Origin of the sequence: Promicromonospora iranensis, from assembly GCF_028994805.1 — a bacterium.
Lineage (GTDB): Bacteria > Actinomycetota > Actinomycetes > Actinomycetales > Cellulomonadaceae > Promicromonospora > Promicromonospora iranensis.
In genome coordinates, this window is the sequence record NZ_JAJQQP010000007.1 from 137,485 (window position 1) to 195,155 (window position 57,671).

The 57,671-nt window shown below is 70.6% G+C and carries 44 protein-coding genes (2 of these 44 only partly in view); 15 read left to right on the plus strand and 29 right to left on the minus strand.

Annotation, left to right across the window (positions count from 1 at the left end):
- From LUM46_RS13465 to LUM46_RS13475, 3 genes are all read left to right on the plus strand, one after another.
- Positions 1 to 974: the 3' portion of an endonuclease/exonuclease/phosphatase family protein gene (locus tag LUM46_RS13465; protein WP_274994548.1), read on the plus strand. 295 nt of this gene lie to the left of the window's left edge; 974 of the gene's 1,269 nt are visible here — the last part of the coding sequence; the start codon falls outside the window, past its left edge; the stop codon is at positions 972 to 974.
- A 184-nt stretch (positions 975 to 1,158) separates the two neighbouring features.
- On the plus strand, positions 1,159 to 3,939 hold the full coding sequence (locus tag LUM46_RS13470; RefSeq protein WP_274994549.1) for a hypothetical protein: 2,781 nt from the start codon (positions 1,159 to 1,161) through the stop codon (positions 3,937 to 3,939).
- A 100-nt stretch (positions 3,940 to 4,039) separates the two neighbouring features.
- Positions 4,040 to 6,334 carry a S9 family peptidase gene (locus LUM46_RS13475; RefSeq protein ID WP_374726960.1) on the plus strand — a complete coding sequence of 765 codons (2,295 nt, stop codon included), beginning with the start codon at positions 4,040 to 4,042 and terminating at the stop codon, positions 6,332 to 6,334.
- A gap of 3 nt (positions 6,335 to 6,337) precedes the next feature.
- Here LUM46_RS13475 and LUM46_RS13480 read toward each other — a convergent pair whose 3' ends face one another.
- The 8 genes from LUM46_RS13480 to LUM46_RS13515 all read right to left on the minus strand — a co-directional run bounded on the left by LUM46_RS13480 (position 6,338) and on the right by LUM46_RS13515 (position 15,837).
- A complete protein-coding gene (locus tag LUM46_RS13480; RefSeq protein WP_274994550.1) occupies positions 6,338 to 7,570 on the minus strand; it encodes a glycoside hydrolase family 3 N-terminal domain-containing protein in 1,233 nt (410 codons plus the stop codon).
- Between the two features lie 57 nt (positions 7,571 to 7,627).
- Positions 7,628 to 8,734 carry a threonine aldolase family protein gene (locus LUM46_RS13485; protein ID WP_274994551.1) on the minus strand — a complete coding sequence of 369 codons (1,107 nt, stop codon included), beginning with the start codon at positions 8,732 to 8,734 and terminating at the stop codon, positions 7,628 to 7,630.
- Between the two features lie 125 nt (positions 8,735 to 8,859).
- Entirely contained in the window at positions 8,860 to 9,645 is a 786-nt protein-coding gene (locus tag LUM46_RS13490) for an ABC transporter ATP-binding protein (RefSeq protein WP_274994552.1), read from the minus strand.
- Positions 9,642 to 10,706, minus strand: a complete 1,065-nt coding sequence (locus LUM46_RS13495; RefSeq protein ID WP_274994553.1) for an ABC transporter ATP-binding protein — start codon at positions 10,704 to 10,706, stop codon at positions 9,642 to 9,644. The genes LUM46_RS13490 and LUM46_RS13495 overlap by 4 nt, the downstream gene beginning before the upstream one ends.
- Positions 10,696 to 11,682, minus strand: a complete 987-nt coding sequence (locus LUM46_RS13500; RefSeq protein WP_274994554.1) for a branched-chain amino acid ABC transporter permease — start codon at positions 11,680 to 11,682, stop codon at positions 10,696 to 10,698. The genes LUM46_RS13495 and LUM46_RS13500 overlap by 11 nt, the downstream gene beginning before the upstream one ends.
- 13 nt (positions 11,683 to 11,695) lie before the next feature.
- Positions 11,696 to 13,123 carry a branched-chain amino acid ABC transporter permease gene (locus tag LUM46_RS13505; RefSeq protein ID WP_274994555.1) on the minus strand — a complete coding sequence of 476 codons (1,428 nt, stop codon included), beginning with the start codon at positions 13,121 to 13,123 and terminating at the stop codon, positions 11,696 to 11,698.
- A gap of 322 nt (positions 13,124 to 13,445) precedes the next feature.
- On the minus strand, positions 13,446 to 14,726 hold the full coding sequence (locus tag LUM46_RS13510; protein ID WP_274994556.1) for an ABC transporter substrate-binding protein: 1,281 nt from the start codon (positions 14,724 to 14,726) through the stop codon (positions 13,446 to 13,448).
- Positions 14,727 to 14,982: 256 nt separating this feature from the next.
- Positions 14,983 to 15,837 carry an aldo/keto reductase gene (locus LUM46_RS13515; RefSeq protein ID WP_274994558.1) on the minus strand — a complete coding sequence of 285 codons (855 nt, stop codon included), beginning with the start codon at positions 15,835 to 15,837 and terminating at the stop codon, positions 14,983 to 14,985.
- Between the two features lie 225 nt (positions 15,838 to 16,062).
- Between LUM46_RS13515 and LUM46_RS13520 the strand changes: the two genes are divergently transcribed.
- Positions 16,063 to 16,266 (plus strand): cold-shock protein, encoded by a 204-nt coding sequence (locus LUM46_RS13520; RefSeq protein ID WP_116677330.1) that lies wholly within the window; start codon positions 16,063 to 16,065, stop codon positions 16,264 to 16,266.
- A gap of 203 nt (positions 16,267 to 16,469) precedes the next feature.
- On the plus strand, positions 16,470 to 17,216 hold the full coding sequence (locus LUM46_RS13525) for a hypothetical protein (protein WP_274994559.1): 747 nt from the start codon (positions 16,470 to 16,472) through the stop codon (positions 17,214 to 17,216).
- A gap of 79 nt (positions 17,217 to 17,295) precedes the next feature.
- On the opposite strand, the gene LUM46_RS13530 is transcribed toward LUM46_RS13525, so the two are convergent.
- Positions 17,296 to 21,126: a TM0106 family RecB-like putative nuclease gene (locus LUM46_RS13530; RefSeq protein WP_274994560.1), complete on the minus strand. Its 3,831-nt coding sequence runs from the start codon at positions 21,124 to 21,126 to the stop codon at positions 17,296 to 17,298.
- A 144-nt stretch (positions 21,127 to 21,270) separates the two neighbouring features.
- Between LUM46_RS13530 and LUM46_RS13535 the strand changes: the two genes are divergently transcribed.
- Positions 21,271 to 22,467 carry an excalibur calcium-binding domain-containing protein gene (locus tag LUM46_RS13535; protein WP_274994561.1) on the plus strand — a complete coding sequence of 399 codons (1,197 nt, stop codon included), beginning with the start codon at positions 21,271 to 21,273 and terminating at the stop codon, positions 22,465 to 22,467.
- A 181-nt stretch (positions 22,468 to 22,648) separates the two neighbouring features.
- Here the strand turns inward: LUM46_RS13535 and LUM46_RS13540 are convergent, their stop codons facing one another.
- The 4 genes from LUM46_RS13540 to LUM46_RS13555 all read right to left on the minus strand — a co-directional run bounded on the left by LUM46_RS13540 (position 22,649) and on the right by LUM46_RS13555 (position 27,000).
- Entirely contained in the window at positions 22,649 to 24,004 is a 1,356-nt protein-coding gene (locus LUM46_RS13540) for a hypothetical protein (protein WP_274994562.1), read from the minus strand.
- A 2-nt stretch (positions 24,005 to 24,006) separates the two neighbouring features.
- Positions 24,007 to 24,774, minus strand: coding sequence for a SigE family RNA polymerase sigma factor (locus tag LUM46_RS13545; RefSeq protein WP_274994563.1), 768 nt, complete (start codon positions 24,772 to 24,774; stop codon positions 24,007 to 24,009).
- A gap of 235 nt (positions 24,775 to 25,009) precedes the next feature.
- Complete coding sequence (locus LUM46_RS13550; RefSeq protein ID WP_274994564.1) at positions 25,010 to 26,428, minus strand: hypothetical protein; 1,419 nt, start codon at positions 26,426 to 26,428, stop codon at positions 25,010 to 25,012.
- Entirely contained in the window at positions 26,425 to 27,000 is a 576-nt protein-coding gene (locus LUM46_RS13555; protein ID WP_274994565.1) for a SigE family RNA polymerase sigma factor, read from the minus strand. The genes LUM46_RS13550 and LUM46_RS13555 overlap by 4 nt, the downstream gene beginning before the upstream one ends.
- A gap of 202 nt (positions 27,001 to 27,202) precedes the next feature.
- Here LUM46_RS13555 and LUM46_RS13560 point away from each other — a divergent pair, with 202 nt between their 5' ends.
- Both LUM46_RS13560 and LUM46_RS13565 read left to right on the plus strand, forming a co-directional pair.
- Complete coding sequence (locus LUM46_RS13560) at positions 27,203 to 27,976, plus strand: response regulator transcription factor (protein WP_274994566.1); 774 nt, start codon at positions 27,203 to 27,205, stop codon at positions 27,974 to 27,976.
- Positions 27,973 to 29,019 (plus strand): sensor histidine kinase, encoded by a 1,047-nt coding sequence (locus LUM46_RS13565; RefSeq protein WP_274994567.1) that lies wholly within the window; start codon positions 27,973 to 27,975, stop codon positions 29,017 to 29,019. Before LUM46_RS13560 ends, LUM46_RS13565 begins: the two co-directional genes overlap by 4 nt.
- A 15-nt stretch (positions 29,020 to 29,034) precedes the next feature.
- Here the strand turns inward: LUM46_RS13565 and LUM46_RS13570 are convergent, their stop codons facing one another.
- The 10 genes from LUM46_RS13570 to LUM46_RS13615 form a co-directional block, all read right to left on the minus strand.
- On the minus strand, positions 29,035 to 29,850 hold the full coding sequence (locus LUM46_RS13570; RefSeq protein ID WP_374726959.1) for an amino acid ABC transporter ATP-binding protein: 816 nt from the start codon (positions 29,848 to 29,850) through the stop codon (positions 29,035 to 29,037).
- On the minus strand, positions 29,847 to 30,827 hold the full coding sequence (locus tag LUM46_RS13575; protein ID WP_274994568.1) for an amino acid ABC transporter permease: 981 nt from the start codon (positions 30,825 to 30,827) through the stop codon (positions 29,847 to 29,849). Before LUM46_RS13575 ends, LUM46_RS13570 begins: the two co-directional genes overlap by 4 nt.
- A 31-nt stretch (positions 30,828 to 30,858) precedes the next feature.
- A complete protein-coding gene (locus LUM46_RS13580; RefSeq protein ID WP_274994569.1) occupies positions 30,859 to 31,785 on the minus strand; it encodes an ABC transporter substrate-binding protein in 927 nt (308 codons plus the stop codon).
- A gap of 278 nt (positions 31,786 to 32,063) precedes the next feature.
- Positions 32,064 to 32,240, minus strand: a complete 177-nt coding sequence (locus LUM46_RS13585) for a methionine/alanine import family NSS transporter small subunit (protein ID WP_274994570.1) — start codon at positions 32,238 to 32,240, stop codon at positions 32,064 to 32,066.
- Positions 32,237 to 33,799: a sodium-dependent transporter gene (locus tag LUM46_RS13590; protein ID WP_274994571.1), complete on the minus strand. Its 1,563-nt coding sequence runs from the start codon at positions 33,797 to 33,799 to the stop codon at positions 32,237 to 32,239. The genes LUM46_RS13585 and LUM46_RS13590 overlap by 4 nt, the downstream gene beginning before the upstream one ends.
- Before the next feature lie 48 nt (positions 33,800 to 33,847).
- Positions 33,848 to 35,113 carry an FAD-binding protein gene (locus tag LUM46_RS13595; protein ID WP_274994572.1) on the minus strand — a complete coding sequence of 422 codons (1,266 nt, stop codon included), beginning with the start codon at positions 35,111 to 35,113 and terminating at the stop codon, positions 33,848 to 33,850.
- A gap of 64 nt (positions 35,114 to 35,177) precedes the next feature.
- Entirely contained in the window at positions 35,178 to 35,468 is a 291-nt protein-coding gene (locus LUM46_RS13600) for an STAS domain-containing protein (RefSeq protein WP_274994573.1), read from the minus strand.
- A gap of 354 nt (positions 35,469 to 35,822) precedes the next feature.
- Positions 35,823 to 36,290, minus strand: coding sequence for an aminoacyl-tRNA deacylase (locus LUM46_RS13605; protein ID WP_274994574.1), 468 nt, complete (start codon positions 36,288 to 36,290; stop codon positions 35,823 to 35,825).
- Positions 36,291 to 36,364: 74 nt separating this feature from the next.
- Complete coding sequence (locus tag LUM46_RS13610; protein ID WP_274994575.1) at positions 36,365 to 36,523, minus strand: DUF2087 domain-containing protein; 159 nt, start codon at positions 36,521 to 36,523, stop codon at positions 36,365 to 36,367.
- Positions 36,520 to 38,490 (minus strand): D-alanyl-D-alanine carboxypeptidase family protein, encoded by a 1,971-nt coding sequence (locus LUM46_RS13615; RefSeq protein WP_274994576.1) that lies wholly within the window; start codon positions 38,488 to 38,490, stop codon positions 36,520 to 36,522. Before LUM46_RS13615 ends, LUM46_RS13610 begins: the two co-directional genes overlap by 4 nt.
- Before the next feature lie 324 nt (positions 38,491 to 38,814).
- On the opposite strand from LUM46_RS13615, the gene LUM46_RS13620 reads away from it, so the two are divergent.
- Positions 38,815 to 39,090 carry a hypothetical protein gene (locus LUM46_RS13620; RefSeq protein WP_274994578.1) on the plus strand — a complete coding sequence of 92 codons (276 nt, stop codon included), beginning with the start codon at positions 38,815 to 38,817 and terminating at the stop codon, positions 39,088 to 39,090.
- A 188-nt stretch (positions 39,091 to 39,278) separates the two neighbouring features.
- A complete protein-coding gene (locus tag LUM46_RS13625) occupies positions 39,279 to 39,797 on the plus strand; it encodes a hypothetical protein (protein WP_274994580.1) in 519 nt (172 codons plus the stop codon).
- A gap of 178 nt (positions 39,798 to 39,975) precedes the next feature.
- Here LUM46_RS13625 and LUM46_RS13630 read toward each other — a convergent pair whose 3' ends face one another.
- Positions 39,976 to 40,518 (minus strand): hypothetical protein, encoded by a 543-nt coding sequence (locus tag LUM46_RS13630; protein WP_274994582.1) that lies wholly within the window; start codon positions 40,516 to 40,518, stop codon positions 39,976 to 39,978.
- Positions 40,519 to 40,841: 323 nt separating this feature from the next.
- On the opposite strand from LUM46_RS13630, the gene LUM46_RS13635 reads away from it, so the two are divergent.
- Positions 40,842 to 42,350 (plus strand): glycoside hydrolase family 76 protein, encoded by a 1,509-nt coding sequence (locus LUM46_RS13635; RefSeq protein ID WP_274994584.1) that lies wholly within the window; start codon positions 40,842 to 40,844, stop codon positions 42,348 to 42,350.
- Positions 42,351 to 42,483: 133 nt separating this feature from the next.
- Positions 42,484 to 47,199, plus strand: a complete 4,716-nt coding sequence (hrpA, locus tag LUM46_RS13640) for an ATP-dependent RNA helicase HrpA (RefSeq protein ID WP_274994585.1) — start codon at positions 42,484 to 42,486, stop codon at positions 47,197 to 47,199.
- 56 nt (positions 47,200 to 47,255) lie between these two features.
- Here hrpA and LUM46_RS13645 read toward each other — a convergent pair whose 3' ends face one another.
- Entirely contained in the window at positions 47,256 to 49,655 is a 2,400-nt protein-coding gene (locus LUM46_RS13645) for a hypothetical protein (protein WP_274994586.1), read from the minus strand.
- A gap of 210 nt (positions 49,656 to 49,865) precedes the next feature.
- On the opposite strand from LUM46_RS13645, the gene LUM46_RS13650 reads away from it, so the two are divergent.
- A complete protein-coding gene (locus LUM46_RS13650; protein ID WP_274994587.1) occupies positions 49,866 to 50,054 on the plus strand; it encodes a PspC domain-containing protein in 189 nt (62 codons plus the stop codon).
- Positions 50,055 to 50,144: 90 nt separating this feature from the next.
- A complete protein-coding gene (locus LUM46_RS13655; RefSeq protein ID WP_274994588.1) occupies positions 50,145 to 50,342 on the plus strand; it encodes a PspC domain-containing protein in 198 nt (65 codons plus the stop codon).
- Between the two features lie 15 nt (positions 50,343 to 50,357).
- On the opposite strand, the gene LUM46_RS13660 is transcribed toward LUM46_RS13655, so the two are convergent.
- The gene (locus tag LUM46_RS13660) at positions 50,358 to 51,857 is read right to left on the minus strand and encodes a hypothetical protein (RefSeq protein ID WP_274994590.1); all 1,500 of its coding nucleotides are present in this window, start codon (positions 51,855 to 51,857) and stop codon (positions 50,358 to 50,360) included.
- A 405-nt stretch (positions 51,858 to 52,262) separates the two neighbouring features.
- Between LUM46_RS13660 and LUM46_RS13665 the strand changes: the two genes are divergently transcribed.
- Positions 52,263 to 53,696, plus strand: a complete 1,434-nt coding sequence (locus tag LUM46_RS13665) for an alpha-amylase (RefSeq protein WP_274994591.1) — start codon at positions 52,263 to 52,265, stop codon at positions 53,694 to 53,696.
- 85 nt (positions 53,697 to 53,781) lie between these two features.
- Here the strand turns inward: LUM46_RS13665 and LUM46_RS13670 are convergent, their stop codons facing one another.
- From LUM46_RS13670 to LUM46_RS13680, 3 genes are all read right to left on the minus strand, one after another.
- Positions 53,782 to 56,157: an esterase-like activity of phytase family protein gene (locus LUM46_RS13670; protein ID WP_274994592.1), complete on the minus strand. Its 2,376-nt coding sequence runs from the start codon at positions 56,155 to 56,157 to the stop codon at positions 53,782 to 53,784.
- Between the two features lie 262 nt (positions 56,158 to 56,419).
- A complete protein-coding gene (locus LUM46_RS13675) occupies positions 56,420 to 56,803 on the minus strand; it encodes a hypothetical protein (RefSeq protein WP_274994594.1) in 384 nt (127 codons plus the stop codon).
- 16 nt (positions 56,804 to 56,819) lie between these two features.
- Positions 56,820 to 57,671 carry the 3' end of a polymorphic toxin-type HINT domain-containing protein gene (locus tag LUM46_RS13680; protein WP_274994595.1) on the minus strand. It continues 891 nt past the right edge of the window, so 852 of the gene's 1,743 nt are visible here — the last part of the coding sequence; its start codon lies beyond the right edge, outside the window — the gene reads right to left on this strand; it ends in the stop codon at positions 56,820 to 56,822.

The window sequence follows — 57,671 nt, forward strand, 5'->3', positions numbered from 1 at the left end:
ACTACTCCGGCGACGCCGACCCGTACGCCGCCGCGGACCTGTTCCGCGAGAACTACCTCGAGGTGCCGCAGGGCACCGGAGAGCCGGTGGAGTACCCGTACGCGTTCGTGGCCGCCTCCAACACAGGCGTCCCGAGCGGCTTCGACCTGAACAACGACGGCACCGTCGGCGGGGGCGACGACGCGCTCGGCTTCGGCCTGTTCCCGGGGCAGTACGGCATGGTCGTGCTGTCGAAGTACCCGATCCAGCACCACAAGGTGCGTACCTTCCAGCACTTCCGGTGGCAGGACATGCCGGGCGCGCTCCTGCCCGACGACCCCGCCACCGCGGCCCCGGCCGACTGGTACTCGGCCGAGGAGCTGGCGGTCCTGCCGCTGTCGAGCAAGTCGCACTGGGACGTCCCGGTGCGCGTCGGCCACCGGACGGTGCACGTGCTGGCCGCGCACCCGACCCCGCCGTCGTTCGACGGCGCCGAGGACCGCAACGGCCTGCGCAACCACGACGAGATCCGGTTCTGGGCCGAATACGTGCGCGGCGGCCGCGCCGCCCGCTACCAGTACGACGACGAGGGTCGCCGCGGCGGGCTGCGTCCCGGCTCGTCCTTCGTGATCGTCGGCGACTACAATGCCGACCCCGTCGACGGCGACTCCGTGGACACGGCGATCGACCAGCTGCTGCGCCACCCGCGGATCACCGACCCGCAGGCGACGTCGGCGGGCGGGACCGAGGCCGCGGCGCTGCAGGGCGGCGCCAACCTGAGCCACCGGGGCGACCCGGCGCTCGACACCGCCGACTTCGCCGACACGGCGCCGGGCAACCTGCGCGTGGACTACGTGCTGCCCTCACGTGACCTGCGGGTCCGGGACGCCGGCGTGTTCTGGCCGGTCGCCGCCGACCCGCTGTCCCGGCTCACCGGCGTGTACCCGTTCCCGAGCAGCGACCACCGCCTCACCTGGACCGACGTGCGGCTGTAACAGAAGCGCTCGCACGACCGTCGGCCACCTCGTTCGATCAACATCGATCATATTGTTGACCGCTCCAGGCGCCGCGCTTACTTTTGAGCGCGGAGAGCACCCCTGGCCCGTCCCGTCCGGTCACAAATGATCATGTCCGATCATCGCTCTCCTCGGACCTGTCAATGACGACGGAGAGTTCCTCATGCCACGTACCCACCGCAGCACGGCCGCGGGAGCAGCGACGGCCACCGTCCTCGCCCTCACGGTCGGCGGCCTCATGACGCCCCCGGCGGGCGCGGCACCGGACCCCCGGTCCGCGCCCGCCGCACCCACCGCGGTCTCGGCCGACACGGCCCTTCCCGAGCTCCGCCTCGACGACCCGTCGATCCCCTGGAAGGAGCTCGTGGTCGACGGTGACGACGTCGAGCGCCGAGCCGACGGCCGCCCCTACAACACCTTCGGCGGCTTCGGCTCCGTCTCCTGCAACAACACGTCGAAGCTGCTCCTCGACTACAAGGAGGAGAACCCGGACGCCTACTGGACGATCATGCGGATGCTGTTCGACACCGAGACCGGAGCCGGCCTGAAGCACATCAAGGTCGAGCTGGGTGCGGACAGCAACAGCTCGTCGGGTGCGGAGCCCGCCACGAAGCGCAGCGCCGACGAGCCCGCGAACGTGCTGCGTGGCGCCGGCTTCCACTTCATCGCGGACGCGCTGTCGATCAACCCCGACATCGAGATCGAGGCGCTCCGCTGGGGCGAGCCGTCCTGGACGGGCAACGACCCCGCCAAGCGGTACCAGTGGTACAAGGAGACGATCGACGCCGCCTACGACACGTTCGGCGTCGAGTTCGACTGGATGAGCCCGTCCCAGAACGAGGTGCGCGGCGCGACCTACCAGGCCGCCGAGCTGGCGTGGACGGTGCAGTTCGCGCAGTGGCTCGAGCGCGACGCCACCGCACCGGACGCTCGCTACGACTACTCGAAGGTCAAGATCGTCGCCCTGGACTCCTACCGGGAGGGCGACGCGATCGCGGGACGGATCCTCGCCGACCCGGCCGCGCTGGAGCAGGTGGACGCCCTCGGCTACCACTACGACATCGTGGGCGGCCCGAACGTCACGCGGCTCAACAAGGAGTTCGGCAAGGAGATCCTGTACTCCGAGGGCGTCGCACCGATGATCGACCCGCAGTACCGCCTCCCGGCCGATCCGAGCCGCGGCGGCGTGGGCGGGACCATCGGGGCCGCCGACATCGCGGACCGGTTCATCAACGCCTACCGCTGGAGCGGTGCGGGCAACGACCCGGCGCACATGACGACCTTCCTGTTCCAGCCCGCCGTCAGCGCCATGTACGAGGGCACGCAGTACTCCCCCAAGCACCTGGTCCGGGCCTCCGACCCGTGGTCCGGGTACTGGGAGGGCGACGTGGGCCTCGTCGCCGTGCGCCACTTCCACCAGTTCGTCGAGCACGGCTGGGAGTACGTCGAGGGTGCCACCGGCGGTGACGGCACCAAGGGGGACGGCGGCACGAACGTCGACACCTCGACGCGCACCGTCCTCACCGCCCGCACGCCCGCGAGCGCCGACGGCGACGCCGAGTGGTCGCAGGTGCACGCCAACAACACCCGCACGGAGCGGCACTTCGAGGTCAAGGTGGCCGACCTGGGCGCTGCCGGGCGACCGCTCTACGCGTGGGAGACACGCGGCCCGGACGCCGGCCAGGCGTACGACGCCAACTACTTCCAGAAGACCGGCTACTACGAGCCGGTCCGGACGGAGACGATCGACGGCGTCGAGCACGACGTGTACCGCGTGAAGGTACCCGCCTACTCGATCGTCACGCTGTCGACGCTCGAGGACGGGGTGCACGGCGGGACGACGGAGTACACGCCGGGCGACTTCGCGCCCGACACGCGGGACACGATCCTCGAGCTGCCCTACCGGGACAACTTCGAGTACGACGACTACCCCGTGACGACGGTCGGCGGACGGGAGATGACGTACGTGGAGCGCCGGGGCGGCACCCCGCGCTACACAGCGGACCAGGACGGCGCGTTCGAGGTCGTCGAGACCGGCGACCGCCGGCACCGCAACGTGCTGCAGCAGCAGATCCACGGCGAGAACCGGGGCTTCATCTGGAACACGTGGGGCAACGGCCGGCAGGACGTGCTCCAGACCGCGGCACCGTCCACGGTGCTGGGTGACCACCGCTGGGCCAGCTACACCGCGACCGTGGACTTCCGGCTCGACGACGTGGACCGGGACGCCGCGCTCGAGAACTTCGCCGGACTGGGCGTGCGTCAGGCGTACGCGCGTGGCGGGGACCAGGCCACGTACGCCGTCCGCGTGCACGAGGACGGGCAGTGGCAGCTGCGCAAGCTCGACACCGTGGTCGCCTCCGGCACGGTGGCGGGTTTCGACGGCGGCGCGTGGCACACCCTCGCGGTCGAGGCACGGGAGAACGTCGTCACGGCGACGCTGGACGGCGAGCAGCTCGTGCGGCACGTCGACTCGTCGGCGAACCCGGTGCTCTCCGGGCGGATCGCGCTGACCAGCGGGTTCTACAACACCCGGTACGACAACCTCGCGGTGACCCCGATCAAGGGTCACGCCTGGGCGTCCGAGAAGATCGACGACTCCGACGCGCGTCTGGCCTACCCCGAGGGGTTCACGTTCACCCAGGCTGGGTTCGCCCACTTCAACCGGACCCAGCACGTGCTGCGTGCCGGTCAGTCCGTGACCATCCCCTTCACCGGTACCGGGCTGAACCTCTTCGGTGCCACCGGCGCCGCGACGCTCGAGGTGCGGGTCGACGGCGGTCCGCCACGCACGGTCCAGGTGGGCACCGTGGGCACGCGCCAGACGTCGTACTGGCTCCGTGACCTGAAGCAGCGCCGGCACACCGTGTCCGTCCGGGTGGTCAGCGGGACGTACACGCTCGACGGCGTCGACACGCTGACGGGCGGCACCAAGCGGTCCTGACCCGCACACCAGTCAGGTGCCGGACGCGCAGGTCACTCCCGTGGCCTGCGCGTCCGGCACTTCCGTGAAGTTCTGACGCGTACGCGGATACGCTTACGCGGTGCCTGACGCCCTGACTCCCCCAGAGACCGCCCCCTCTACCGCAGAGTCCCCCCGGACGGCGCGTCGCCCGAGCGAGCGCACCTTCCACGGTGACACGTTCACCGACGACTACGAGTGGCTGCGCCGCAAGGACGACCCGGAGGTCGTCGCGCACCTGGAGGCGCAGAACGCCTGGACGCTGGCCCAGCAGGCGCACCTGGCGCCATTGCGGCAGACCCTGTTCGACGAGATCAAGGGCCGCACCCTCGAGACGGACCTCTCCGTCCCGTCGCGCGACGGCGAGTGGTGGTACTACGCCCGCACGGTCGAGGGCCAGCAGTACCCGATCCACGCGCGTTACCGCGCCGCCGGGCCGGACGACTGGACCCCCCGCGTGCTCGAGCCCGGCGAGCCCGTCCCGGGCGAGCAGCTGCTGCTCGACCAGAACGCCCAGGCCGAGGGCCACGACTTCTTCGCGCTGGGCTCGCTCGACGTGTCCGACGACGGTGTCCGGCTGCTCTACGCCACCGACACCGCGGGCGACGAGCGCTACACGCTGCGCGTCCGCGACCTGGCCACGGGCGAGGACCTGCCGGACGAGGTGCGGGACACCGCACCGGGCGCCCTGTTCGCGCCCGACGGTGAGCACGTCTTCTACCTCACCGTCGACGACGCCTGGCGCCCCTGGCGGGTCTGGCGGCACCGGCTCGGCACCCCGGCGTCCGACGACGTGATCGTGTTCGAGGAGCCCGACGAGCGCTACTGGGTGGGCGTCGGGCTGTCCCGGTCCAAGAAGTACCTGCAGATCGAGCTCGGCTCCAAGGTGACCAGCGAGTCCTGGCTGCTGGAGTCGGACGACCCGACCGGCGAGTTCCGGGTCGTGTGGCCCCGCCGGGAGGGTGTCGAGTACACCGTGGAGCACGCGGTGCTGCCCGCGTCGCTGGTCGAGCCCGCGTCGTTGTCCGAGCCGCCCTCGCTCGTCGACCCGCCCTCGCTCGCCGAGCCCACCGAGGCCACCCGTGACGTCCTCCTGATCCTGCACAACAAGGACGCGCTGAACTTCGAGCTCGTCAGCTCCCCCGTCCCGGCGCCCGGCGACACGGTCACGCCCGAGGCGGCGACCGTCGTCGTGCCGCACGCTCGGGACGTGCGGCTCGAGGGCGTGAGCGCGAGCGAGCGCTACCTGGTGCTCTACTACCGCCGCGAGGCGATCTCGCGGTCGGCGGTGCTCTCGTTGGTCGAACCTGTCGGGACCGGTCCCGACACGGCCGGCCCGCGGACGGCCTGGGACTTCCAGGAGATCTCGTTCGGTCAGCCGCTGGAGTCGGTCGGCGCGGGCGTCGGCGTGTGGGAGCAGCCCAACCTCAAGGCCGGTTACACCTCCTTCGTGACACCGCAGTCGCTCTACCTGTACGACGTCGCCTCCGGCGAGCGCACCCTGCTCAAGCAGCAGCCCGTGCTCGGCGGCTACGACCCCGCCGACTACGACCAGCGCAGGGAATGGGCGGTGGCAGAGGACGGGACGCGCATCCCGATCTCGCTGGTCTGGCGCAAGGACAAGGTCCGGTTCGGGGTCTCGACGGACACGCCCGCCGAGCCCGCGCCCCTCCTCCTGTACGGGTACGGCGCGTACGAGTTCTCGATCGACCCGTACTTCTCGGTGCCCCGCCTGAGCCTGCTGGACCGCGGCGTCGTCTTCGCCGTCGCGCACGTGCGGGGTGGTGGCGAGATGGGCCGTGCCTGGTACGACGACGGCAAGCTGGCCGCCAAGCGCAACACGTTCACCGACTTCGTGTCCTGTGGACGGCACCTCGTCGACACCGGCTGGACGTCGTCCGACCGCATGGTGGCCGACGGCGGCAGCGCCGGCGGGCTGCTCGTCGGAGCCGCCACCAACCTGGCACCCGAGCTGTTCGCCGGCGTGCTCGCCGGGGTGCCGTTCGTGGACGCGCTGACGTCGATGCTCGACCCGACGCTCCCCCTGACCGTCACCGAGTGGGACGAGTGGGGCGACCCCCTGCACGACCCCGAGGTCTACGCGCACATGCGCTCGTACACGCCGTACGAGAACGTGGCCGACGACGCCTCCCGCTACCCGCGGATCCTGGCCACCACCAGCTTCAACGACACCCGCGTGCTGTACGTGGAGCCGGCGAAGTGGGTGGCCCGGCTGCAGGCCGCGGGGGCGCCGGCGATGCTGAAGATCGAGATGTCCGCAGGGCACGGCGGCGTCTCGGGGCGCTACTCCGCGTGGGAGCAGGTCGCGTTCGAGCACGCGTGGGTGCTGGACGTGCTGGGCCTCGCCGACCGCTGACCGTCAGAGATCGGCCTTCGCCGCGACGACCCGGGCCGCCGCCGCGTCCACCTTCGCGGCGAAGTCCGGGTCGTCGCGCGCGGCCCGGACCAGGGCGTCGACCATGACCGGTGCGGCCGACGGCTTCGCCGAGGCGAGCACGATGTCCACCCCGGCGTCCACGGCGCGGACCGCGCGCGCGCCCGCGGGCACGCGCTGGACCTGCACCGCCGCGGACAGGTCGTCGGAGATGATGACGCCGTCGAACCCGAGCTCGCGCACCAGGCCCACGGCGACGGGGCTGAACACGGCGGGCGCGTCCGGGTCGATCTTCGTGTAGACCGCCGACGACATCATGACCAGCCCGGAGCCGGCCTCGATACCGGCGCTGAACACGTCCACCGACGGGTCGTCCGGACCGGTGACCGCGTCGGTCACCCCGGCCGTGTCGTCGGTGTTGCCGGTGACACGGCCGAGGCCCGGGAAGTGCTTGATCGACGTCTGCACGCCCGCGTCCCGCTGGCCCTCCGCGAACGCGTTGCCGTGCGTGATGACGGAGTCCGCGGTGTACCCGTAGTTGCGTCCGAAGACGCCGACCGGCGCGTTCGACGACGCGGTGGCCTGCGGCACGAGGTCGAGCACCGGCGCCAGGTTGAGGTTCACGCCGGCGGCGGCGAGCTCGGCGCCCCAGGTCCGGGACCGCTCCCGCAGGTCGGGCGCGGACAGCTCGGCCTGGTCGAGCGCGCTCGGGATGTCGCTGAAGCCCTGCCCCCGCAGCACCTGCACCGCGCCGCCCTCCTGGTCGGTCGCGACGAAGAGCGGCTGCCGCTGCGCCGCGGCGCCGACGGCGGCATCCACCAGGTTCTTCACCGGCTGGCGACCCGCCGTGGTGCGGCCGTGCAGGAACACGCCACCGATCTTCTGGTCCCGGAGCATGTCGAACGTCGGCTGGAACGGACCGGCGACCGGCAGGCCCACCATGACGATCTGGCCGGCCTTCTCCTCCAGGGTCCAGCCGTCCACCAGCGACAGGTCGGGCTCGCCCGCAGTGGGCTCGGGTGTGGGCTCGGGTGCGGGCTCGGGAGTAGGCCGCGCCGACGGGGTGCCGGGCGACGCGCTCGGCTGCACGGTCGACTGCGCGGGTCCGGGCAGTGCTGTCGGGTCAGGCTCCGCCGTCGGGCCGGAGCAGCCGGCGGTCACGGCCGCCACCGTGAGCACCGCCGCGGTGACGAGGCCGAGCGGGCGAAAACGGGTCATGCTCCTCAGTCTCACCCCTGCGTGGCCGCCATGTGCACCATGGCTCGGGCCGAGCCGTCACACGGCGTCGCCGAGTGCTCGCACGAACTCGTCGACGTCCGCCGCCGTCGTGTCCCACGCGCACATCCACCGCACCTCGACGCGGTCCGCCGTCTCGCCCGGCGCCCAGTCGTAGAACCGCGCGTGCGCGCGCAGCCGGTCCGCCGCCGCGCGAGGCAGGGTAGCGAACACGACGTTCGCGTCAGTGGGACGGGTGATGCGGACGGCGCTCGTCAGCCCCGCCGTCTCGATGCCTGCGCGCAGGCGCGCGGCCATCGTGTTGGAGTGTGCGGCGTTGCGCAGCCAGAGCGGCGCCCCCTCGCCCGTGCCCGACGTCGGCGCGCCGGGCTCGCCGAGCAGCGCCAGGAGCTGCGCAGAGACGAACCGGGTCTTCGACGCGAGCTGCATGGTCGCCTTGCGCAGGTACGGCACCGCCTCGACGAGCCCTGCCGCCGAACCCGGAGCGTCGTGACCGCCGTCAGCCAGCACCACGACCGCCTCGCCGAGCATGCCGCCGTTCTTCGCCGCACCGAAGGACAGGATGTCGACGCCGACGTCGGTGGTGATCTCCCGCAGCCCGACGCCGAGCGTGGCCGCCGCGTTCGCGAGGCGTGACCCGTCGAGGTGCACGCGCAGACCCGCCGCGTGGGCGGTGTCGGCGAGGAGCTTCAGGTCGGCGGGCGAGTAGACGGTGCCGAGCTCGGTGACCTGCGTGAGGCTGAGGACCGCGGGCTGCGCGCGCTGCACGTTGCCGAGGTCGCCGGCGTAACGGTCCACGGCATCGGGCCCGATGCGACCCGCCACGCTCGGTGCGGCGAGGACCTTGAGGCTGCCGACACGTTCCGGGGCGCCGTTCTCGTCCGTGTTGATGTGCGCGACATCGCTCGCGATCACGCCGCCCCAGCGCGGGGCTGCGGCCATGAGGCTGATGACGTTCGCCCCCGTGCCGTTCAGGACCGGGAAGATGCGGGCGCGCTCGCCGAACACCTCGGCGGCCCGGTCCTGGAGGCGGGCGGTCACGGGATCGTCGCCGTACGAGACGGCGGCGCCGTCGTTCGCCGCGACGATCGCGGCCATGACCTCGGGGTGGACGGGGGCGTAGTTGTCGGACGCGAAGTGCTGCACGCCCCCATTCTCTCCCGCCCGCCGCCGAGGTAGTCCTCTGGCGAAGTCGTCACGTGGCGAGGTAGTCCCTTGGCGAGGTAGTGCGTGACTACCTCGCCAGAGGACTACCTCGGCACGGGGAGCGGTCAGGAGGCCTTGTCGACGTCCTCGGCCAGCGTGCCCAGGTACAGCGAGATCACCTTGGGATCGGCCTGGAGCTCCCGGCCGGTGCCCGTGTGCGCGTCCTTGCCCTGGTCGAGCACGTAGCCGCGGTCGCAGATCTGCAGGCAGCGCCGCGCGTTCTGCTCCACCATGACCACGGACACGCCCGCCTTGTTGATCATCCGGGTGCGCAGGAACGTCTCGTCCTGACGCACCGGCGACAGCCCGGCGGACGGCTCGTCGAGCAGCAGCACCGAGGGGTTCATCATGAGCGCACGGGCCATGGCGACCATCTGGCGCTCACCGCCCGACATGGCGCCCGCACGCTGCGAGCGCCGCTCACCCAGCGTCGGGAAGAGGTCGGTGATGAACTCGAACCGCTCCTTGAACGACTTCGGTCGCAGGAACACGCCCATCCGCAGGTTCTCCTCGACGGTGAGCGAGGGGAACACGTTGTTGTTCTGCGGCACGAAGCCGACGCCACGGGCCACCAGGGTGTTGGCCTTCATGCCGGTGATGTCGTCCCCCGCGAGCGTGACCTTGCCCGAGTGGATCTTCACCAGCCCGAACAGCGCCTTGAGCAGCGTGGACTTGCCGGCTCCGTTGGGGCCGATGATGCCCACGAGCTCGCCCTTGGCCACCTCGATGGAGCAGCCCTGGAGGATGTTGACGCCGGGGATGTAACCCGCCACCAGGTTGTCGGCGTGCAGGAGCCGTTCCGGGGCCTTCGCCTCGGGAGCGGCCGCCGCGGCCGTCGTCGCCTCGCTCATCGCTTCTCCTCCTCGGCCTCGAGCCGGGCCAGCACTGCGGGGTCGAGCAGCGCGTCGTCCCCGAGGTCGGTGTCGTGGTGCGCACCGAGGTAGGCGTCCACCACGGCCTGGTCCTGCATCACGCTGTCGGGCGGGCCCTCCGCCACGATCCGTCCCTCCGCCATGACGACCACCCAGTCCGAGATGTGGCGGACGGCGTGCATGTCGTGCTCGACGAAGAGCACGGTCATGCCCTCGTCGCGCAGCGCCTGGACGTGGTGGAGCAGCGACTGCACCAGGGCGGGGTTCACACCGGCCATGGGTTCGTCGAGCATGATCATGGTCGGTTCCGTCATGAGGGCGCGGGCCATCTCGAGCAGCTTGCGCTGTCCGCCGGAGAGCGACCCGGCGAAGTCGTCCTTCTTCTGATCGAGGTTGAACCGCGCCAGGATCTCCATCGCCTTGGCCGTGTTCCGCTTCTCCACGCCCGACCACAGCGGCCGGAACAGGGAGCCGAACAGGTTCTCGCCGGGGTTGCCCGGCGCGGCCAGCAGCATGTTCTGCAGCACGGTCAGGCGCGACAGCGCCTTGGTGAGCTGGAACGTGCGGACCATGCCGGTGCGGGCCAGCTTCGCGGCGCTGGTGTGCGCGATCGGCCTGCCCTCGAACTCCCACGTGCCCTGGTTGGCCTTGTCGAAGCCGGTCAGCAGGTTGAAGAACGTGGTCTTGCCGGCGCCGTTGGGGCCGATCAGCGCGGTGATCGCACCGCGCTGCACCTCGAGGTGGTCCACGTCGACGGCGGTCATGCCCCCGAAACGACGCTGCACTCCGGTCGCCGTCAGGATCACGTCCGGCTTGGCCACGCCGACCTTGGGCTCCACGTGACTCAGGATCTCGGTCACCTTCTTGGCGGCGGCACTGCGCTCGGTGCTCGCCGCCGCGACGGCGTCCGCAGCCGCGGCGGAGCCGACCAGGTCCTCGGTCCCGTCGGGTCCGGTGGCTTCGGCCGGCTCCGCCACCGCGACCGGGTCAACGGTCTCCACCGGCTCGCCTGCCGTGTTCTCGTTCTTGTCAGCGGACATCGAAGGCGAGCTCCTTCTTGTTTCCCAGGATTCCCTGCGGCCGGAAGATCACGATGCACATCAGCGCGACGCCCACCATGAGGCCGGCGAGGTGCTCCACGTTCTCCGCGGGCATGATGTCGCTGAGGCCGGTACGCATACCGGTGCGGAGCAGCATGTACACGAAGAAGAACAGCATCGATCCGAGCACCGGGCCCCAGAGGGTGGCCGCGCCACCGAGCAGCATCACGGTCCAGACGAAGAACGTCAGGGTGCGCCCCATGTTGTCCGGCGCCACGGATATCGGGAGCACGAACAACATGCCCGCCAAGGATCCGGCGATGCCACCCAGGACCAGCGCCTGCATCTTGTAGGAGAAGACGTTCTTGCCGAGCGCCCGCACGGCGTCCTCGTCCTCGCGGATGCCCTTGAGCACGCGACCCCACGGGCTGCGCGTGATGAGCCAGACCAGGAGCACGGCGATCAGCACCAGGCTCCAGGCGAAGATGCGGGTCCACCAGGAGTCGGAGCCGTTGTGGATGTACTCGAGCGGTCCGATCGCCGTGCGCCCGTCGGGCAGCGGCGACAGATCCTGGAAGGTCCCCTTGTAGGCGGTACCGGCCAGACCGGAGGCGCCGCCCGTGTACTCCGCCCACAGGGTCGACCGACCGGCGAACCGGATGATCTCCGCGGCGGAGATCGTCACGATCGCCAGGTAGTCGCCTCGCAGCTTCAGCGTGGGGATACCCAGGACGAGTGCCAGGAGGGCACCCGCAGCCGCGGCGATGAGGAAGGCCAGCCAGAACGGGGCGCCCTCGATGGTGGCGATCGCGAACCCGTACGCCCCCATCAGCATGAAGCCGGCCTGGCCGATGTTCAGCAGTCCGGTGTAGCCGAAGTGCAGGTTGAGACCGATCGCCGCGAGGGCGTAGGCGGCGGTGGCAGGCGCGACCAGCTGGGCGAGCGCCTGGATGAGGATACGAATCAGTTCGTCCATGACGATTCTCCTTTCAGCCGACCCGCACGGCGCGGCCGAGGAGGCCCTGCGGCCTGATCAGCAGCACGAGGATGAGGATCAAGAGGCCCGAGGCGTACCGAAGGCTGCTCGGCATGCCGGGGATGAGGGTGGACATCTCGACCACGAGGCCGATCACGATCGATCCGGCCAGGGCACCGAACGCGGTACCCATGCCGCCGAGCGTCACGGACGCGAACATCAGGAGCAGCAGGATCATGCCGAGCGTCCAGGTGAAGGACCCGAACGAGATGGCCAGCAGCATGCCGGACAGACCCGCCAGACCGGTGGACATGGTCCAGACGATGCGGACGATGCGGTCGGGGTTGATGCCCGTGGCGGCGGCGAGCGCGGCATTGTCCGAGACGGCACGGGTGGCGCGCCCGATCCGGGTCTGGGTGAGGAACCAGGCGATGACGCCGATGACGGCCAGCGCCACGAGCATCGACAGCCAGGACGCCGCACTCAGGGTGATGCCGGCGATCTCCACCGGGCGGGCGTTCTGCGGCAGGACGCGCTGCGAACGGCCACCGATGAACATCTGGATCACGTACTGCAGGGACATCGACAGACCGATGGTCACGATCATGAGCTGCATGACGGGGGTGCCACGTCTACGTAGCGGCCCCCAGAGGACAACATCCTGGAACCACCCCGTGGCCGCGCAGATGACGATCGTGGCCAGGACGGCCGCCCACACGGGCAGGCCCCACCAGTTGACCGAGATGAACCCGAGCAGAGCGCCGAGCGTCACCTGCTCACCGTGCGAGAAGGTCGAGATGCCGGTGGTGCCGTAGATGAGGCTCAGGCCCACCGAGGCGAGCGCGAGCAGCAGACCGAAGCGGATGCCGGAGCCGAACTGCTGCCAGACCTGGCTGAACTCCGGCCACCCGGAGGCGTTCTCGGTGGTTCCTTCGTCTCCGATACCGCTGTCCTCGGCGTCTTCCCCGCCGGTCCCGGTCTCCGACGGCGCTGTCGTCGAACCGTTCTCCGCAGGGGCCGAGCCCTGCACGATGCGGAACGCGCCCCGCGCCGTCGAGCCCGTCTGGGCGACGACCTGACGCTCCGGCACGTCCGTGCTCATGCCGTCAGGCACCGTCGCCGGGTCCACGGTCAGCGTGTAGCGGCCCACGGTCGGTACCGCCACGGACACTGGCCCGTCGGTGGAGGTCACGACCGCCTCGAAGTCGTTGCCGGTGATCGTCACCTCGATACCGGGAACAGGATCGTTGTTGTTGTCGAGCACGATCGGGGAGACGCAGGCGGTCGTCCCGTCGGGGGTGCAGTCGGTCGCAACGTCCGCACCGGATGCGGCGGCAGGTGCGGCGAGCATCGCCGCGCTCGCGGTCAAGGCCGCGAGCACCGCCACGACGACGGCGAGGGCTCGCCGCGCCGGGGACGCGATTGGTCGGTCGGCTTTCATGTGCCGGGTCCTCCGTGGTGTCAGGGGCAGGTCCCGGGGTTCTCCCGGTTCCATCTTCTCCCCGTGATGTAGCAGCCCTGAACGGGCCGTGTACGCAAGGGTCGTTCGCAAGCGTGCCGGAAGTGTAGCCGTGCTTTGTGTCACACCTGCCCGAGGCCGCGTCACACGGAAGCGCTAGCATCCGGTCTCTTTCTGACCCGGGTTCAGCACCCCGGGCGGGTACGACGACGGCCCGGTCGCCCTCCACGCGGAAGGCGATCGGGCCGTCGTCGTCAGGTCGTGCCGTCCTGCCGCGACCGGCCGGACGCCACGAGGTCGCGGACTACTCCGTGACCTCACCCTCGATGGACCTCGAGAAGACGTTCACGTTGTCCTTGTCGTACTCGTACACGCCGATGAGCGCGGACGTCGGGTCGTTCTGGTCGTTCAGAGGGCCTACACCGGACTGACCCTTGTAGTGGATCTCGTCGCCGGCCTCGAGCGCCGCGACGCCCTCCTCGAACGAGGTGACCTCGGTACCACCGTCTGCACCGGAGACGGCCTTGATGTTCTCCGAGATGGTGGTCCCGTCGGTGCCCTCGCCGCGGACGGCGGCGAGCGCGGCCAGGATCACGGCGTCGTAGGACTCAGGTGCGTAGGAGAAGTCGGCGAGCTCGCTGCCCTCGTTCTCCTCGTACCAGCCGCTGACGCGGTCCCGGAACTCCTCCGGGGCCTGCGCACCGGGGATCGTGCCGACCACGCCCTCGAGAGTGCCCTTGTCGAAGTCCGGCTCGTACGACGCGGTGTTGCCGTCGCAGAAGTACGTGGTGCCGTTGAAGTCCCAGTTCTGCGAGGTGAGCTCTGAGACGATCGCCTTGGTCTCCTCGAAAGCGATGACCGCGATGGCGTCCGGCTTGGACGACAGCGCGTCCGTGACGATCGAGGAGAAGTTGCTCTCACCCGGGGGGAACTCGTCGCCCCCACCGGTCTCGCCGTACACGACCTCGCCGCCGCCGGCCTCGATGGCCTGCTGGACGTTGTCGCGCAGGCCGGTGCCGTAGGCCTCGTCCTGGACGATCATGGCGACCTTCTGGTGGCCGCCGTCGAGGATCAGCGAGCCGAGGGCCGCGCCCTGCACGGTGTCCGGCGGCGCCGTCCGGGTGAAGAAGTCGCTCGCACCCGAGAGGTCGGTGGCCGTGTTGGCCGGAGAGATCTGCATGACGCCGGCCTCGGTGAACTGGTCCACCACGTTGAGGCTGACCGCCGACGACGCGGCGCCGATGACGACCTGGGCGCCCTTGCTGATCAGGTCGGTCGCGGTCTGCTGCGCGACGCTGGTGTCCGTCGTGTCACCGGAGTCACCCTGTTCCATGGTGACGTCGTTGCCGAGTACGCCACCGGCCGCGTTGATGTCGTCGATCGCCAGACCGACACCCGCGACCTCGGGCGGGCCGAGGAAGGCGAGCGTGCCGGTGAGCGGAAGGATGGTGCCGACGATGAGCGGATCCTGCGACGCGGCGGTCTCGCCGTCACCCGCATCCGTGGTCGTGGAGCAGGCCGCGAGGCCCACGCTGAGGACAGCGGCGATCGCAAGACCGCGCGCCGCCGTGGAACGTCGAATCATTCTGCTGGTCCCCTTCGAGCGGGAGTGAACCGGACGGGGCGACTTGCCTCGTCGTGGCGATGAACGTAGTCACACTGTGTGTCACCAATGTGTCTAGTCCGTCACACCGACTCGATCGTTACGATGATGTTACCCACGCGCGCGGCACCCCAAGAACGGGGCGAAAACAGGGTTCGAAGGGGCAAGCGGGAGTGCCGACGGCGACCCGGCAGGGCTGCTCCGACCCTTCGTGCCGGACGCCGCCGGCCCCCTCGCGTCAGCTCCGGAACTGGGTGAACGATGCGGTCGCCGGGTCCGCGCCGATCCGGCCTTCGAGCGAGTGCAGGGCATCGATGTCGGCCATCTGCGCGTCCGTCAGCGAGAACGAGAACAGGTCGATGTTGGTCGCCATCCGCTCCGGGTTCACGGACTTCGGGATCAGGACCACCCCGTGCTGCACCTGCCAGCGGAGCACCACCTGGCCGGGGGTCACACCCAGCTCGTCGGCGATCCGGACCACCGCCGGTGCCTCGAGGTCGGCCCCCTGCCCCAGCGGCGAGTACGCCTCGGGAACGATGCCGTGGGCCCGGCTCCGCTCGACGGTGGCGGGCTGCCGGAAGGTCGGGTGGAGCTCGACCTGGTTCACCGCCGGCGCCACGTCCGACTCGCTGACCAGGCGGTCCAGGTGCTCCGGCAGGAAGTTGGAGACGCCGATCGCGCGCACCGCGCCGTCGGCCAGGAGCTTCTCGAACGCCCTCCAGGTCTCGACATAGAGGTCCCGGGCGGGGACCGGCCAGTGGATGAGGTACAGGTCGACGACGTCGAGACCGAGCGCCTTCCGGCTGTTCTCGAACGCGCTCAGGGCGCTCTCGTAACCCTGGTCGCCGTTGCGCAGCTTGGTGGTGACGAAGATGTCCTCGCGCGGGACGCCGGTGGCCCGGACGGCCGCTCCGACTCCCTCCTCGTTGCCGTAGGCGGCAGCGGTGTCGATGTGCCGGTAGCCGAGCTCGAGCGCGGTCTCCACGCACGCCTGCGTGCCGTTGTCGGGCACCTGGAAGACGCCGAGGCCCACCTGCGGGATCTCGACGCCGTTGTTGAGCGTGACGGACGGGATGTCGGTGGCTGCGTTCATGCCATCCGTTCTAACACCCGCTCCGGACACCGTCGACGGGGCCGAAAAACCGGGCCTGAGACCCCTCTGACACAACTCACTCGAGATTGGTCGGGCTTTCCTTGCGTCTGGCAGGTAGGGTAGGTGACGTTGCAGTGCCTCGATCGTTCTTCCGTGAGATGACGACGACACCGTGATTATGCGATCCCGACGGTCGGGGTCGTCGCCTCATGCAAGGAGCAGTACATGGCATTCGGAACCGTCAAGTGGTTCAACGCCGAAAAGGGCTTCGGGTTCATTGCACCCGAAGACGGTGGGCAGGACGTGTTCGCCCACTTCAGTGCGATCCAGTCGGACGGCTACCGTTCACTGGAGGAGAACCAGCGCGTCGAGTTCGACGTGAAGCAGGGCCCCAAGGGCCTGCAGGCGGAGAACATCCGCCCGATCTGATCCCTCAGACTTCGCAACCAGCGCGCTGAGCTCATCTGAGTTCGGCGCAGGTTGCACGACGTCGGCCCGGTCACCTTTCGAGGTGACCGGGCCTTCGCCATTCCGTACCCGTTCCACTCCCAGTGGATCGACGGGCCGATCCGGAACCGTCGGACCACGCCGGGCGTTCCCCACCTGGACCGTCACCTACGAAGGACGAGATCATGGGCTTCCTCGACCGACTGCTCGGCCGCGAGCCGCGCGAACAGATCCCCGGCATGTATCAGGGCGGCAGCGCGCCGCGACAGCAGTACCGGCAGCGGCCGGGCCAGTCTCCTGAGTACGGCACCGCACCCGTGTACGGGTCAGCCGCGAGCACGGGCCGCAGCGAGGACGAGGTGGCGATCGAGCGCTACCGCTACCTGCTCCGCACCGCCCCGCCGGACCAGGTCGAGGAGGCGCACGCCGAGGCGTTCGCCCAGCTCACGCCCGAGCAACGGCGGCAGGTCCAGGCCCAGCTGAGCGAGACCGTGCCCGCGAACGAGCGCGCGGCGTCCGACGAGCCGCGCGACCTGGCCCGCATGGCGACCCGCGCCGAGATACGCAATCCCGGCACCCTGGAGCGTAACTTCGGCCAGAGCCGCGGGCCCGGCTTCGGCTCGATGCTCGGCGCCAGCATGCTCGGCACGATCGGTGGCATGGTGATCGGCTCCGCCGTGGCGGACATGATGTTCGGCAGCTCCTTCGGAGACCCCGCGCAGGACTTCGCCGGTGGCGAAGAGGGCGGCAGCGAGGGTGGCGGCGAGGAAGCCGGCGCCGAGGGCGGCGACCCGGGTGCCGAGCCGGTCGAGGCCGCCGGCGCTGACGCAGGGGGCGACGCGGGCGGTGACGCCGGCGGAGGCTTCTTCGGCGACATGTTCGGCGGCGGTGGCGACTTCGGCGGTGGAGACTTCGGCGGCGGCGAGTTCTAGCTCTCGGGTCTGACGCAGTGCTGCTGGTCGAGCGGGTCGAGAACCCGGTCTCGACCCGCTCGACCAGCAGTTCTCTCGTTCAGGCGCCGATAAGCCGTAGGAATCCGCCGAGCTCCATGAGGTGTCGCACGCCGTCGGCCTCCAGGTCGCCCGGCAGGTAGTCGGTGAGCCGGGGTGACGAGATCACCACCGCACGCCACTGCGCGCGCGAGACCGCCACGTTGACGCGGTTGCGCGACAGCAGGAATCCCATCCCACGAGACACCTCGTCCGGAGTCGATGCGGCGAGCGTCAGGATCGCGACCGGCGCCTCCCGCCCCTGGAACATGTCGACGGTGCCGACCGGCACCCCGTCGAGACCTGCGGCACGCAGTGCCTGGCGCACCAGGTGGACCTGCGCGTTGTACGCGGCGACCACCACCACGTCGTCCTGCCCGAGCGGGCGGGACGGGTGGCCACCGCCCGGCGCCCACGTCCGACCGAGCACCTCGTGCACCTGGCGCACCACCTCGGCCGCCTCCTCAGGAGAGGACGTCGAGTGCCCCTCGTGCGCCACCGGGACGTGCAGCACTCCGGGCGTCACGCCCTCGAGCGACCGCGTGGTCGTGACCGGATGAGCCGAGAGCCGTCCGGCGTACGAGAGCTGGGACACAGCGGCGCAGACCTCGGGGTGCATCCGCCACGACTCGGGCAGCAGATAGCCGAGCCCGTCCGGCAGCACCGCGCTGCCCGCGGCGAGCCAGGCGAGCGCCGACTCGTCAACGGGTTCGGGGTGCTTTCCCTGACTGACCTGCGGGAGCTGTTGTGGGTCGCCGAGCAGCAGGAGCCGCTGCGCGGACCGCCCGACGGCGATCGTGTCGGCGAGCGAGAACTGACCGGCCTCGTCGATGACCAGCAGGTCCAGGCCACCGTCGGGCCAGCGCTCGTGCGCGAAGTCCCATGCCGTGCCACCCACCACGCAGCCGCCGGAGCTGGTCGCGGCCCAGTCGGCGAGCTGGGAGCTCGTCATCTCCTGCCACGGCGGAGCGACGCCCTTCTCCGCACCCTTCGCGCGCTGCTTCTTCGCCACCTGCTCGACGGGCACGCCCGCCTTGTCGACGATGGCCCTCAGCATGTTCTCGACAGCGGCATGCGACTGGGCCACCACGCCCACCCGCCAGCCCGCACCCACCAGCTTGGCGACGACATGCGAACCGACATGAGTCTTCCCGGTACCCGGCGGCCCTTGCACCGCGAGATAGGAGTGGTCGAGCCGCTCGACGGCCGCATGTACCGCCGCCTCGAGGTCGAGGCCACCGTTCCCCTCGTTGCCGAGAGCAGGCAGCCCTCCGCCGCTCTCTCCGGGCGGCGGGTGCTCGCCTGAGCCTGTCGAAGGGTCGACCAGTCGCGGCGGGCGTCTGCGCAGCAGGTCGATCGCGGCGCCGTCGGGCAGCGCGCGGTCCGCGTCCCACGAGGTGAGTGCCGCACGGGCGGCCTCCTCGACCGCCCGCTCCTGGGCGTCGCGCGCAGGCCCGCACTGCGGGGCGAGCGCGACAGGGGCCTGGTCGTGCGGCTCCGCTCCCCCGGACAGCCGCTCTCGCAGCACGACGACGTCGCGTCCGCGCGGCACGTCGTCCCGCTCACCGTCGAGCGCTCGCACCTCTTGGATCACGCCGCCGGAGTGCTCGCCTCGCACGGCCCGCGCCTCCAGCGCACCGACGACGGGCGGAACCGGCTGGTCGTACAGCACGTGCACCGTGTCGCCGACACCGAGGTCGGACCCGTCGACCCGCGAACCGTCGAGCATGCGACCCACCAGCTCGATCTCCCGCGAGGGAAGCCGGTCGCGGCCGACGACTCCCCAGTCCCGCAGCATCGTCGAACGTTCCACGTGGAACGTCGACCTCCGCCCGGGCCATTCGTCGAGCGGAAGCTCCAGTCGCGCGTAGTGCTCCTGCCAGAACGGCTTGTCCTCACGCTGGTAGTACCCGACGGCAGCGCCCAGCAGCGCGAGCGCCTGCACCTCGAGCGACCGCTCCCCCCGGTTCTCCCCGACCCGCTCGGAGATCGCGGCGGCCAACGCCAGCCGCCGCTCCCGCCCTTCCCGCCGAGCCACCGCCCGAGGACTCTCCTCAGCACCCCCCGCATCCCCACCCCCACCCGCGCGCGCGTTCTCGCTCCCCACGGCCGCCCCAACCACCTGGGTCTCGACCGACGAGACCAACGAGACCGACGCCCGCGCAGACCTCAACCATTCGAGCAACCGCAACGTAGACCGGCAGTCGTACTCGTTGTAGTCCAGGATCCGCTGCTTGAGCTCCGCCGCCCGGTCCGCCCCGTCGGCAGCCAGCTTCGCGTACTCCGCGTACTCCGTGACCGAGGCCGCCGCGCTCGTGACGCCCTCGCGCGCCGGGTCGTCCTGCATGTAGAGCGGTTCGAGCTTCTTGATCGACTTCGACCGGTTCGAGATGCGCAAGCACGAGCGGACCACCGCGTAGAGGTCCACCAGCACGCCGTCGCGCAGGAGCTGGTCCACCTCGTCCTCGTACACGCCGTGGCGCGCCGCGATCGAGAGCAGGTGCGTCTTCTCGTAGGCCGCGTAGTGGTAGACGTGCAGGTCAGGGTAGGTCTGGAGACGCGCGTTGAGGTAGTCGACGAACCGGACGAGCGCATCGCGCTCCCCCGCCAGGTCGTCGGCCCAGAGCCCGTGGAACGGCGGTGTCCCACCGTCCGGACCGGGGCGTTCGACCCAGCCGAAGAGGTAGTCGAGGCCCATGGCCGGCGCCTGGTCGTCGCCGGGCAGCCGCGCGTCCTCCCACAGAGGGTCGCCCTCGAAGTCGAAGAACACGTCGCCCGGGCTCGGTGGCGGGAGCCGGTCGATGGCGTCGGTCGCGATGAGCTGCCAGCGCAGCCGTGCTTCAGGCCCGTCCGGGTCGACACCGTCGGGGAGCTGGTCGAGCGCCACCGAGCCGTCGCCGTCGTCCAGCCCGAGCTGGAGGCGTGCCTGGGCACGCAGGTTCTCGAACCGGGCGGCAGCCATGCCGTCCGGCGGCTCCTCGGCCGCCGCGAGCGCGTCGATCGTCGCGATCCCGGACGCCGACAGCTTCGCCCGCTGTACCCCGTACACCCCGCCGACGAGCAGGACGTCGCGGGCCTCTGCGGCGGCCTCGGCACAGTCCGGGCAGTCGCGGAGCTTGCCGCAGGCCAGGTACCGGTCGTCGCCCCAGCTCACCGGGGCGTCGTCGGCCACGTGGCCGTCCAGGACCTCGATGAGCCGCGTACGTCGCGTGCGGAAGACAGGCAGCAGGTCAGCCAGCCGGTGCGACGTGGTCTCCCCCGTGCCGAGCACGAGGTGGACCTCGTCCGTCGGGTCGATCCGGGCGTCCATGAGCTGGTCGGCGTACGCGGCGAGCTGGAGCAACGCCCGGACCTTGGTGCGGCGCGCGAGCTTGGAGTCGTGCACGGCATAGCGCGGCTGGGGGCCGGCTACGACGCCGCCCCGGTGCGCCATCTCGCCGAGCGGGTCGCGCACCAGGAAGTCGGCGCGGCCGTGGAACCGGCCGTCGAAGAAGGAGGCCTGGTAGACGACGTCCGCCCCCTGCTCCATCGCGGCCAGGGTGCGGGTGTGCGCCTCGACCAGCTCGTCACGGGCCATCCGGCGCGCGGACGGAACCTCCAGGACGCCGCCGGGGCGACCCGCAGTGGCCGGCCCGAACGTACGGAGGTGGCCGTCGAGGACCCGCCGTTCGTGGTCCTCACCGAGCGCTGCGGTGCGCACCAGCATCTCGTCCTCCTCCCGGGCCCGGCGCGGGCTCCGACCCAGGAGCTCGTCGAGGCGTCTCAGCAGGCGGAACTCGCACTCGCCCGCGATCACGAGGTCGCTTGCCGAGTGCACGAGGGTGCCCGGGTCGTCGCGCTCCAGGAGGAACATGCCCCCAGGTCTACCAGTGACCCCTGACACAGGCACGCTACTGTCACCTTCGCAGGCGGTAGATATGTCCGGTTAGACCCCTAGTTCTGGCGTCGAGCCGCCTGGATGGCCGATAGTGGGGCCGACCGTATCGAAGGAGCAACCATGCCCGTGCGCTTCAACCCGCCTCCGGGTTGGCAGGTGCCCCCGGGATTTCGACCCGACTCCACCTGGGCTCCCGACCCGTCGTGGCCCCCCGCCCCGCCGGGTTGGAACTACTGGGTCGACCGACCCGACTCGCCGCAGCCCGACGGTGGGAACCGCGCGGCCACGCCGCCCGCGCCGCCCGCGCCGCCCGCACCACCCGCACCGGCCGGCTCCGACCCGGCTGCCACCGACCTGGCGGACGCGGGCACGGACACGAGGACCGTCGCGATCCAGGTGGTCGACGTCCCCTCCGCGCGGCCCGCGCCCGTGGCACCGGCCGCTCCGGCCATGTCGGCCGCGGAGGCGATGGGCTCGACCATGACCATGGCACCGATCAGTGCCCCACCGGCGCCAGGGCCGCCTCGGCCGGGCTCCGGTCCACAGCCGGTCTACCCACCGCAGACGGGAACGCCGCCGCCGCCTCCGGACGCCCCGAAGAAGGGCCTGACCGGTGGTGTACTGGCTACCCTCAAGGGCCTGGGCGGCAGGGGCGGCGCGAGCGCGAGCCCGCCCGCTCCGGGACCTCGGCCGGGTCCCGGCCCGCTGAGCATCGACGACGCGCACCATCCCGAGCCAGGCGTGCCGATGGCGCGCGGTCCGGTCGCGGTCGCGCCGCCTCCTGTCGCAGCGCACCCGGGTTCGCCCGGGCGCCAGCGCGGCTCACGTCCGCCCGGTGCCGGACTCATGGTCGCCATCGCCGTCGCCGGGCTCGCCCTCGGTGTGATCGTCGGCGTGATCGTGACGGCGGGACAACAGGCCGACGCGAACCAGGCGATCACCGACGCCCAGAACCTCAGGGCGGAGATCGAGGAGGAACGCGCTGACATCGAGGCGCAGCGCACCCAGATCGAGAAGCAGCGCGACGCGGTGGCGGCGCGCGAGCAGGAGCTCGGTGAGCGCGCGGCGCAGCTCGAGGAGCGCGAGGCCGCGCTCAAGCAGCAGGAGCAACAGCAGGAACAGCAGCAGCAGGAGCAGGAGCAGCAGGAGAACGACGACGACGGGAACGGGAACGGCGGGAACCCCGGCACCGTCTTCTACTGGAACTGTGACGCCGTGCGCGCCGCCGGTGCTGCACCGCTGGCCAACGGGCAGCCGGGCTACCTGCCGCACCTCGACCGCAACGGCAACGGTGTGGCCTGCGAGGACGGCGAGTAGACCGGAACGGTCCGGCAAGAAACCAGCAGGCAACCCGCCGACCGGCGCCGATCAGAAGGCGCGGTCAGAAGGCGCGGTCAGAAGATGAACGGGCCGAGGCAGATCCCCAGACTCTGCCTCGGCCCGTTCGGGTGTTCCCGGCCCACGCCATCTCCCCAGACGAGACGTGGACCGGGAAGTCTCAACCCCCGAAGAGTCCCTCCAGGAGGTCACCGAGGCCGAGGGGATCCTCGTCCTCGGGAGCTTGGGTCGGCTCCTTGCTGCTGGGAGCCGGGCTCGGTGTCACGTCGCCGGGCGGCGGAGCCTCGCTCGTCGAGGCGACCTGCAACGCCTCGCTCAGGTCGATCAGGCACAACCGCCAGACGTCCGCGTCCACGCCCTTCGGTGCCTGCCCGAACGACGTGCCCGTGAGCTGCGGCGGCGCCGCCCAGTCGCTGCCGGTGCGCTGCGCGACGCAGGTCTCCATCGCGGGGACCTCGTTCGCCTCCGCGTCCTCGATCAGCATCGGGGCGAGCTTCGCGACCATCGGCGCGGGCGCCGCGGCCTGGGGCTTGTCCACCGACCCACCGGCGACATCGTGGATGACCGCGCACTCGGGCGAGGTGGTGCGGCACCACGAGGCGCTCCACGTGTCCTGGTTCGAGTAGAGGAAGCCGCGCGGCTCCGCCGTCGAATGGTCGACCTGCAGGACCCGCATCCACACGCTGCCGTCTCCGAGCACGTCGAACGGGGTGACGCGGAGCGACGCGCCCGCTTCGGGCGCGCCCGAGCCCTCGCCATCGCCCGGCTCCGGTGACGCGGGCGCCCCCTGCGCGTCCGCGGCACCACCGGTCAGCGGGTCGTCGAAGACCAGGTGCTGGTCCCCTTCGGCCGCCCCGGAGGAGAAACCGAACACGAGTGCCGGTCCACCGTCGGCCGGCAGGACCATCGCGTCGGACGTGACACCCCGCCAGAGCAGGGTTCCACCGAGATTCCCCGCACGGAGGTTCTCGAGGGCGGTGTCACCACCGGCAAGCACCTCCAGGTCAGTGGCGCTGTGCCGCCCGTCGATCTTCGCCACGGTCACGACCGCGAGATAGCGGTCGCCACCGCCGGCGTCCAGACCGAGGTCGAGCACCACGGTGTCCCGGTCGACGCGGTACGCCGCCGGCTCCGCCACCGTGCGCACACCCGGTGCGAGGTAGGCGAGCTCCGCCTCCCGATCCGGCGACGGGATGTCGGTGGGCGACGGCGCGGGCGGGTCGACGTCGACCTCGCCCTCGAGCGTCGACGGCGGTGTGTCGGTGCTCTCCACCTCGACCGGCGCGCTGCTCCAGAACCCTGGGATGCCCGGGAGCGCACCCGCGGCCCCCGCACCCACCGTGGCGAGCGCCAGCGTCGAGGCCAGCGTCACGCCCGCCCGACGGGTGGCGTGCTTGCGACGGCTCGACCGCAGGACGCTGTCCAGGTCCAGCGTCGACGCGGGTACCGCCGCGTGCGCCGACTCGCGGACCCGTGCGACGAAGTCGTCGTCGGCGGCGCCGTGGGAGGAGTTCATGTTCATCGGGTTCCGCCCAGTGGATCGATGTCGAGGATCGCGCGCAGGTGGGCGAGGCCGCGCGAGGCTGTGGACTTCACGGTGCCGAGGGGGATGCCGAGCTCGCTCGAGACCTCGGACTCCGACAGGTCCAGCAGGTGACGCAGCACCACGACACGGCGCTGCTTCAGGGGGAGGCGCAGGAGGGCGCGCACGACGGCGTCGCGATCGTCCACGGTGCGCGTGGGCATCCGGGCCGCCGCGCGAGCGACGCGGACGTCGTCCTGGGGCAGCTCGTCAGGACCGGTCAGGACCTCGCGTCGCGTGCGGCGCCAGGCGTCGATACGCAGGTTGGCGAGCACTCGCCGGGCGTAGACCAGCGGGTCGCCCACCCTGGCCTTGTGCCAGTGCCGGTAGCACCGCTCGAAGGTCTGCTGGGTGAGCTCCTCGGCGCGGTGCGCATCGCCGCTCAGGAGGAAGGCCATCCGGTGGAGGGGATCCTTGGCCTCTCGCATGAACGCGGTGAACTCTTCGTTCTTCGAGATCTGTGCGTTCCTGCGCGCGTGAGTGGCCGTTGGCCGGTCTGTCCGCACGGGCAGCGAGGTTACGTCATCGGCGCCGTCCGACCCACCTCGGACCACTGTGAGCGGCCGGGTCGCGGGCACGGGTCGTGGCTTCGCAGGGACGCCGTCCGACATCGGGTCCGGCATCGTGGTGGACAGGGAGTCTGGGGTGTTCTGCTCGGTGGTCACGGTCTCCAGGTCGTCCGCAGAGCTGGAGTCGGCTCGCACGACGCGCAGGGTCACGGGCTTGGGGACCCGGGACTCTGGCGCCAGTGCGCGCGGACTCGTGACTGTCACGAACGGAACACGGGCCGGCAGGGGCGAAGGTTCCATCGAGTTTCACGAAATTTCTTCGGAAGCTCGTGCGGCCCGGCCCACCGAGGAGACGACAGCGCACGTGGCGGATGCGTAGATCACCGTGGTGACCTGCGCATCCGCCACGTGCCAGGTGGTGCGGGACAGTTCAGCGCCGGAAGTCCAGCGTCCCCAGGAACGTGTGGAGGTCCTTCCAGCCCTGCTCACTGCCGTCGAAGTCGACGACGAGGAACAGATTCTCGCCCTGGCCCTCCTGGTGGAGGTAGATGCTCGCCGAGTAGTACTCGGGCTCGCCGTCCACGTTGTGGAGCACCGGCTGGACCTCGGCGTAGTCGGCGCCTGGGACCTCGATCAGCTGGGACTCCGGCGCGGTCATGGTCTGGCTCCACCAGTTGCCGCCGGGCTTGCCGCCCTGCACGTAGACCCGCTCGAACGACTCCTGTTCCTCGGCCGCGCGTGCCTTCTCCTCCTCGGACGCGTCCGTCCACTGCTCGAGGGTCTCCGCGTCGATGCCGGGGACCACGGAGATGCCGGTCTGCCCGGTCCACTCGACGCCCGGCGAGAACTGGCCCTCGGTCGGCTCGGACGTCCACCTCTCCGGCACCGCGAACTTCAGGCCGTTGTGCTCGGTCCTCGACCAGCCGACTGGCACGCCGCGCTCGATGCGGTCCAGGACCGGGTTGACGAACTCCGGCTGGTACCAGGAGGGCTCTCCGGCGTCCTTGAGCCAGAGGTTGCCCACGAAGTTCCGCAGCATCGTGTCACCGTCCGCGTTCGCCGCGAACCGGGTCTCGATGATCCAGCCCTCGGCGCCGCTGCGGATCCGGATGGTCGCCGGGCGGACCTTGCCCTCGCGCTCGTGCTGCTCGATGACGACGAGGTCCGCCCCCTCGATGTCCAGGGTCGTCGCGCCGGAGTTCCGCGCCGGCACCGTCCAGTCCGCGACGTCGGTGACGTTCCGCAGCTCGATGGTGGCGTCCATGTCGTCGATGCTCATGTCGAGCGGGCTCGGTTCGAAGCTCATCGCGAGCGGGTGGTCCGGTTCGAGGAACCCGGCCACCCCGCCGGCATTGACGTTACCGACCGCTGACCAGCCACCCGGTGGTACCTCGTACCAGAGCCCGCCGAGGATGTACGGTGCGTGCCCCGCACCGTCGACCACACCGCGCTCGACCCCCGGCATCACCGGAAGCGTGCCGCCACCGGTCCTCAGGAACTCTGTGGGTGCCGCCTCCGGCTCCTCGGTCGGGCTCGCCGAAGGGCTCGGGGCGACCGGCGACGCACTCGCCGTAGCCGACTCGACGGCCGTCCTGTCCGTACCCGGCAGGGGCTGCTGGCGGTCGGCATAGATCGCGCCTGCCGCGCCGATCCCCGCGCCGGTCAGCGCGAGCGCCGCGACACCAGCGGTCGCCGCGACCACCACCCGGCGCCGCCGCACGTTCCGCACCGCCCGCGCCGCCATGGCGGCAGGGTCCAGCGTCCTCGGCGGCTCGATGGTGGAGCCGGCGGCGCGCAGCCCGGCCATCATTGCCGCATCTTGCTTCGCGTGGATGTCGTGCACGTTCATGACCGGCTCCTCTCGCCGTCGGAACCCACGAGGTCGCGCAGGCGCGCCAGGGCACGTGAGGCGGTGGACTTGACCGTGCCGGCGGAGATCCCCAGCTCGGCAGCGGTGTCGGACTCGGAGCGGTCCAGGAGGTAACGCAGGACCACCACCCGGCGCTGCTTGACCGACAGCGCCATGAGCGCGCGCACCAGCCGGTCCCGCTCGGCCAGCTCGGCGTCCGACGCCGGGGCGGTCCGCACCCGGGTGTTGCTCCCGGGGTCGTCGGTGAGCACCTCGCGGCGGGTGCGACGCCAGGTGTCGATGCGTGCGGTCGCGAGGATCCGGCGCGCATAGGCGAACGGGTCGCCGTCGCCCACCTTCTTCCAGGCCTTGAACGTCCGCTCGAGCGCCAGCTGCACCAGGTCCTGCGCGCGGTGCTGGTCGCCGCACAGCAGGTAGGCGATCCGGTACAGCGCCGGGGTGCTCGTCTGCGCGAAGACCGTGAAGTCCGCTACGGGGTCCGCACCGCTCCGGACGACGGCGATCTCGCCGCTGCTCGGCCGTACCTCGGGACTCACCGCTACCTCGCTCATCCGGAGCACCGCCGGGGGCCGTGTCCGGAAACCTGCCCCGGCGCTGGTTGGCGACGCCGTCCGCGTCGCTTCGTGTGCGTCATGCACCATAGACGCAGACCGGGACCGCTGGGGTTGCGCACTTTCGGAACGGGTTCTTACGAGTTCCTGACGGCCCCGTCCGACACCGGGACCACCGCCACGCGCGCCCGTACCCTGGGGCGTGGCCCGAGTACTCGTGATCGACGACGACGCCACCGTCGCGCAGGTGGTCGTCGCCTATCTGGAACGCGCCGGTGTCGTGGCCGAGCACGCCGCCGACGGCCCTGCCGCGCTGGCCGCCGCGGCCCGTAACCCCCCGGACGCCGTGGTGCTCGACCTCATGCTGCCCGGCATCGACGGCCTCGAGGTGTGCCGGCGCCTGCGCGCCGCCCGTGCCGACCTGCCGGTGCTCATGCTGACGGCACGGGGCGAGGAGGAGGACCGCGTGCTCGGCCTCCAGATCGGCGCCGACGACTACGTGGTCAAGCCTTTCAGCCCGCGCGAGCTGGTGCTGCGGGTGCAGTCGCTGCTGCGCCGCGCAGGAGCCGCCGTCGGGCCGCCAGGAGGAGACGGGGCCACGCCAGCGCCCATGTCCCCGGCCGCACGCCCCGCGCCCGCCCACGAGCCGCCCAGCGCCCTGTACGACGGCGATCTGCGCCTCGACCCAGCGGCCCACCGCGTCACCCGCGGCGGATCCGAGCTGCAGCTGACCGTGCGCGAGTTCGAGCTGCTGCGCTGGTTCCTCGCCCATCCCGGGCAGGTCCACGACCGCGAGTCGCTCATGCGCGGCGTCTGGGGCTGGGAGTACGGCGACCAGTCCACCGTGACGGTGCACGTGCGTCGGCTGCGCGAGAAGGTGGAGGCCGACCCGTCCCGGCCGAGCCGCCTCGTGACGGTGTTCGGCGTCGGCTACCGCTGGGACGCGACGCCCGCCGCGGCCGGAGGTGACGCGTGAACGACCTCGAGGGCGTGGCACTGTCCGTCGCCGTGGCCGCGGTGGTGGGTGCCGTGGGCGCCGTCGCGCTGTTCGCCCTCGCCCGCCGCCGGGTGGCACTCGCGGCGACCCTCGCCCCGCTCGTCGTCGTGGGGTCCGTCGCGGCGGGCGTCTACGCCAGCGCGCGGGCCATGTTCCTCTCCGACGCCGACTCCACCACCGTCCTGCTGCTCCTGCTCGCGACGGTGCCGGTGGCGCTCGCCGTCGGGCTGGTGCTGACGGCGCGGATCCGCAGGGTGACCACCGAGGCGGCCGCCGAGAAGGCGGCAGCGGAGCGTGACCGCGAGGTCGAGGTGCGCCGGCGCGAGATGGTGGCCTGGGTGTCGCACGACCTGCGCACTCCCCTGGCGGCCGTCCGCGCCCTGGCGGAGGCGCTGGAGGACGGCGTCGGCCCGGTGGACGAGCACGTGCCCCGGATCCTGGCGGAGAACCGGCGGATGGCCGCCATGGTCGACGACCTCCTCGCCCTCTCCCGCCTGCAGTCCCCCACGGCGACGCTGCGCCGCGAGCCGGTCGCCGTGGGGGACCTCGCCTCCGACGCGATCGCGTCCGCCCAGCCCCTGGCCGACGCCGGCGGGGTCACCCTGACGTGGGACGTCACCGACCCCGTGGTGACGTCCCTCGACGCGCAGCAGGTCGGCCGGGCGATGGAGAACCTGCTCGTCAACGCGATCCGGCACACCCGACCGGGCGGGACCGTCCGCGTGGCCGTGGCATGCCTGCAGGATGCCGCAGTCGGCGCCGCGCCGGGCACGGTGGTGATCACCGTCGAGGACGAGTGCGGCGGGATCCCCGAGGGGGACCTCGACCGCGTCTTCGAGGCGGGCTGGCGCAGCTCGGGGGCGCGTACCCCGGAGCGCGGGGACGCCCCGGGAGGCGGCGCGGGTCTCGGCCTCTCCATCGTTCGTGGAGTGGCCGAGGCCCACGGCGGCACGGCGTCGGTCAGCAACGTGCCGGGCCCGGGAGGCGGCGGCTGTCGCTTCACCCTCCGCCTCCCCGCCTGACCCCTTGTCGAGAGGTCAGAGGACGTGGGCCAGGAAGTCCTGGGTGCGTTGCTCCTTCGGCGCGTCCAGGACCTCGCTCGGCGGTCCGGCCTCGACGATCACGCCGTCGTCCATGAACACGACGTGGTCGGCGACCTCACGGGCGAACCCGATCTCGTGCGTGACCACGATCATCGTCATGCCGGACCTCGCCAGGTCCTGCATCACCGACAGCACCTCGCCCACGAGCTCGGGGTCGAGGGCCGACGTCGGCTCGTCGAAGAGCATGAGCTCCGGATCCATCGCGAGCGCCCGGGCGATGGCGACCCGCTGCTGCTGGCCGCCCGACAGCTGCGCCGGGTAGTGCTCCATCCGGTCGGACAGCCCCACCCGCTCGATGAGCTCGAGCGCGCGCTGCTTCGCCGCCTTCTTCGACATCCCCCGCACCTGTACGGGCGCTTCCATGATGTTCTCGAGCGCCGTCATGTGCGGGAACAGGTGGAACCGCTGGAACACCATCCCGATGCGCGAGCGCTGCTTCGCGACCACCTTCGGGTGCAGCCGGTGGAGGGTCCCCTGGGCGTCCTTGCGGTAGCCCATGAGCTCGCCGCCGACGACGACCGAGCCGCCGGTGATCTCCTCCAGCTCGTTGATGCAGCGCAGGAGGGTCGACTTGCCGGACCCGGACGGCCCGAGGATCACCGTGACCTCGCCCCGCGCGACGTCGAGGTCGACGCCCTTCAGGACGTGCACGGCGTCGTGCCCGTGACCGAAGACCTTGTGCACGGCGCGTACGGAGACCATGTCGGCGGCGTCCGCCGGAGCGGCCGCGGGGTCGGCGACGGCGCTCATGGTGTCACCTCCCTGTTGACGTCTTCCTTCACCGTTCCTGCGGCCGCGATGGCTGCCTGCTTGCCACCCGGCCCCGTGCCCTTGCTCTTGCCGCGGCGGCCGGTGGCCGTGCCGAACCCGCGTCCGTAGTACCGCTCCAGGTAGTGCTGGCCCACCATCAGGATCGAGGTGATGAGCAGGTACCAGAGCGCGGCGATGACCAGGAACGGGATGGGCAGGAACTGCCGGTTGCCCATGGCAGAGGTCGCATACGTCAGCTCGAGGGTGAGCGGCACGGCGACCACCAGGGAGGTCGTCTTCAGCATCGAGATGGTCTCGTTGCCCGTCGGCGGCACGATCACGCGCATCGCCTGCGGCAGGATCACGCGGCGCATGATCTTGCCGTCCTTCATCCCGAGCGCCTTGGCGGCCTCGGCCTGGCCCGGGTCCACGGAGGTCAGGCCCGCACGCATGATCTCGGCGAGGTAGGCCGACTCGTTGAACGCCAGGCCGAACAGCGCCAGCCAGAACGCGGTGAGGACGTCGTCGGTGCGGAACGAGAAGAACTCCGGACCGAACGGGATGCCCAGCGACAGCCGCGGGTACAGCACGGCGAGCAGCCCCCAGAAGATGAGCTGCGTGTAGATGGGCGTGCCGCGGAAGAACCAGATCCAGGCCCAGCTCACCCAGCGCATGACCGGGTTGTCCGACCGGCGCATCATGGCGAGCGTGACCGCGAGCACCACGGCGATCACCATGGAGCCGAACGTGAGGACCAGCGTCCACAGCACGGCGCGGATCACCACGACGTCACGCACGTAGAGCCAGACCACGTCCCAGCGGAAGTTCTCGTTCGTGACCAGTGCGTTGGCCGCCATGGCGGCCAGCACGAGCACGACCACGGCCGCGACGAGGCGTCCGGGCCGCGGAACGGGCCGGGCATGGATCCGGTTGGGCACCGGGTCGTTGCCCGACGCCGGAGCCTTGCTGGAGCTCATCTCGCCCCTCTTCTCTGTCCTGGGGCGCTGGTCACTCGGCCGGGTTGAGCTCGGCCTCGTCCACGACGACGTCCTCGCTGCCCCAGCCGGCGAAGATCTGCTCGAGCGTGCCGTCGTCGATCAGCTTCTGCACCGCTGCCTGCACGGCCTCGGTCAGCTCCTCGTCGTCCTGGGCGACCACGATGCCGTACGGCGCCGCGTCGCGGATCTCACCGGCGGTCTCGACCTCGCCGGAGGTCTGCTCCACGGCGTAGGCCGTGATCGGCGAGTCGGCGTACATGGCCTGGACCTTGCCGCCCACGAGGTTGGTGGTGACGTCGGCCTGCGACTCGTAGCGCACGATGTCGATGGCCTCCTCGCCGTCCTCCTCGCACGTCGTGGTGGCCTCGGTGAGCTCGTCGTCCTGGATCGTCGAGGTCTGCACGCCGATGGTGGTGCCACACAGGCTCTCGGGGTCGAAGTCGTCCGGGTTGCCGGCGGCGACGCCGAACTGCGAGCCCGCCACGGCGTAGCTGATCATGTTCGCCTCGGCCGTGCGCTCGTCCGTGATGGTGAACGCCGAGATGCCCAGGTCGTACTTGGAGCCGATGGCCGGGATGATCCCGTCGAAGGCGGCGGACTGGACGTCGGCCTCGAGGCCGAGCACCGCGGCCACGGCGGACACGGTGTCGATGTCGAACCCGACGGGCGTCTTGCCGTCGGCGTCGATGAACTCCGCCGGCGCGTAGGCCGTGTCGGAACCGACGGACAGCGTGCCCTTGTCGGCGATCTCCTTCGGGAGCATCGCGGCGATCTCCTCGTCGGCCTCGACGGTCGACGGGTCGAACGATGCCTCAGCACTGGCCTCGTCGGTCGAGGCGCCGTCAGCGGTCTGCTGGGACGCGTCGGTGCATGCGGTGAGGACGAGGGCGGCAGCGGTCAGTGCCGTCGCAGCGGTGAAGGCGGGAAGCCTGCGCATCAGGGGTCTCCTGGGTCGGATCGTTGGTATGTCACGAGGCGGTACGACCCGGCAGATCTCCGTCATCAGGGGAGCAGAGGACCCGACGGCGCACTGAGCGCCTCGTGTGCGAGTCTCACCTAACCGTGGCGCTCCCCTGACGTAAACCCGCAAGTTCGAGACCGATGTCACATCGTGATGTATAACGTATTACCCCGAGGTTTCACCCGGCCTCATCGGGCCTGGCCTGCGTAAACACCTCGGCAAGCCGGCCAGGAGCCGACTTGCCGAGGCGTTGCTCATGTGTCGTGCTCGACAGCCTCCTCGGGCCGGTCCTCCGGACCGCCCTCGTTCTGCCAGCCGTGCGGGAAGTCGGCCCGCTCGGGTCGCCTGACGAGCGCGATGATGCTCACCGCGAGCCCGCCCCACACGACGACGAGCGAGACGACCAGGAGTGCGATTGCTTCGCCGGTCATGACTTACCTCCGTAGGTGGGCCACGCATCGAACTTGTCCGGCTCGACGCGCCACCGCATGAGGGTGAGCACTGCCGCTCCGACGACGAGGAGGACCACGGTGCCCCAACCCGCCACGCCGAGGTAGGTCTCCGCGTATCCCTCGTACCCGTCCTGGATCAGGCTGACGATGCGCGAGACGAGCATGTAGGTGAGCACCACCGGCCCGAGGACGATGATGCAGAAGGACCACCAGCGGCCCACCTGGAGCGTGGAGACCGAGTTCAGGTGGAACCGCATCTCGCCGGAGCGCCGCAGCACCCACCCGACGGCCACCGTCGTGGCCACCGCGGACGCCACGATGCCGATGTTGTTGGCCCAGTTGTCGACGGTGTCGAGGGCGATCAGGCCGGTGGTCGTCGAGAAGCCCACCACGGAGATCACCGCGGCCACGAGGCCGATGCCGACCGCGGCCCGCGTGCGCGTCCAGCCGAACTTCTCCTGGAACGACGCCGAGACCACCTGCAGGATCGAGATCAGTGACGTGAACCCAGCCATCACCAGGGAGCCGAAGAACAGCGCCCCGAAGAGAGGTCCGGCCGGCATCTCGGACACGATCGCCGGGAACGTGACGAACGCCAGGATCGGGCCGGAGATGCCCTCGAGCTCGGCGATGGCGACGGCCTGCTGGTTCGCGAGGAAGCCGAGCGCGGCGAACACGCCGATGCCGGCGAAGATCTCGAAGCCGGAGTTGGCGAACGCGACCACCAGACCCGGTGAGGTCAGGTTGGCGCGGCGCTTCCGGTAGGAGGCGTAGGTGATCATGATCCCGAACGCGATGGACAGCGAGAAGAAGATCTGGCCGTAGGCGGCGATCCACACCGCCGGGTCCGCGATCGCACCCCAGTCCGGGGTGAACAGTGCGTTGAGCCCGTCGACGGCGCCCGGCAGGGTCAGGGACCGCACGACCAGCGCGCCGAAAGCGAGGAACAGCAGGGGGATGAAGAGGAAGTTGACCTTCTCCACGCCCTTCGCCACGCCGGCGGCGAGCACCACGATCACCGCGGCCCACACGAGGACCAGCGGGATCAGCACCGCGGAGACGAAGTCGAGGGTGAACCACGGGTCCGCGCCGCCGACGTCGGCCAGCTGGAGGTAGCTACCGGTGAAGAAGGCCGCGGTGTCGTCGCCCCAGCTCAGGTCGAACGAGTACACGAAGAAGCTGAGGGCCCACGCGATGATCACCGCGTAGTAGACCGCGATCACGAAGCAGATCATGACCTGGAACCAGCCCAGGCCTTCCAGCCAGCGCTTGACCCGGCGGAAGGCCAGCGGCGCCGAGCCGCGGAACCGGTGCCCGATCGCATAGTCCAGGAACAGGATCGGGATACCCGCCGTCAGCAGTGCCACCAGGTAGGGCACCAGGAACGCGCCCCCACCGTTCTCGTATGCCACCCCCGGGAAGCGCCAGATGTTTCCCAGCCCGACAGCGGACCCGATCGCGGACAGGATGAACCCCAGCTGTCCGCTGAACTGCTCCCGCTTCTCCGGCTGCGCCGTAGTTCTCTGCGCGTCGCTCATACGTTGATCCTCCGAGAAAATCGCCCTGAACGCGATATCGTTGCCATATCAATTTCCTTTCTCGAGCAGCTTCTCGACGTATCCGCCGCGGAACTTACCGGTCGGGTCGAGCCGCGCGGCCAGCTCCACGAAGTCGCCGAACCGTGGGTAGAGGGCCGGAAGCTCCGCCACCGGGACGGTGAACAGCTTGCCCCAGTGCGGGCGGGCACCCAGCGGCAGGAGCGCCGCCTCCAGCTCGGGCAGCGCTGCCCGGACGGCCGGCCAGTCCTGCTTCCAGGTGAAGTGGAACGCGAGGCTGTCCTCGGGGGTGGTGCTGAGCCACTGGTCGTCACCGGCGATCGTGCGGATCTCCGACGTCAGGAGCAGCGGGCCGATCCGGTCCCCGAGCGCCCGCACGGCGCGGACGGCGTCGGGCCCCGCGGTGCGCGGCAGGAGGTACTCGGACTGCAGCTCCTCGCCGAGGGACGGCGTGAAGTCCAGCCGGAAGTGCGGCAGTCGCTCGAACCACGGCCCCGGCACCCCGCCCTGCTCGGTGCACGCGACGGCGGCGACGTTCGGCAGGGGGTGCATCGGCCCGGTCGCGGGCGTGGCGCCCAGCTCGACCGGGAGCGAGGGCGCCCCGCTGGTCGGGCCGGCCGAGACCCGCGACTTGCACCAGACCATGCGCACGTCGGGCTCGAACCAGCTCGTGAAGACGCTGACGGAGTAGGCGCTGCCCATCACGGCGTCGAGGTTCTCGAACAGCGCGTCCCACGGCAGACCGGTGAAGACGTCCTGGCGCACGTCGAACGACTCCACGGTGGCGAGCTCGACGCGCGTCACGATGCCGAGGGCGCCGAGCGCCACCACCGAACCCGGGAAGTCAACGTCGCCGCGACGCAAGGTCTGCATCTCCCCGGAGGCGGTCATCAGCTCCACCCCGACGACGTCGCCCGCCAGCGAGCGCGTCCCGTCACCCGAGCCGTGGGTGCCCGTGGCGACGGCACCGGCGACCGAGATGTGCGGCAGGGAGGCCATGGCGCCGAGAGCCCGGCCCTCGGCGTTCAGGCCGGCGGCGACCTCGCCGTAACGGAGGCCCGCACGGACCGACGCCACCCCCGTGCCGGGGTCGACCTCGAGGGACGGCCTGCCGTCGTCGAGCAGGTCGACCTGGACGTGAACGCCCGTCGTGTCGGCGACGTCGCAGAACGAGTGGCGCGAGCCGAGGGCACGGACGCGGGGCTCACCGGCGACGATGCCGGCGAGCTCCGCGAGGGTCCGTGGGCGCTCGATGCGCGCGGAGGAGTAGGTGAGGTTCGCTGCCCAGTTCTTCACCGGACAAGGGTGCCACTCCTTCGACTGATCGGACGCAACCGACCAGACGGGGTACTGATCCGGCTCAGGCGCTGGCCGCGGCGCTGCGGACCACGGGAATTCGCTGGCTGATGCCGACCATGTCCAGGACCTCCATCACCACGGCGGACGGCTCACGGAGCAGCACGGGCGAACCCGTCTCCTCACCGAGCACGAACACCTGAAGGATGAAGGCCACCCCGGACGAGTCGATGAACGTGACATCCCGGGCGTCGACGATGACGGGGTCGGGATCGGGTCGTGCTGCGAGCGTGGCCATGGCCTCGCTCGCGTTCTCGCGCAGCAACGCGTCGATGTCACCCCAGAGGGTCAGCACCGTGCCCTCATAGGTGTTCCGGCAGGCGATACCGGATCCCGGGCGACCGGGAACCATGTCCTGCGCTGAGTCTGACGGGAGAGGGTCCATGGGGTCATTCGCTCCGTCCTGCATTGGTCGGGCCTCGACTTCGCTAGACACTGACTGCTACACACTGGCTGGGACTCTGACTTGGACGCTTCTTGGTGCTCGCTGACCACTCCTTGGTCGGCAGGGGCAAGAATTGCCTAGGGCGAGTGTTCACCCGGCACATGGCTTCCGTCCACCCCCAAGGCGTTACGGTCACGTTGCACGGAGGAGAATTCCCGGCCTCCGCATCGTCGCGGGCCTGCTCGATCCCTGTCCGAGCGGACCTCAGACAGGGTCGGTCACGTCCGCAACCGTGGCGTCGAGCGCCGTCGTGAGATCGACGGCGTCAACCGTGGCGCCCACACCGTGCGCACCTCCGCCGATCGACACGGGCCCCGGCTCAGCGAGCCGGCAGTCCGCGACGACGGGCCACCTGTGGAACGACCCGAACGGGGTGATGGTTCCCCTCTCATAGCCTGTGACCTCGAAAGCCACGTCTTTGCTGGGCATCGAGAGCCGCGACACGCCCAGCAGCGCACGGAGCTTGGGCCACGAGATCTGGCGGTCACCGGGGACGAGCACGAAGAGGTAGTCGTCGTCCGCCCGGCGCACCACGATGGTCTTGATCAGCTTCGCCGGATCGACCCCGCGAGCGGCGGCTGCCTCGGCGAGGCCGGCGACCGGACCGTGCCGCGTCACCTCGAACGGGATGCCCGCCGCCTCCAGCGCCGCGATGGCACGTTGTTCGCTCATGAAATTCCCTATCCCGAAAAGGCGAGTCTTCGTTGTCTCGCAATATGGTCAAGACATCGCCGCCCGCGGGCAACTCAGACGTCGTACTCGGTCCGTTCGGTACGCCAGTACTCGGCCCCGTCCCGGGTGCGCTGCACCAGACCGTGGTCCACCATCGCACGCCGCGGGTCACCGGCAGCACCGCTCGCCCGGTCCGCCTCGGCCCGGTCGCTCGGGGTCTGCTCGGTCGTCACGTGGCGATCATCCCTCGCTTCCTGACCAGGGTGAGCTCGTCGGGGCGAGTCGCGGCGAGCGCCGTGGGCGTCGTCCTGAACGAGCCGTCCGGGCCGCTCGCGTCCGCGTCCTTCTCTCCGTCAGCCTTGTTGGCCGCGTCAGCCACACATGCCTCGTCCGGCTCCTCCTCGACGGCTTCAGAGCTCGGAGCGGGCGTCGGCTGGGGGCTGCCGGTCGTGTCGGACGACAAGCTCGGGCTCGGCTCGGGCTCGTCGCTCGGACAGGTCGGTTCGGACGGCGCCGGGTTAGGTTCCTCGCTGGGCTCCTGCGACGGTTCCTCGCTGGGCTCCTGCGACGGCTCCTCGCTGGGCTCCTGCGACGGTTCCTCGCTGGGCTCCTCCGACGGTTCCTCGCTGGGCTCCTCCGACGGTGCCTCGCTGGGCTCCTGCGACGGCTCCTCGCCAGGCTCCGAAGGCGTCGGCTTCGAGCTGCCAGGCTTCGTCGGCTTGGACGGCGTCGGCTTCTGGGTCGGCTTCGACGGCTTCTGGGACGGCGGGTTGTCGCTCGGCCGGTCCGCCGGCTTCGCGGGCGGCTTGCGCACATCGCCATCGCCGTCGGACCCACCACTCGGCTTCGGGTCGAGTGCCGGCTTGTAGCGCGGGGTCGAGTCGTCGCTCGGCGTCCACGCCCCGACGTCGGACGGGTCGATCGCGCGGTTCGGGATCGAGCCCGCCGCGAAGAACTCGAAGTGCCAGGGCTCGGGCTTCGAGCCGTCGAGCTGGGCCCAGGACGGGTTGTCCCAGCCATAGTCCGGACCGTGCAGCCGCAGCCAGACGTACTCGGGCGAGTTGCCGCCGGCGATCGGGTTGCCCAGGTCCACGGCGATGCCCCAGCCGTGGTTCGACGTGCCGGGGATAGCGGCGAGGTGCGGCTTGATACCGGCCAGTGTGACCTGGGCGTCGTAGGAACGGTAGGAGTCGGTGATCGGGATCGGGTAGCCGAACTCCTGCTCGAACAGCGTGCTGAGGGCGGCCAGCCGCTCCGCCGCGTCGCAGCGCAGCATGTGCCCGGGCGCGAACTCCAGCGGACACAGCACGCCGGCCGGGATGCGGCCGTTCGCGTACCCGGTGGTCGAACCGCGGAACGTGCTCACGACGTCGAGCAGGCTCTCACGCAGGGAGAAGCCCTGACGTTCCTCGGCCCCCTCCACCTCGACGAGCGCGTTCGGGACCGACGGGTCCAGCATGTTCGCGAGGCGGACCGCCGCGATCACCACCTCGTCGTAGGTGACGTAGCCGGCCTGCGGGTCCTCGTCGTGCGGGTCGATCACAGAGGTGCGCTCGTTCGACACCTGCACCGCGGGCGATTCCTCGTCGTCCGACCAGGGCTTCGGGCGGACCTTCTGCTTCTCGGTGTCGCGGTCGGTGCCGTCCTGCTCGGCGCCATCCTTGTCAGCGTCATCCTGCTCGGTGCCGTCCTGCTCGGCCCCGTCCTTGTCAGCGTCCTTCTTCGTGCCGTCGTCCGCCGGGTCCTCGACGTCGTCCTGGGCGCCGCGCGCCACCGGCGCGTCCTCGACGCGCAGGCCCTTGTTGTTCTCGCCGAACGCCAGCTGCTGCATCTGGTAGGTCGTGTAGAGCATGCCGAGCTCGGCAGCAGCCTGGGCGACCGTGGGGCTGAAGTTGGGGCCCTGCTCCTGTGCCTGCTCTTCTGCGCGTTCGAGGACGGCGACGACCTGGGCCAGCGTGACGCCGGCGGGCGCGGTCTCGGTCTCGCCGACCGTGAAGCCCTCGACCAGCCCGTTGAGCCGGAGCGGCAGCTCGCCGTCGTTCCCTCCGGCGAGGTACGAGGCCGGGACGCTGGCAGAGGCGGTGAACAGCACGCCCACGGCGATCACGACGGCGAGGATCCCCGTCCAGGTGGGGCGGAGGAACTTGCGCAGGCCGGTACGGGACGGGTGCGGAGCTGGCCTCGTCACCTCGTCGCTCACGCGTCGCCCCCTCGGTCGGTGCGCCACTCCGTGGTGCAGTACGTGCGGTTCGGATCCTTGCACAGGACTATCACGCCCAGGTGAACTCAACCGGTGTAATTTTCACTCGGCCAGGGTGAAAGACCCCCGCCTACCCTCCACGGACGACGTCGGACTCGGACAGCTAGGACGCCCACGATCATCAAGGGTAACGATTCGGGCGTACAACGCAATGAAGACTTCCGGGTGGATCTCGGGATGCTTCACACTGGCCCGCGTCCCAACGGGCGCACCTGCGCCCGCAGTCGAGCGGCTGCACCAGTGGCCGTGAAAGGAAAGTCCCTCATGACCGAGACTCCGAGCGGACCTGCCGTCCAGGGCACAGCCCAGGACCCGCAGGCGAACACCCTGGCCATCGTGGGCTTCATCCTCGCGTTCCTCGCGCCCCCGATCGGGATCGTCGTCTCGGCGATCGCGGCTTCGAAGGCAGGCAAGGCCGGCCTCGACAGCAAGCTCTCGAAGTGGGGCCTCGGCCTCTCGATCACCTTTACCGTGCTGTACCTCGTGCTGGTCGGCGTCGGCGTCTACACCGCGCTCTCCGTGTCGGCCGCCGCCATGTGATCCGAGCCCGACCCGGGCACCGTGGCGCGCCCAGCAGCGCCACGAGCAGCGCAGAGGCTGTCGCTCCCCGCGGAGCGACAGCCTCTGCCGCTTGAGAGCCTCTGATACCGGCCTATCCAAGACCATTTGGATACTCCACAATATGGCCTGACATTTCCTCAAACCTCAACCAGGGGAGCACGACCACCATGACCACGCCCGACACCACGACTCCCGAGGCCACTGGCGACGAGAACGCGGTAGCCACCGCCACCAAGGTCGTGGAGACCGAGCCTGCCGCGACGGCAGCGACGTCCGAGGCGAAGGCAGAGACCGAGGCCCCCACCACCGAGGCGTCGGCCACCGTGGCGCAGGCCGTGGGCACCGAGGTCGAGACCGCAGCCGCGCCGTCCCCGGCCGAGGCGGTCGCCGAGACCGCAGTGGCCGTGGCCACCCCCGCGGTCGCCGAGACCGCCGTCACCGCCCCTGCCGAGGACGTCGAGGAGGAGGACCCGCAGACCACGGTCTTCAGCCTCCTCACCTTCTTCCTCGCGGCCCTGCCGATCATCGGCGTCATCCTGAACGCCATCGCCGTCGCCCGCGCCGGCAAGGAGGGCTTCGACCTGTGGCTCGCCCGTTGGGGCCTCGCGCTCGCCATCATCGAGACGATCGGCGCCCTCGCACTGGTCGGCCTCGGTTACTACCTGGGTGTGCTGTCCGCGGGCTGAGCCTCCGAGCCAGGCTTCTTCCACGGTCCGACCAGGCCGGCCTGCTCGCCCGGTCCGACCGGACCCCGCGCGAGCAGGCCGGCTGGAGGTCGGCAGCGACTGCTGTCCGACATCGGGCAGCACTGCAGCCGCTGCTCGACACCTGCTCGTACGGAGCGGCCCGCCCGTACGAGCCCGGTCAGACGCTCAGGCTGCTCCGGTGACCCGGGGGTCTGGCGCGGACGTGTGACAGCGCCGCGTAGAGCGCTCGTTCCGCGTCCCGCACGGCCTCGTAGGCGTCCTGGCAGGCGACGTAGCCCGCACATGCGAGGTCGAGCACGGCGATCGCAGCCCTGGACGTCGCTTCGGTCCGGTCCGGGTCGGCCCCGCCGACCTCCGCGAGCCCCGCCGCACACTGCCGGGCGGCACGCAGGTGCGACACCCCCGCGGCATGCCGGGCCTGCCCGGACTCGAGAGCCGAGGCGTAGACCTCGAGTACGTCCGCCATCGCATCGAAGCCCGGCACACCGTCCCGGACGGTCCGTGCGCCGACCCGGAGCGCCACCGGGTCCCCGTCCGGCGGGCGGCTGACCGCCGTACCCCAACCGGACGCGGCGACGCGCAGGTCGTCGATCAGGCCGTCGACGTGCTCCGGGACGCTACTGTGCTCGAACGCCTGCCGGGTACGGCTCAGGCCGTTGATCCGGCTCTCGCACAGCGCGATGAGCTCACGGGACGTCATGCCCGCCCGCTCGGTACGTCGGTGCCGCCTACGGTCCGCGACGCCGTGGTCCGCACGTCCGCGTCGGCCGTCAAGCTGTCTGCCATACCGCTCCCCTCGGGCATCCCGGTGCGCGTCACAGGAATCTCGAAAGCCTACGGAGGCGGTGCCCATCGCGACATGGGGAGCCATCCCCATGTCGGTGGCGCTCGCGCCTGACCCTTGACGTACCACCGGTTCGGGGTGAATCTTGTCGGGCCGGGGCCCGGCCCGGGCCGTCTTCTGGCCGCTCCACCGCTCCACCTCTCCCCTGACGGAAGCAAGGACGAGCACGAGGAGTTCCGATGACATCGCTGTCAGCACCCTCCGACCGTACGCGCCGGCGCAGCCGCTCGGCGCGGCTCGCCGTCGGCTCGGCGACCGCTGTCGCCCTGGCCGGTCTCGTGGCCGTGCCCCTCTCCCCGACCGCGCAGGCCGCTGCGCCCGAGGCGGAGATCTGCGACATCTACTGCGACGCCCGAGATCCCGGGGCCGCAGCGGGCGATCGTGTGCCGGTGAGCGCGACGGTGCACGGCCGCACGGTCCGGCTCCACGTCTCCGACCCCGACGTCATGGGCTGGGCCTCGATCGACGGCGGCCAGGCGGGCGACGAGGTCTGGCTGGACCGGTCGTTCGACGGCGGACGGACCTGGGCCTCGGGCAGCCGGCTCGGTGCCACGACCGTTCCTGCCGGCTCCACGGGCTGGCGCACACAGATGTACAACGTGGACGACTGGGACGACCTCGGCGTCGGTGCGCTGCGTGCCTGCGGCACGGCGGGCGACCGGCCCGAGATCGCGTGCACCGGCTGGGCGCGCAACGACCGCAACGCCGGCAGCCGATCGACGGAGGCCGCCACCGCGCTGATGATGCTGTGGGACCGGGACACCGGCCTGTTCGAGACCGACGGCTGGTGGACGGGCGCGAACGCGCTGACCGCCGTCATCGACAACGCCCGGATCAGCGGGCTGGGCAGCTACCGCTACGCGATCGCCGAGACCTACGACAAGAACGTCGGCGCGCGCGAGGGGCAGTTCCGGAACGAGTACCTGGACGACACCGGCTGGTGGGGCCTCGCCTGGATCGCCGCCTACGACCTGACCGGTGACAGCCGGTACCTGAGCACGGCACGCGCCGACGCCGACCACATGCGCGCGTACTGGACCAGCACGTGCGGTGGCGGCGTCCAGTGGAACACCGGTATCGCGTACAAGAACGCCATCACCAACGAGCTGTACATCCAGCTCAACGCGGCGCTGCACAACCGGATCCCCGGCGACACCACGTACCTCCAGCGCGCGCAGCAGGGCTGGGACTGGTTCCGCACCAGCGGCATGATCAACTCCGGCAACCTGATCAACGACGGGCTGAACGACGCCTGCGTCAACAACGGCGAGCCCACGTGGACCTACAACCAGGGGGTCATCCTCGGTGCCCTGACCGAGCTGCACCGGGCCACGGGCGACGTGGCGCTGCTGAGCACCGCCCGCAGCCTGGCCGACGCCTCGACCAGCTCCACGTACCTCAACCCGGGCGGCGTGCTGCGCGAGGTGAACGAGGGTGCCGACTGCACCAGCGACGGCGCCTCCTTCAAGGGCGCCTACGTCCGTGGCCTGGGCCGGCTCAACGCCGCGCTGGGCGACCGGCCGTACAGCGCCTACCTCGACCGGCAGGCCGACGCCGCCTACGCCACCACCCGTGACTCGCTCGGGATGTACGGCCCGCACTGGAACGGCCCGCGCGTCCCGGTGACCGCGGGACACGGCTGCCAGCACGGCGCGCTGGACCTGTTCAACGCCGCGCAGGCGAGCTGAGATCCCGCCGGGTCAGTCCCGCGGGCCGGCCGGACGGCCCGCGGGACTGACCCGTGATGCGGCCCGGTGGCAAATGACCTTGCCGTCCCTGGGAGAATGGGGCGTTGTGAGTACCGAGCCTTCTTCCACCCCAGTGTCCGACGGCGATCGCGGCCGCCCGGGCGGGGGCCGGAACCGTCGCCGTGGGCCGGGCAAGCAGAGCGACAGGCAGAACCGTCGGCCCCGCCGCGGCGGGCCGCAGCGCGTCTCGACGGCTCAGCTCGAGGCGGCGGCCGCCAAGCGCGCCGCCGTCGAGGTGCCGCCCATCACATACCCGGCGCAGCTGCCCGTCTCCGCACGCCGCGAGGACATCTCCGCGGCGATCCGTGATCACCAGGTGGTGATCGTGGCCGGCGAGACCGGCTCCGGAAAGACCACCCAGATCCCCAAGATCACACTCGATCTCGGGCGGGGCCGGCAGGGTCAGATCGGGCACACCCAGCCCCGGCGGCTGGCGGCGCGCACGGTCGCGGAGCGCATCGCCGAGGAGCTCGGCACGGAGCTCGGCGGCGTGGTGGGCTACCAGGTGCGGTTCACCGACCAGTCGAGCGACCAGACGCTCGTCAAGGTCATGACCGACGGCATCCTGCTCGCCCAGATCCAGCGTGACCCGCAGCTGCTCGCCTACGACACGATCATCATCGACGAGGCGCACGAGCGGTCCCTCAACATCGACTTCCTGCTCGGCTACCTGTCGCGGCTCCTTCCTCAGCGGCCCGACCTCAAGCTGATCATCACGTCGGCGACCATCGACTCGGAGCGGTTCGCCGCGCACTTCTCCCCCGCGGCCCTGGCCGAGCGGGGCGGTGCCCCCGCCTACGTGACGGACGTGCTGCCGGAGCTCGCCCCGATCGTCGAGGTCTCCGGCCGTACGTTCCCGGTAGAGATCCGCTACCAGCCGCTGTCGCCCGACGAGGCTCCGGACGACCAGACCTCCGGCGACGCCGAGGCCTCCCGGAACGCGCGACAGGCAGGAGGGAAGGGGTCTCGACCGGGTCGGCCACCGGCAGGCACCCGACCCTCGAAGCGGGGCAGCGAGGAGAAGGACCTCGTCACCGGCATCGTCGAGGCCTGCGACGAGCTCCTGCGCGAGGGCAACGGCGACATCCTGGTGTTCCTCTCGGGCGAGCGCGAGATCCACGACACCGCCGACGGCCTCGCCGGCCACCTCAAGGAACGCGCCCGCGACCCGAAGCACCCGCAGCACGTCGAGATCCTGCCGTTGTACGCGCGGCTGTCGAGCGCGGAGCAGCACCGGGTCTTCCAGCAGCACGCCTCGCGGCGCATCGTCCTGGCGACCAACGTCGCCGAGACCTCGCTGACCGTTCCCGGCATCCACTACGTCGTGGACCCCGGCACTGCTCGCATCAGCCGCTACTCGAAGCAGACGAAGGTGCAGCGGCTGCCGATCGAGCCGGTGTCGCAGGCCTCCGCCAACCAGCGCAGCGGCCGTTCCGGCCGGGTCGCCGACGGCATCGCGATCCGCCTCTACTCGGAGGAGGACTTCAACAGCCGCCCCGAGTTCACCGAGCCCGAGATCCTGCGCACGTCGCTGGCGTCGGTGCTGCTGCAGATGATCTCCGTCGGCGTCGTCAGCACGCCCGACGACGTCGCCCGCTTCCCCTTCGTCGAGCCCCCGGACACGCGCGCGATCCGCGACGGCGTCCAGCTGCTCACGGAGCTCGGTGCGCTGGAGGAGGTCCCGACCGGCACCGCCGGCAGGACGGTCACGCAGCTCACCGAGGTGGGCCGCACGCTCGCCCAGCTCCCGATGGACCCGCGCCTCGCACGCATGGTCATCGAGGGCTCCCGGCACGGCGTCGCCCGCGAGGTGGCGATCATCGCGGCCGCGCTGTCGATCCAGGACCCCCGCGAGCGCCCGGCCGAGCAGCGTGCGCAGGCCGACCAGCTGCACGCCCGGTTCGCCGACCCTCGCTCCGACTTCCTCACGTACCTGAACCTCTGGGAGTACGTGCGGGAGCAGCAGCACCTGATGGGCAGCTCGGCCTTCCGACGGCTGTGCAAGTCCGAGTACCTGAACTTCCTGCGCATCCGCGAGTGGCAGGACGTCGTCGCCCAGCTGCGCGAGATGTCGAAGCCGCTGGGCATCGAGATGTCGTTCCAGCCCCGGCAGCGGCCCGACGGCGCTCGGCCGGGTCCGGCGGAGGGCGCCGAGGAGGAGTCGCCGTCCTATCGGCAGACCTGGGACGACGACACGATCCACCGCTCGCTGCTCGCCGGGCTGCTCTCGCAGCTCGGGATGCAGGACACGGGTGAGGTGAAGGCGTCCGCCGTCGCGCACCTGCGAGGGGCCCAGCGGGAGATCGCGCTGAAGCGGGCGAAGAAGCAGGCGCGCAACGAGTACATCGGGGCGCGAGGGGCACGGTTCGCGATCTTCCCCGGGTCCCCCCTGTCGAAGAAGCCGCCGGCGTGGATCATGGCGGGTGAGCTCGTCGAGACCAGCCGCCTGTGGGCGCGCGACGTCGCCCGCATCCAGCCCGAGTGGGCCGAGGACCTCGCCGGACCGCTCGCGAAGCACACGTACTCGGAGCCGCACTGGTCCTCCAAGCAGGGTGCGGCGATGTGCTCGGAGAAGGTGCTGCTGTACGGGGTGCCCATCGTGGCCGACCGGCGGGTCCTGTACGCCAAGGTCGACCCCGAGGCGGCGCGCGAGATGTTCGTGCGGCACGCGCTCGTCGAGGGCGAGTGGACCACCCACCACCGCTTCTTCCACGACAACCGCGCCCTCCTGGAGGAGGCCGGTGAGCTCGAGGCCCGCTCCCGGCAGCGTGGCCTGGTCGCGGACGAGGACGACCTCTTCGCCTTCTACGACGAGCGCGTGCCCGACTCCGTGGTCTCGGCCGCCCACTTCGACCGCTGGTGGTCGCGCGCGCGCAAGGAGACGCCGGACCTGCTCACCTTCACCATGGAGCAGCTGGTCGGCGACGCGTCGGTCGACACGTCCGAGTTCCCCGAGAAGTGGCCCCAGGGCGAGCTCTCCCTGCCGCTCACCTACCAGTTCCAGCCCGGTTCCGAGGCCGACGGCGTCACCGTGCACGTCCCCGTCGCGGTGCTCGCCCGAGTGGTACCCGACGGATTCGACTGGATGGTGCCCGGGCTCCTCGAGGAGCTCACCATCGCGACCATCAAGTCGCTGCCCAAGGCGGTGCGACGCGAGCTCGTCCCGGCACCGGACGTCGCACGCGAGATCGTCGCGTGGGTCCGGGCGGAGTGCCCGGCCTGGGAGGACATCGTCCGGGCCGGCGACATGGCGGAGCCGTACGTCTCCGCGTTCACGCGAGCGGTCCGGCAGCTCCGCGACGTCGTCGTGCCGCCCGAGGTCTGGGACGAGGAGCGGGTCTCGCGGCTTCCTGGGCACCTCCGGATGACGTTCCGGGTCATCGAGGAGCGCGGGCGGGGACGGGACGCGTCGTCGATCGTGCTGGACGAGTCGAAGGATCTGCTGCTGTTGCAGCGGAAGCTGGCGGGGCGGGCTGAAGCTGCTGTGCGGTCTGCTGTGAAGGGTGCGGTGGGTCGGGCTCTTGCGGAGGCTGCTTCGGCTGGGGCGGCTGCTTCGGCTGGGGCGGCTGCTTCGGCTGGGGCGGCTGCTTCGGCTGGGGCGGCTGCTTCGGCTGGGGCGGGCGCGGCGGGCGAAGACCCGCGCGCGACACACTCACGCGCCCCAGGGGGCGCTCCGTTCGGGGATACGGTCGCGCGCGGGTCTTCGCCCGCCGCGCCCTCCGTCGGTGCGTCGCCTTTGGAGGTGGGCAGTAGCTCCAGTCGGGGGGTGGTTGGCGGGGGTGCTGGTGTCGCCGGGTCTGCCGGCGTCGGCGGTGCTGTTGTCGCGGAGCAGAGCGGGCTGACGTCTTGGCCTGCTGGGCTGCCCGAGGGTGGGGCGTTGCCGGTTTCCGTCTCTACCGATGTGGGGGCCGGGGTGGTGGTGCGGGGGTTCCCGGCTCTCGTGGAGGAGGTGGCGCCCAAGGTGAAGGGGCAGGCTCGGTCCGTCGGGGTGTCGTTGCGGATCCTGGCTGAGGAGAATGCTCAAGCTTCTGCGCACGCTGCTGGGGTGCGGCGGCTGTTGTTGTCCGAGGCCGCTCTGGGTACCGGGCGGATCACGTCGCGGTGGACGGGGACGCAGTCGCTGACGATGGCCGCGTCGCCGTACGCGAACACGGAGGCGCTGGTCGCTGATCTGCAGCTGGCGGCCGTGGTCTCGTTGACGTCCGGTGGGGACTCGGCGCGGTACGACACGCCGCCGGGCGGGCCGGATGCGGCGTCGGTGCGGTCCGCTGCCGCGTACGCCGAGGCGCTGGCGTTCGTGCGGAAGCATCTGGAGGACGAGGTGTATCGCGTCGTCGGGCACGTGGTGGCCGCGCTGTCGGCGAGCCGGACGCTCGAGGCGGAGATCCGCGCGTCCGGCAGCCTGGCGCTCCTGAACACCCTGCAGGACCTCCGCGAGCACCGCGCGGCCCTGATCCACGACGGGTTCGCGTCGGCGACGCCGCCGCGGCGGCTGCCGCACCTGGCCCGCTATCTGCGCGCGGACTCGCACCGCCTCACGAAGGCCACGGAGAACCCGGCACGGGACTCCGACCTCGCCTGGCGGATCGGCGACGTGACGGCCGCGTACGAGAAGGCCCTGGCCACGTACGCCGCCGGCTCCCCCGACGCCGCGCGCGCCGCCGAGCTGGCGGACGTCCGCTGGATGCTCGAGGAGCTGCGCGTCTCGCTGTTCGCGCAGCAGCTCGGTACGGACGGCCCGGTCAGCGAGAAGCGGATCCGGAAGGTGCTGGTGCCGAACGGCTGGTGAGCCCGACCAGGTGAAGTCGGGCGGGCCGTCGGGTCATCCCTCCCCGCGGCCACGGGTCAGCGTCTGTAGGCCGCCCTGCCGTAGCCGCTCATCAGAGGGCGTTCGCCCTTCTTGACGAGCACCACCTGCACCGCCGTGTTGCGGTACCTGTAGGACTCCGTGCCCGCGCCGCCACCGTTCTTCGCCCAGCCGAGCCACCCGACCCCGGACACGTGGACCCGGTAGTAGATGTCGTACCGCTTCGCCATCTCCCCGGTGAGGCGCATCTTGTAGGCGGACGTACGGTTCGTGCCGTGATAGGTGCCGGCGACCTTCGTGTCGCGCACGAAGGACCGCCAGCCGTCGCGCTCGACCTTGGCCGCCACCTGGACCCCGCCCGAGTATCGGCCGTCCACGCCCACACGCACGGCGTTCAGCCGCTGTGTGGTGCTGGTGAGGCCGGCAGTCGAGCCGCCGTGGACCAGCGGCCGCCAGCCCGACGGTCGCATGTACGGCTGCACCGTCACCTGGAACTGGGTCCCCTTGTCGTAGAAGGGCGCGTTGCCGGTGCCCGACGCCGAGCGTCGCGTGCCCTTGGGCAGTATCCGCATCTGGACTGCCTCGATGCGGTGGCCGAACCCCGTGGTGCCCGCGTTCTCGCCGTTCTTGGCCCAGCCGAGCCAGCCGTGCTTCGGCACGTAGGCGCGGTACCAGACGTCGTAGTAAGGGGCCAGCGCTCCGCCGTCGTCGATGCGGAACGCCTCGAGGCGACGGTTCTGCCCGACGCTGCCGACGTGGTAGACATCGCCCTTCCTCTTGAGCCCCTCCCAGCCACGGCCCTGGACGTAGCCCTCCATGTCGAACCAGTAGGCGACGTTGGGGTCGTCGGACTCACCAACCCTGGAGTACGTGTACCCAGGGCCCGGCCATGGTTCGGCGACCAGCATCTCGATCGACCGGCCGCTGCCCGCCTCGCCGGCAGACGTGGCGGTGGTGCTGCAGTACGTGTAGTTGTTCAGCCACCTCGAACCGATGTACTTCCCGCCGTAGCAGACGTCGGCGTCCGGCCGGTCGCCGATCTTGACCGAGGCCGTGACCGTCTTGGGCGCCATGCGTGGACCGTATGCCGTCACTCTGGCGGTCAGTGTGCGCCCCTCGTCCGGGGGAAGACTGAGGTAGTGGCGGTCCTCGTCGCTTCCCCCCGCGGAGACCACCTTGCCGTCCCTCAGCCACTCGTACCGGTAGGACGTCGGCTCGGGCGAGAACCCTGACACCTCCACGACCAGGTTCGGGTCCAGCCGGGCGTCGCCGAGCGCCGTGATGGCTGCCTTGCCGCCGGTGAAGGCACAGTCGTTCACGCAGACCCGGACGGTCGTCACCATCCGCAGGGCGCCCGTGAACTGCCGGTACTCGGCATTGACGTCCTGGAATCCGGTACCGAGCCCGGACTGATCCACCTGGACGGTCTCCGACTGCTCGTCGAACACCGCACGACCGATCTCCCGGGAGGCGTGCCGGAATATCACCACCCCCATCGGCGTGGTGCCCAGGTCGCTCGTGAGCGCGACCTCCAGCGGGACATGACCGTCATCCGGGGTTCCGTCCTCCAGCTCGCGCACGGTGACTGCGGGCGGTGCGGGCTTCGTGGTGGCGGGGGTCCCGACCAAGAAGCTGCTCGTCCTGGACGGGCCACGCACGCCGTACTGGTCGATGCCCCGCAGGTGCAGGTACTGCCGGCCGGACGCCGCCGGGACCACGGGCAGCACCGCCGGCTCGCCGTCCGCCACGGGGATGCTCTCCCACGTCGCAGGCCTGGAAGTGGTCCCGCTCACGGCGTACTCGTACGCGACGGCCTTGCCCTGACGGGTTGCGGCCACCAGGTACTTGCCGGCTACGCCCACACCACCGCGTGCCTCGTCGTGGACATACACGGCCTGGGCAGCAAGCACCGGCACGACCGTGGAGACCACAGGAGGCTGTCGGACCCCGAAGCGGCATGACGCCACCGGTTCCGGAGCCCAGGTGTCACCGGTGCGGACGCGTACCTCGACCCTGTAGACGGTGTCGTGGTTCAGGTACAACGAGCGATCGGTCGTGCCCACGCCGTCGTCGACCGGCGCGGCGAAACTGCTCACGTCCTCACCGTCCGGCCCGACGATCGTGTACAGGACCGCCGTCTCCGTCGTGCCGGAGTCGAAGGTCGCGGCCCACCGTGCGGCGAGACGGTCGCCCGTACCGGTGTGCCAGGCCGGCTCGTCGCCGCAGGTCTCGCCGTTCACCGTGATCGCCGGCGCCGCGAGCGGCTCTGCGGCGACCTTCGCTGACGGCGACGGCGATAGCGATGGCGACGGCGACGGCGACGGCGTTGCGGCGGACGCCGGGGTCGCGGGCACCGTGATCACGCCGGCGAGGAGCGCACCCCCGGTCAGGACTGCCAGCATCCGGCTCGGTACACCCGCAGAGCGAAAGGGGTTCACGTCGACGTTCCTCTCCAGGCTCGCACCGGGACCACCACGGCCCCGGGCAAGGGTCGCGCCGAGAGTAGAGGCGGTGAGAACGCGGCGACAACACAACGCACGCAAGTTCACCCCCACCCCGCTCTCGGGCGATTCCCAGGGACGGATCAGGGAGAGACCGGGGGATCACCCGATGGTTCGGGACCAGAGGCGCAAAATACCGTCGGAGACATGAGCACACAGACACTTTCCCGTCCGCGCCAGGGGCGCATGATCGCCGGCGTCTGCGCCGGCGTCGCCCGCCGATTCGGCTGGGACCCCACTCTCGTCCGGGTCGTCACGGTGGCCTCGATCTTCATTCCCGGGCCCCAGTTCCTCGCGTACATCGCGTTCTGGATCCTGATGCCCAACGACGACTGATCCCACCCTGCGGCACGGCAGACGGGTCTCGGGGTCGAATCCGGGGATCGCCCCATAGCCTGGCGCGCGTGCTCCGCATACCGTCGAGGCATGAGCACACCCAAGCTGTCCCGTCCCCGTCAGGGCCGCATGATCGGCGGCGTCTGCGCCGGTATCGCCCGCCGTTTCGGCTGGGACCCCACCGTCGTCCGGGTCGTCACGGTCGCCTCGATCCTCATCCCCGGACCCCAGGTCCTGGCCTACCTGATCTGCTGGATCTTCATCCCGAACGAGCGCCAGGCGGCCTGACGACCACGGTCCTGCTCACAGCGGCTGCGGCCCTGGGAGCAGTACCGGGATCCCGGCGTCGGCCGCGGCGTCGCGCAGGCCCACGTAGTCGGAGCAGCTGATGGCCACATGGCTGTCGTCCGGCAGCACCAGCCACTGCTTGCCGTCCCGGAGGAGCGTCCCGACGGCGCTGATCAGCGCCGTCACGGGGACGCTGAACTCCGGGCGGGAGCTGTCGACCGGGCTCAGGTGGGCGTGCCCCTCCGACAGGGTGAGGACCATGTCACCGGACGGCACCATCGTGCTCGGCGATGGAGGGCTGCTCGGGGTCTCGACCCGGATCATGAATCCCGTGCCGTCCCGTCCGGCGTCCTGCCGCCCTGACCGGTGCCAGAGGAACAACGTCAGGCACACCACGCCGAGGAACGCGACGCCGGCGAGGAACGTGAGGCCTTTCTCCGGATCCCTGAGCATGACGAGCACGCCGACCAGCCCGGAGATGCCGAACAAGAACGCGGCGCCGAACACGACTGTCGCTCGCGACCCTTGTTCGGCGGTGCGCGCTTCCCGGATGTCCGGACCGGTGTTGGTACGCGCGACCGGTGGACGGTCGGAGGCGACATCCGGGGTGCTCTCCGCCACGGCGGTCGTACCGGGTAGTCCGTGCAGGAGCTGCCAGCCCATCCACCGGTGCCGCTCCTCGACGTCCTCCCGGGCGAGCCGCTGGACGAGGAAGATCCGCCGGAAGTAACGCCCCAGAGAGAAAGCCAGGGGCGGCAACGCGGCGAGCAGGTAGGCGACGAGCAGCACCCCGTACTGCCCCGGCTCGAACTCCCACCAGGCCGGCGACATGGCGACCCCGGCCAGTGCCACGATGAAGGCGAACAGCGGCAGGTACACCCGCGCCACCTCACGTCGACGGACCCGATCGGTGTGCGAACTACTGAAGAAGGCCGCGTCGACGAACGGGCGGTCCTCGATCCGCACGTGCAGCCGGGCCCGGTACGGATGGGTCATCTCGGGATCGGTGTCGATGTCACGCTCCTCGCCCACGCCGAGCGGTCGCTCGGGCAGCTGCAGGACACGAGGGTCGTGGATCGCCCAGGACCAGGCCTTGCGTAGCTCCCACGCCCGGTTCCAGCGACGCCGGTACACGATCCAACCGGTCCAGACGACGGCGAGCAGCATGACGCCGGCAACGACCTCCCGGCGACCCGGAGCCGCCACCGGCAGCCCGGACAGTGCCGAGGCGGCGAAGCCCACCAGCGGGAACAGGCCCACGGTCTGGAGAACGATCAACAGGCTCCCCGCGAACAGCCGGACCACCGAGAGGTCCACCCGCTCGGCGCGCCACAAGTATCCGCATGCGGCGTCGTACCAGTCGCCGAAGGTGCCGACAGGCGCTATGTCGTCCGGGTGCGGCGGCAGGCCGCGGGGTGGGCCGTGCGGCTCGAGGGGAACCACGCCCCAGTACGTCCTGCGGTCCTTGGCGCCGAGCGGGCCCGCCCACCCGGGTGTCCTGTGGGCGTATCCCACTGCCGTCCCTTCCCTCTCGGATCTGAGGCGTGGCCCCGGAGTCCCTGCTCCGGCCGACCAGCACAGTCAGGCTACGGGGAGTGGACCGCCGATCTCCGTGCGGCTCCGGAATTCACCCTGGGATTCCCAGGGAAGGATCAGGGACCGACCGGAGCGTCACCGGACACTCCCATCCTCACCGTCGCCTCGTTCCTCATCCCGGGACCGCAGCTCCTCGCCTGCATCGCGTTCTGGATCCTCATGCGCACCGAGGACTGAGCACCCACCTCCGACACGCCCGGCCAGGGGCTTTTCGCCCGGCCCTCTGGGCGTGTCGCCGGATGGCCTGCAACACTTGCAGCAAGATCCGGAAACAGCCGTGCAACGCCGCACGCGCCTCAGCCCGGCCGACGCCAAGGAGCCGCAATGACGCGCCATCCGAACGTGCCCCGACGCCTGCTCGCCACCCTGACAACGCTCGCTGCTGCACTCAGCCTGAGCCTGGTCGCGACCGCCCCCTCCGCCGGAACGGCCCGGGCCGCCACACCGGCGCACGGCGACGGCGACGTCATCCTGAACATGTTCCAGTGGACCTGGGACTCGGTCGCCGCGGAGTGCAGAAACGTCGTCGGCCCGGCCGGCTTCGGCTACGTCCAGGTGTCCCCGCCGATGGAGCACGTCCGCGGCTCCCAGTGGTGGACGTCGTACCAGCCGGTGAGCTATCGGATCGAGTCGAAGCTCGGGACCCGTGCCGAGTTCGCGAACATGGTCGCCGCCTGCGACGCCGCCGGGGTGGGCGTGATCGCGGACGCCGTCGTGAACCACATGGCAGGAGCCGGCCGGTCGGGGACCGGTGTGGCCGGCACCGCGTACTCGGACGACAACTTCACCGGCACGTACAGCGCCGCGGACTTCAACGACTGCCGCACCGACATCTCCGACTACACCAACCGGTATCAGGTGCAGAACTGCCGCCTGGTCGCTCTGCAGGACCTGCGCACCGGCTCCGACTACGTGCGCGGCAGGCTGGCGGCATACCTCGACGACCTGGTCTCGCTCGGCGTCGACGGGTTCCGCATCGACGCGTCGAAGCACGTCCCGGCGTCGGACCTGGAGGCGATCAAGTCGCGGATGCGGAACCCGAACGTCTTCTGGGTGCACGAGGTGATCGGTGCCGCCGGCGAGCCGATCCAGCCGTCCGAGTACCTGGGCAGCGGTGACGCGCACGAGTTCGACTACGCCCGGCAGCTCAGGCACGACTTCGACGGGCAGATCAAGAACCTGCGCTTCGTCGGTGACGGCAAGCTGCGGTCCGACCGGGCGGGCGTGTTCGTGGACAACCACGACACCGAGCGCAACGGGGAGTCGATGAGCTACAAGTGGGGCGCCAAGTACGTGCTGGCCAACACGTTCCTGCTGTCGTGGCCGTACGGGTCGCCCACCGTGTACTCCGGCTACGAGTTCTCGAACACCGACGCCGGCGCGCCCGGCGCCACCGAGACCTCGATACCCGACGCGACCTGCGGCGCCGGACGGTGGACCTGCACCCAGCGCTGGACGGAGGTGCGCGGCATGGTCGGGTTCCACAACGCGGTGTCCGGCACCCAGGTCACGAACTGGTGGGACGACGGCGGCAACCTCATCGCCTACGGCCGCGGCAGCCGGGGATACGTGGTCCTGAACAACACCGGATCCGCGGTGCAGCGTTCGTTCCAGACGTCGCTTCCGGCGGGCACGTACTGCGACGTCGTCGCGTCGTCGAACTGCTCGGTGACGCGAACCGTCAACGGGAACGGCTGGTTCACAGCATCGATCCCGGCGTACGGCGCCCTGGCCCTCCACGTGAACGCCCGAGGCTAGGACCAGCAGATTCTCGTTGTGGGCGTGACCGTTGCGGCTACGTGCCGGTTTTGGGAACAACGATCACGCCCACAACGAGGGGTTGTCAGCGGAACAGCTTGCGGGCCTTGCCCAGGTCGAGGAAGACCGACTCGCCGGTCGCGTCCTCCACACCGTCGTTGTCGGTCACCGCGTACACGTGACCGTCGCCGCCGATCGTGAGGCCCTCGAGCTTCTCCTGCGCCCACCCGTTGGTCGCCCGCAGCGCGGGCAGGACGTCGATCGCGAGCTCCTTGTCGAGCATCGTCACGCCCTCCGACGACGCACGCCGCGGCAGGTCCACCGTGTACACGGCCTTGAGCGCCGCCGCCGGGCCGTTGAGCTTGTCCCGCTCGATGACCGCGAGCGTGTCGCGATCCACCATCGTGACCTCGGACAGGCCCACCCAGTCGCCGGCGGCCGTCGGCGCGGACAGCGGGTAACCGAACCAGGTCCACTCGCCGGTCGCGACGTCGTAGCGCCCGATGCGGGCATAGCCGCCCACACCGTCGTCGCTGGTCAGGCCCCGCTGGAGCGCAACGAACAGGTGCTCGCCGGTGCGGTCCACGGTCCCGGTCACGCCCTCGATGCCCCACTTGCCGAGTCCGGCGGCGACGCCGTCGGGCAGGCTGACGCGCTCCTCGACCCGGCCCGACGCCGACACGCGGACCAGCGCGTTCTCGGTACCGGTCGCGCCCTCGACGCCCAGCCAGAAGCCGCCGGTCCGACCCTTGGCCGACGGCCGGGCCCAGATGCCCTCGGCGTCCAGGCCTACGGGCTCGCCGTCCTCGGTGACGACGATCTCGCGATCGATCACCACCGGACGGGCCTTCTTGCCGCGCTGGCCGGCCGTCGAGACGGAGAGGATCGACGTCGGCGACTTCGCGGCGTCAGTCACGGTCCACAGCCGGTCGCGCTTCGCCGGGTCGGCCGAGAGCGCTCCGAGCGCCGTCCACCCGATCGGCTTCGACGCGCCGGTCGCCGTCCGGACGTCGGCCGACACGATCGACGGGAACGCGGGCGATCCCGCGGCGGCGGAGTACCGCTTGCCCTTGCCGAACAGCGACACCGAAGCGCGGACGCCGTCCTTCGCCGAGTCCTCCTCGGAGGACACGACGAGCAGGTTCCGCGCCGGTACCGGGAGGATGCCTTCCGGGCCGTTCGTCGTGGCCAGGACCTGCACGAACCGCGGGGAAGCCGGGTCGGACACGTCGTAGACCGCCACGAAGTTGGACCGCTCGGAGCCCACGAACGCGTAGCGGACGCCGTCGAGCGTGGCCACCGCGAGCCCTTCCATCTCCACGCCCTTCTTGCCGGCGCGGTCGTCGTTGTGCAGGCCCACGCGCACGGCGAGCTCCTCGAGCTGGGTGCCGGCGTCCCACACGACGTCGCCCGTCGCAGCCTCGAAGACCGTCCAGCCGCGCGTGCCACCCTTCCAGTCACCCTCGTTCGCGGTGGCGACGTGCTCGTCGTCGACCCAGCCGATCGCGTCGGGCTCACGCGGAGCCGCCTCGAGGGAGCCGGTCTGGTCGATGGCACCGTCGTCGGCGACGTCCACGCCCTCCAGCGCGACGTCACCCGCCGAGAACACGTTCTCGAGCTCGCCGGACACGACGTCGAGCACGGCGATGCCGTTGTTCTCCTGGAGTGTCACCGCGACCTTGGTGTCGGACGGGTTGATCGACACGTACTCCGGCTCGGCGTCCTGCGGGGTGTCGAGGCCTGCCGCGGAGAGCGCAGCCACGTCGAGCTCGACAGGACGGGTCTGCCAGGTCGCCGGGTCCGCGCTCGGGAGATCCACGAACTGCAGGAACCCGGCAGGCGCCTGCGGCAGGTCGCCCTCCTCGCCCTCGCCTGTGTCGGCCAGCACGTCCTCGTCGCGCTGGTTCTCCATCGCGATGACGGCGTGCGCGCCGTCGTGCGTGACGGCTATCGAGTCGGGCTGACCACCCAGGTCGATCGAGCGCACGCGGGTGCGCGTCGCGAGGTCGACGACGTCGAGACGGCCCGACGGCGAGGTGAAGGATGTCGAGCTGTCGACCACGACGAGCACGTAGTCACCGACGATGGCGACCGACGTCGGCTCGTCGTGCTGCGAACCGAGCTCGGCGAGCGACAGGGAGCCGAGACCCCGCGGCGCCGCGGGGTCGCTGATGTCGAGGAACCCGATGCGGCGCGCGGCGGCGTCTGTGTGGACGAGGGTGTTGCCGTCCTCGCTGATCGCGGAGATCTCGGCGACCGTCTCGTCGGCGGGGTCGACGTCGGCGGGAGCGTTCAGGAAGACGGGGTAGGTGGCGAGGCGGTGGAAGGTCTCGCCGGGACGGGTCGACCCGGCTCCCGGGGCCGAGCCGACACCGTTGACCGAGCTTGTCGAGACCCCGAAGGCTCCCGTCGAGCCTGTCGCGGCTTGCTGACCGACCGCGAAAGCCGGAAATGCGCTCAACCCCAGTGCGAGGGCAGCGCCAGAAGCGATGAATGCCGCATGGCGGCGGTTGGGAGACACACGGGGCACCGTCGCGTGGCTCGGTATCGCGCCGAGGGACCGCAGTTGTCGCGGGGATGTCCCCGAGATGAACTTCCGCGGTCCCCGGACGCATTCCGATCAGATTTCGCGCTCGGCCGTCTCGTCCGCGATGGGAAGAGGGGGCTCGCCGTGGCTCGTCATGAGTCCTGGTCCTACCCCGATACGACGCCGGCCAGCGCCTCTACAGAGACAGCCGTGCCGGATCCAGGACCGCGTCCGACCAGAGGACGCCGTTCCCGTCCAGTACCCAGGTCGCACTCGGCCGATCCTCTGCGATCACCTGCACCCACTCCACGAACTTCTCGGCAGACCGGCACTCGGCCCAGCAGGAGGTGGCCGTGGTGAACTCGGGAACGGCAGTGGCGTCGCCCTTGATCTCCTCGGGCTCCTCGCTCAGGTCGTACTCGAACTCCTTGCCGAGCTTGCCGTAGACGGTGAACAGCGTCCCGTCAGAACCAGTGACCTGCACGGCATTCTCGCCGGGCAGACCGCCGTGCGCCACGAGCACTCGCTCGATCTGTTCGAAAAGGTCCTCGTCCCCAGAGACGATGAAAGCCCCGTTCATCCTGATGAGCTCCTAGTTACGGTGTGATGTGGGCGATGAGGTCTTCGGTCTTCGTGAAGATCAGATTTCCATCACGCGCCGCCTGGGCTATCGCCCCCGGTCGGGGGTTGTCTGGCGCAAAGCCTATGCAGTCGCGGCCCGTGGTGGCCTTGGTCTTCTCGATCTGTCCACCGAGACCTCGGGCTTGGTCCTTCTTGACCTGAATAACGAGGCCATCGTTCAGCTCGATGTCGATCTCCCGCTTGAACCCCTTGTGCGGGCCGCTCGTCATGGGGATCTCGTGATTGATGGCCTTGACCCGGCCGGGGAATGCGGCGTCGATGTCGTTGGCGAGTTTCCCGACGTGCGCGTCGGTGGACGTCCAGACACGCGGTGCCGCTCCGCCGCCGTGGTTGTTGTGGACCAGGACGGGTGTGTCGCCGGCCTGGACGTAGTAGTTGAGGCTGTTCTCGACATGGAAGTTGTAGACGTTCTCGATGTCTGCGAGGTCGCGTTCCTCGATGTTGACCGCTTCCAGGACGGTCGTGCCCTCGGGCGTGACCAGGACGTCGCCGGGGCGCAGGTTCCCGGCCATCTGCCAGCCCTTGTCCTGGACCATGAACGGATGCTCCGCCGTGGTGGAGACCACGGACTCGTTGATGGTCAGGTGATGCAGGGCGACGGTCTGGTGCACGAAGGTCTCGGCGACCAGCTGCAGCTCGTCCAGCCCGGTGACGAGGTTGCGGGTCCAGACCTTGTCCCCGACGACGATGTCCTCGATCGGCTTGGTGCCGTCCGCGGTCAGGACCGGGGTGCCGGCCACGAAGCAGGCCCCGAACCCGAGCTTGCAGTTCTTACCCGACGCCAACCCCTGCTTCATCGCACCCTT

Bases quoted from the DNA above. Each gene is read 5' to 3' on its own strand.
- LUM46_RS13470 (WP_274994549.1), top strand. From the start codon at position 1,159: ATGCCACGTACCCACCGCAGCACGGCCGCGGGAGCAGCGACGGCCACC.
- LUM46_RS13480 (WP_274994550.1), bottom strand. From the start codon at position 7,570: ATGACCCGTTTTCGCCCGCTCGGCCTCGTCACCGCGGCGGTGCTCACG.
- LUM46_RS13490 (WP_274994552.1), bottom strand. From the start codon at position 9,645: ATGAGCGAGGCGACGACGGCCGCGGCGGCCGCTCCCGAGGCGAAGGCC.
- LUM46_RS13495 (WP_274994553.1), bottom strand. From the start codon at position 10,706: ATGTCCGCTGACAAGAACGAGAACACGGCAGGCGAGCCGGTGGAGACC.
- LUM46_RS13500 (WP_274994554.1), bottom strand. From the start codon at position 11,682: ATGGACGAACTGATTCGTATCCTCATCCAGGCGCTCGCCCAGCTGGTC.
- LUM46_RS13505 (WP_274994555.1), bottom strand. From the start codon at position 13,123: ATGAAAGCCGACCGACCAATCGCGTCCCCGGCGCGGCGAGCCCTCGCC.
- LUM46_RS13510 (WP_274994556.1), bottom strand. From the start codon at position 14,726: ATGATTCGACGTTCCACGGCGGCGCGCGGTCTTGCGATCGCCGCTGTC.
- LUM46_RS13515 (WP_274994558.1), bottom strand. From the start codon at position 15,837: ATGAACGCAGCCACCGACATCCCGTCCGTCACGCTCAACAACGGCGTC.
- LUM46_RS13520 (WP_116677330.1), top strand. From the start codon at position 16,063: ATGGCATTCGGAACCGTCAAGTGGTTCAACGCCGAAAAGGGCTTCGGG.
- LUM46_RS13525 (WP_274994559.1), top strand. From the start codon at position 16,470: ATGGGCTTCCTCGACCGACTGCTCGGCCGCGAGCCGCGCGAACAGATC.
- LUM46_RS13530 (WP_274994560.1), bottom strand. From the start codon at position 21,126: ATGTTCCTCCTGGAGCGCGACGACCCGGGCACCCTCGTGCACTCGGCA.
- LUM46_RS13535 (WP_274994561.1), top strand. From the start codon at position 21,271: ATGCCCGTGCGCTTCAACCCGCCTCCGGGTTGGCAGGTGCCCCCGGGA.
- LUM46_RS13540 (WP_274994562.1), bottom strand. From the start codon at position 24,004: ATGAACTCCTCCCACGGCGCCGCCGACGACGACTTCGTCGCACGGGTC.
- LUM46_RS13550 (WP_274994564.1), bottom strand. From the start codon at position 26,428: ATGAACGTGCACGACATCCACGCGAAGCAAGATGCGGCAATGATGGCC.
- LUM46_RS13555 (WP_274994565.1), bottom strand. From the start codon at position 27,000: ATGAGCGAGGTAGCGGTGAGTCCCGAGGTACGGCCGAGCAGCGGCGAG.
- LUM46_RS13570 (WP_374726959.1), bottom strand. From the start codon at position 29,850: ATGAGCGCCGTCGCCGACCCCGCGGCCGCTCCGGCGGACGCCGCCGAC.
- LUM46_RS13575 (WP_274994568.1), bottom strand. From the start codon at position 30,827: ATGAGCTCCAGCAAGGCTCCGGCGTCGGGCAACGACCCGGTGCCCAAC.
- LUM46_RS13580 (WP_274994569.1), bottom strand. From the start codon at position 31,785: ATGCGCAGGCTTCCCGCCTTCACCGCTGCGACGGCACTGACCGCTGCC.
- LUM46_RS13585 (WP_274994570.1), bottom strand. From the start codon at position 32,240: ATGACCGGCGAAGCAATCGCACTCCTGGTCGTCTCGCTCGTCGTCGTG.
- LUM46_RS13590 (WP_274994571.1), bottom strand. From the start codon at position 33,799: ATGAGCGACGCGCAGAGAACTACGGCGCAGCCGGAGAAGCGGGAGCAG.
- LUM46_RS13605 (WP_274994574.1), bottom strand. From the start codon at position 36,290: ATGAGCGAACAACGTGCCATCGCGGCGCTGGAGGCGGCGGGCATCCCG.
- LUM46_RS13620 (WP_274994578.1), top strand. From the start codon at position 38,815: ATGACCGAGACTCCGAGCGGACCTGCCGTCCAGGGCACAGCCCAGGAC.
- LUM46_RS13625 (WP_274994580.1), top strand. From the start codon at position 39,279: ATGACCACGCCCGACACCACGACTCCCGAGGCCACTGGCGACGAGAAC.
- LUM46_RS13630 (WP_274994582.1), bottom strand. From the start codon at position 40,518: ATGACGTCCCGTGAGCTCATCGCGCTGTGCGAGAGCCGGATCAACGGC.
- LUM46_RS13635 (WP_274994584.1), top strand. From the start codon at position 40,842: ATGACATCGCTGTCAGCACCCTCCGACCGTACGCGCCGGCGCAGCCGC.
- LUM46_RS13650 (WP_274994587.1), top strand. From the start codon at position 49,866: ATGAGCACACAGACACTTTCCCGTCCGCGCCAGGGGCGCATGATCGCC.
- LUM46_RS13655 (WP_274994588.1), top strand. From the start codon at position 50,145: ATGAGCACACCCAAGCTGTCCCGTCCCCGTCAGGGCCGCATGATCGGC.
- LUM46_RS13665 (WP_274994591.1), top strand. From the start codon at position 52,263: ATGACGCGCCATCCGAACGTGCCCCGACGCCTGCTCGCCACCCTGACA.
- LUM46_RS13675 (WP_274994594.1), bottom strand. From the start codon at position 56,803: ATGAACGGGGCTTTCATCGTCTCTGGGGACGAGGACCTTTTCGAACAG.